Below are 57,671 nucleotides of genomic sequence, written 5' to 3'. Positions count from 1 at the left end.
GGGTAGCCGGTTTCTCAGAACGTAGCGGGCTACTGTTCAGTCTTCAGCGCACGCGCGTTTCGACCTGCAGCAGGGTATCCAGTCCGACCACCAGCTGATCGCCGCTGTGCAGCTGGCCAACGCCCTCAGGCGTGCCGGTCAGCACCACATCACCGGGTTGCAGGGTAAAGTACTGGCTGATGTACGCCAGCAGAGGCAGTACCGGGTTGATCATATCGGCCGTAGTACCGTTCTGACGGACTTCATTATTGATGGTCAGCTTCAGCCCCAGATTCTGGATATCGCTGACGGCATCGGCGCGGACAAAGCGTGACAACGGGCAGGAACCATCAAACGCCTTGGCCTTTTCCCAGGGCTGGCCCTTGTCTTTCAGTTTGCTCTGCACATCACGCAGGGTCAGATCCAGTGCCAGACCGAAGCCTGCAATCGCGGCCTTGGCCTCGGCTTCATCGGCCTGCTTCAGGGTTGCGCCGATCAGTACCGCCAGCTCGGTCTCGTAATGGATGTCACTGCTCAGGTGCGAGGGCAGGGAGAACGGCTCTTCCATCGGCACCACCGCCGTCGCAGGCTTGATAAACAGCAGGGGCTCGGTCGGCATGGCATTGTTCAGTTCACGGACGTGCTCGGCATAGTTACGGCCAATACAGACCACCTTGCCCAGGGGATGAATCAGAGTTTCGCCATCAACATAACGGTGTGCATACGCCATAACCTGTCCTCGTTCGGTTGAGCTTTCAGCTGTGCTTATTGGTATTGCTATTCTGGTCTGATATGCGTCTTACGGTGCCGGCAAGGCGGGTCCTGCATCGTCACTACTGCCTTCCTGTATGGCTGCGGTTCGCTTAATGCAAGTGCGACACCCCTGACCATGAATAAAAGTAAACGCCTTAGTTAAAAAATTCACCCTAAGCTTCATGGTATTTGCCTTTTTGCCAACATCCCTTGGCTACGGCTGTGCTATTATAGCCGCCCCACTCGGCACGCATAGCGCGGCACCCTGGGAAGCTCCCCCGGTTCGGCAATAATCCTCATTGTTGCCTCGAATGTCAGAAAGGGAGACACAGCGCCTGCGGTTATGTCGCCACCAGCCCGGCTAACGTATAGCGAGGATTACGTGAGCACCATGAGCAAGACCGTTTCTCTTGATAAAAGCAAAATCAAGATCCTTCTGTTGGAAGGCGTACACCAGTCAGCGCTGGACATGTTCCAGGGCCAGGGTTACTCCAACATCGAATACCATAAAGGCTCCCTGCCAGAAGAGCAGCTGATCGAATCGATCCGCGACGCCCACTTCATCGGCATCCGCTCCCGTACTCAACTGACTGAAACCGTGCTGGCTGAAGCGCAGAAACTGGTTGCCATCGGCTGCTTCTGCATCGGTACCAACCAGGTTGATCTGAATGCTGCCCTGACCCGCGGTATCGCTGTATTCAACGCACCTTACTCCAACACCCGTTCGGTGGCAGAGCTGGTGATTGCTGAAATCATCATGCTGATGCGCGGTATCCCCGAGAAGAACATCGTCTGCCACCGCGGTGGCTGGATGAAGTCAGCCGATAACAGCTACGAAATCCGTGGCAAGAAACTCGGCATCATCGGTTACGGCTCTATCGGCACCCAGCTGTCGGTCATGGCCGAGTCCATGGGGATGAAAGTCTATTACTACGACGTGGTTACCAAGCTGCCTCTGGGTAACGCCCAGCAGATCGCCAGCCTGGAAGAACTGCTCGGCAAGGTTGACGTTGTCAGCCTGCACGTACCGGAAACCGCGTCCACCAAGAACATGTTCGGCGCACGCGAACTGGGCTGGATGAAAGAAGGTTCGATCCTGATCAACGCTTCCCGTGGCACCGTGGTGGATATCGAGGCGCTGGCCGAGAACATCACCAGCAAGAAACTGCTGGGTGCGGCCATCGACGTGTTCCCGGTTGAGCCACGCTCCAACAAGGATGAGTTCCTGTCACCGCTGCGCGGTCTGGACAATGTCATCCTGACCCCGCACATCGGTGGTTCCACCATGGAAGCGCAGGAAATGATCGGTGTGGAAGTGTCCGAGAAGCTGGTGCGTTACAGCGACAACGGTACCTCCACCATGTCCGTCAACTTCCCTGAAGTGGCGCTGCCTTCACACCCCGGCAAGCATCGCCTGCTGCACATTCACAAGAACGTGCCCGGCATCATGTCGCAGATCAACAGCGTTTTCTCCGAAAACAACATCAACATCTCCTCGCAGTTCCTGCAGACCAACGAGAACGTGGGCTACGTGGTGATCGATGTGGACGCCGAGTACTCAGAACTGGCGCTGCAAAAGCTGCAGCAGATCCAGGGCACCATCAAGACTCGCGTGCTGTTCTGATCCGCTGATCTGCCGCAGTAAACAAAACCGGCTCCCTGTGAGCCGGTTTTGTTTTATCTGCTATGGCTGAGCTTTAGACGGGTGCGTGGATAACGCGGCTCTGGTCAAGTCAGCCAATGACTGACTGTGATAGAAGTCCATGCAGGTAGCGACCAGCAGGGGTTGGCGCTCTTGTTCGGGGAGACGAAAGGGCTGCTGTAGATAGCTGTTCAGTAGCTGACTCAGCTGACCATTGTGCTGCCAAAAAGGCTCCGCTGATGAGTTCAGTGCATTAAGAGTACTGGCCGTATTCGCAGCGTCATTGGCCACTAATGGGGCTTTATCAGCAAAGGCACGCGACAGACAAAGTGCCAGTGCTGCGTCTCTATACTTAGTGGCATCGTCCTGAACGCGCACTGCCGCCAGAGTGGAGTGGCTATCTGCCATCACTGGTGACAAGCCGAGGGCTGCCAAGACCACAACCAAAGCGACTTTACTCATGGCAGCTCCCAGAAATGAGCCTTCTTGGTTCGGTAAACTGCCAGGGGATAATTAAAATAGCAGTGGTCATAACAAGTACCCGTGCCATCCCACAACGTCGCATGGCCACTGGCGTCACTCCAGCCTTCAACCTCAAACAGCATCACGCCCTTTTTTACCCTCCATCAGACTGTCACCTATTTGTGGATCATCGACGGACAGATCGGGTTGCCCCCACTGCTTTTGCAGAAAATCAATGACATTCCCAACGCGATAAAAATACCACCTACCATTCTTTCCCGAGACGGTGTGAGTACCTGATCTGGGTACCAAGGTACCTGTTTCATTGAGGATGTAGCTCATGCGCACTGCACAGGTATTCTTCCATCGCTGTGGCTCTGCGACCTGCGAAATATTGAACGCCACCTTGCCTCCGATGACACTGGCAACCTTTCCCAAAGGATCAACCGGGTCATAGATTCGACGTGAAGCTGCCCATGCTTGAGTAAACGGCGGACGCTTTGACATATTCAGTAACTCCCTTACTTAAGTCGAAGCCAGTAAAAATAAAAAGGGTCTCGGCAAAGATCATCCCTATTTGTGTTTCATTGTCAGTCTGTTGTTATTCACTGCACCTCAAAGCGCAGGGTACCAATAACCTGCCCATCCTCAGTCAGCACCTTGACCTGCCACTCACCGACCACCTCCTTGGGGAAGTTCTGCTTGCGGCTCCAGGCCCGGTAACCCTGTTCGCGCCCGCCATGAATATCCAGCGGGATGCGATCCAGCTCCTTGCCGTTGTAGATCCACTGATGATAGATGCGTTCATCCAGCCCACGCGGGGCATTGATGGCGGTATAAGCATACAGCCCCTGATCACGCAGCTGCTGCTCGGTCAGGCTCCTGAGGCTGTCGCCCGGCGCGCGGGAACGGCTGTCGAACTGGCTGGTGATGGCCATCTCCTGCAGCCACAGTGTCGCTGGCGGCACCCAGGCCCGGCCCAGCCAGCCGGCAAACGCGATGGCGCCGGTCAGCACCACCGCCACCGCCCAGCGCCAGGGGGTCTGCTGCGACAGCGAGACCAGACGGCTGGGTAGGGACAGCGCCACCGTGGTCGCCAGCGCCAGCTGGTAACTCTGGGTGGTGCTCAGATGCAGGATCAGCGGCAGTACCGTCAGCAGCACCGCAAACAGGCTGAGATTGTGATAGGCGAGGAACAGCCAGCGGCGGTTCGACAGCCATTTGTAATACAGCGGGTCGGTAATCGAGATCAGTGCCGCCACCCCCAGCAGGCCGGTAAAGACCGCCTGCCCCGAATTCCATGCCGTGGTCACGGCGAAGAACGGCAGGGTGAAAAACAGGCTTTCCTGATGAATCAGCTGGGTGACATAGCGCAGCAGCGCGGGTGGCAGGTACAGACCGAAGCGTTTGGCGATCTTGTCGGTCAGCAGGTTTTCCAGCACCAGCCACAGCCAGCTGACCAGCATGATGATGGCGATGACCTGACCGGCGCGATGCTGGCGATCGACCAGAAAGAAACTGGCCAGACCGGAGCAGAAGCCAAACAGGGCAAGTACCCGCGGATAACGCTGGATCAGACCCAGCACACGGGTTAACAGGGATTGCAGATGGTGTTTACTGGTCGCGAGCATGTTCAGGACCGACAGCTGGAGTTCAACAGGGGGAGCGCCAAGACCGCCCAGTATACCCCAGCTCCCCTGCGCAGATGGTCCGTCTCTGTATCGAAATTCGTCACCCTGCTGACACCGATTTACCGGCCTGCGGGCCTGGCTCCGCTAAAACCGGGCTGTCATACGGCATTCATATTGCAAGCCTAGGATCTGGTCTATACCAAAATTCAACAGGTAGACACCATGACCAAGGCTGCGCTGACTCATTCGTCCTCTGCCCACTCCGATGTGCTGATCATCGGTGGCGGAGTGCTGGGCTGTGCTCTGGGCTATTACCTGAGCCGTGACCCGGCGCTGCAGATCACCCTGCTGGAGCGTCAGACCCTTGGCAGCGGCACCACCAGTTTTGCTGCAGGATTGCTCACCAAGGCCCGTCCTACGCCCCAGGTCAGGGCACTGGTCAGCGAAACCTTTGCCGCCATTGCCCGGCTCAATGAAGAGGGGATCGATATCCCTTTCAATCAGGTCGGCAGCCTGCACATCGGTTGCAGTGACAGCGCCCGTGCCCAGGTCAGCCGCACCGCCGAGCTGGCGCAGCTGCAGCAGGATCCGGTGCAGTGGTTGCAGGCAGAGCAGGTCAGCCAGCGGTGCCCGTGGCTGCAGGTGCCGGGCGACTGTGCGGCCGCACTGCTGCCCCACGATGGCTTTATCGACCCCTATCAGCTGTGCATGGCCTACGCTCAGGGCGCACGCCGTCAGGGCGTCAACCTCCGCCAGTACAGTGCCGTACAACGCCTGCTGCGCGATGGTCAGCGTATCACCGGGGTGGAACTGGAGCAGGGTGAGCAGCTGTTGGCGCGCTGGGTCATTGATGCCGCCGGCCCCTGGAGCACCGCACTGGCCTATGAACAGGATTTGTTTCTGGCCATGGCGCCGGTCCGCAGCCACTACTGGATCACCGCCAGCAGCCCGCTGTTTCCCAGCCAGTCACCGATGGTGATTCTGCCCGATGCACTGGCCTATGCGCGGCCGGAGGTCGGTGGCCTGCTGTTTGGTCTGCGTGATCAGCACCCGGTCTACGCCAGCCCTGCGCAGCTGCCGGTGGACATCCGCGGGTTCAGTTTCGGTGAAGATGACGAGGGCTGGGAGGCACTGGCCGCCGGCTTCTCGGCACTGCAGGCGTTTTTCCCGGCACTGCAGCAGCTGCCGATGGCCCACCATGTCAGCAATATTTCCAGCTATACCCCGGATGGCCTGCCGTTGCTTGGTCAGGTGGGCGACGTCGAAGGCTTTATCGCCGCCACCGGCTGTTCCGGTGCCGGTGTCAGCCTGTCAGGCGGTATTGCCCGGCTTATCAGTGCGGACATTAGCGGTCACTCGCGCTGGCTGGACCGTCAGGCCTTCAGCCCCAACCGCTTTGGCCGGGTCGACCCGATGTGTGATGAGTTTCAGCGCCGCTGTGCCCTGGCACGCGCTAATAAACGAACCGGCTGAACTGCAGCGCCACCTAACCCACAGCAGGAGTGCAGCGAGCCCTCCGCCGCGTCAGGGAGGACAGCAGCATGCTCCGTGCTGCCAATGAATTCACCAGACTGCAAACTCGACTTAATAGGACTGTCATCTTTCATAGGTAAGTTTACTGGTATATACCAAACCAACAACGAGGAGACCTTTCCATGCGCAAGACCCTGTTGATGTTGTCCACCAGCCTGTTACTCGCCAATGCTGCCTACGCCAGTAGCGAGCTGACGGTATATACCGCCATTGAAGCGGAAGACCTGAAAAAGTACGCCGCCCGTTTCAACGAAGAGCATCCCGACATCAAGATCAACTGGGTGCGCGATTCCACCGGAGTGATCACCGCCAAGCTGCTGGCCGAGAAAGACAACCCTCAGGCCGATGTAGTCTGGGGTCTGGCCGCTACCAGCCTGATGCTGCTGGCCAACGATGGCCTGTTGCAGCCCTACAAGCCTGCGGGCTACGACAAGCTGTCAGAAAAATTCCGCGACAACAGCGCCGAACCCAGCTGGACCGGGATGGATGCCTGGATGGCCGCCATCTGCGTCAACACCGAAGAAGCCAAGAAGTTCAACCTGCCGATGCCCACCTCCTGGGAAGATCTGACCAATCCGGTCTACAAAGGCCACGTGGTCATGCCTAACCCGGCCTCTTCCGGCACCGGCTTCCTTGACGTTTCCAGCTGGCTGCAGCTGTTCGGCGAAGACAAGGGCTGGGCCTTCATGGATGGCCTGCACCAGAACATCTCGGCCTACACCCACTCCGGCTCCAAGCCCTGCAAGATGGCCGCCTCCGGCGAAACCCCCATCGGTATCTCCTTCGCCTTCCGCGGTGCCAAGGAAAAGGCCAAGGGTGCACCGCTTGAACTGGTCTTCCCCAAAGAAGGTCTGGGCTGGGATATGGAAGCGACCGCTATCGTAAAAGGCAGCAAGCATATAGATGCCGCCAAGACCCTGGTGGACTGGACCGTCAGCAAGAAGGCCAACGAGCTCTATAACGAAGGCTATGCGGTGGTGGCCATGCCCGATGTGGCGCAGCCTGTGCAGTATTTCCCCACCAACGCAGAACAGCTGATGATCAACAACGACTTCGGCTGGGCAGCGAAAAACCGCGACACCATCCTCACCGAGTGGACCAAGCGTTACGACGGCAAGTCCGAAGCGAAGTAAGGCTTCACCTGCTGTACCTCAGCACGCCGGCAGGGCAACTGCCAGCGTGCTGTCCGTTTTCGATCTGAACCGGCTGCACCATCGGCCCCTATGACCACGAGGCTTTCCATGACCCCCACGCTGCCCACGGACGCACACCCCGGCTCCGCTCCCTACCTGACACTCAGGCATATCGATCAGTTTTTCGGCCAGTTTCAGGCGCTGAAGGATATTTCCCTCAGCATCAACGAGGGCGAGTTTATCTGCTTCCTGGGCCCGTCCGGCTGTGGCAAGACCACACTGCTGCGCATCATTGCCGGCCTCGACTGCCAGAGCAGCGGTGAGCTGCATCAGGCCGGTCGCGATATTTCCCTGTTGCCGGTCAGCGAACGCGACTTCGGCATCGTTTTTCAGTCCTATGCACTGTTCCCCAATCTCAGCGTCGCCGACAACATCGCCTATGGCCTGCACAACCGCGGCGCCACCGCCCAGCAGCGCCAGCAACGGGTGGCAGAGCTGCTGGCCACCATCGGCCTGTCCGGCAGCGAACACAAATACCCGGCGCAGTTATCCGGCGGCCAGCAGCAGCGTATTGCCCTGGCCCGCGCGCTGGCCACCTCACCGGGCCTGCTGTTGCTGGATGAGCCACTGTCGGCGCTGGATGCCCGGGTGCGTGCCCACCTGCGCAACGAGATCAAGTCACTGCAGGCCAAACTCGGCGTGACCACCATCATGGTGACCCATGATCAGGAAGAAGCCCTGACCATGGCAGATCGCATCGTAGTGATGAATGCCGGGGTAATAGAGCAGGTGGGGACACCGCAGGACATCTACAGCGCTCCGGCCAGCGCTTTTGTTGCCGACTTCGTCGGCCAGATGAACTTCGTCAGCGGTGAGGTACTGGACCAGCACACCCTGCAGATCGGTGGCCGCACCCTGCATTGCCACAAATGCCGCGACTTCAGCCCCCATGCGCAGGTGCGCTTCGGCATCCGGCCGGAAGATGTGCGCCTGCGCCCGCAGCCTGATGACAGCAACCGCGTACGGGGAACTGTTACCCAGATGGAGTTCCTCGGCTCCTTCATGCGCTCACGCCTGCAGGTCGATGGCCTCGATGCGCCACTGCTGGCCGATATTTCCATGAACGAGCTGCGTGATCTGAATATCCGCCCCGGCCAGCAGCTGGATGTCACTCTGCCTGCCGAACGTCTGCATCTGTTCAGCCATTGAGCCGAGCTGTACCGCGCCATGGAGGAACCGACCATGAACGATAGCCTGACCCTGCGTCAGCCCAAACCAACGACGGCCAGACCTGCGACGGCGGCCCGACAGCGGCCACTGCGCCAGCACCTCAGCCGTGATGAAATCATCCTGCGCGGTGCCATGCTGATTGGCGCACTGGCGCTGCTGATCGCTCTGGTGATGCCGCTGTACACCCTGCTGTCGAAGAGCGTGCAGAACAAGGACGGCGCCTTTGTCGGGCTGGCCAACTTCGCCCGCTATGCCGACAGTCCCAGCCTGTACAACTCCCTCAGCCACTCTCTGACCATGGCGCTGGTGTGCACCCTGATCGTCACCAGTCTGGCGTTTATGGCGGCCTATGCCCTGAGCCGCAGCTGCATGCCGCTGAAAAGAAGCTTCCGCGTCATTCTGGCACTGCCGATTCTGGCACCGTCACTGCTGCCTGCCATCAGTCTGGTGTACCTGTTCGGTAATCAGGGGGTGCTGAAAAGCTGGTTGCTGGGAGACAGCATCTACGGCCCCATCGGGATCGTCATCGCCTCCTGCTTCTGGGTGCTGCCGCACGCCATGATGATCATGCTGACTGCCCTCAGCCATACCGACGCCCGTCTGTATGAATCAGCGCGAGTGCTGGGCAGCTCGCCCTGGCGCATCTTCTTTACCGTCACCCTGCCCAGCGCCAAATACGGCATTATCAGCACCGCCTTTGTGGTCTTCACGCTGGTGATTACCGATTTTGGTGTACCCAAGGTGATTGGCGGCCAGTACGACATGCTGGCCACTGACATCTACAAACAGGTGATTGGCCAGCAGAACTTTGAAATGGGTGCGGCAGTCAGCGTCATCCTGCTGTTCCCAGCGGTGCTGGCCTTTGCCGTCGACCGCTGGCTGCAACGCAAGCAGGCGGCGCTGATCACCGCCCGCTCCGTACCCCTGCAGCCACAGCCCCGGCGCTGGACAGACCGCACGCTGTTGCTCGGCATGCTGCTGCTCGGCATCGCCATTGTCGGCGTGATCGCCATGGCCATCTACGCCTCACTGGTCAAATACTGGCCCTACAACCTCAGTCTGGGTTTCAGCAATTACCAGTTTGATCTGATGGACGGCGGCGGCTGGGGCGCTTACTGGAATTCCCTGCGCATGGCGCTGTACACCGCGTTGCTCGGCACCGGCTTTATCTTCTTTCAGGCTTATCTGCAGGAAAAGCTGCGCGGTTTCGGCTGGCTCAAGCATCTGTTCCAGATGATGGCACTGTTGCCGCTGGCGGTACCGGGCATGGTGCTGGGTCTGGCCTATATTTTCTTCTTCAATCACCCGGCCAATCCGCTCAACGGCCTGTACGGCACCCTGGCGATTCTGGTGATCTGCACCATCGCGCACTTCTATACCGTCTGCCATCTGACGGCGGTCACCGCACTGAAGCAGATCGACCCGGAGTTCGAGCCCGTGTCGGCCTCGCTCAAGGTGCCGCAGTACCTGACCTTCTGGCGGGTGACCCTGCCGGTGTGTCTGCCTGCGGTGCTGGACATTGCCGCCTATCTGTTCGTCAACGCCATGACCACGGTGTCGGCGGTGGTCTTCCTGTACTCCTACAAGACCATGCTGGCCTCCGTATCGGTACTGAACATGGATGACGCCGGCGATATTGCCCCGGCGGCTGCGATGGCGGTGCTGATCATGCTGACCTGCATGGTCGCCCGCTTACTGCACTGGCTGCTGAGCAAGGGTCTGCTGCAGCGCAGCCAGCGCTGGCGCAGCCCAGCCTGAATGTTCTGAGGCCCGCCGCAGCGGGCCCTCTGACCACGACCCCGACACCCTATAACTAGAAACAGGCATCATTAGCGAAAGGTACCGCCATGAGCGATCACAGCACATCCGCGCCAAACCCGCGCCAGCCCGGCTATCTGCTGACTCCCGGCCCGATTACCACCACCCTCAGCGTCAAACAGGCGATGCTGGTGGACTGGGGCTCGTGGGATAACGATTTCAATCTGCTGACCGCCTCCCTCCGCCAGCAGCTGCTGGCCCTGGCCCACGCCGAGGCCGACTTCAGCTGTGTGCTGCTGCAGGGCAGTGGTACCTATGCGGTAGAAGCCACGCTGGCGACGCTGGTGCCCCGTTCCGGCAAGCTGCTGATTCTGATGAACGGCGCCTACGGCCAGCGCATGGCGAAAATCTGTGACTATCTGGGGCGTGATTACGTCAGCCTCGATATGGGTGACTATCTGCCACCTGAACCGGCGGAAGTCGCCCGCCTGCTGGCAGAAGACCCCGCCATCAGCCATGTGGCGGTGGTGCACTGTGAAACCAGCTCCGGCATCCTCAACCCGGTGGAAGCCATCGCTGAGGTGGTAAAAGCCGCCGGGCGCAGCCTGATCATTGACTCCATGAGCGGCTTTGGCGCACTGCCGATTGATGCACGCAGCCTGCCGTTCGATGCGGTGATTTCTTCCGCCAACAAGTGTCTGGAAGGGGTGCCCGGCTTTGCTTTCAGTCTGATCCGCACCGGGGTGCTGCAGCAGTGTGCCGGTAATGCGCATTCCCTCAGCCTCGACCTGTTCGATCAGTGGCAGTATATGGAGCGCACGGGTCAATGGCGCTATACCCCACCGACCCACACGGTCGCCGCACTGGCGCAGGCGCTGCAGGAGCACACCGCAGAAGGCGGCGTAGCGGGGCGTCTGGCGCGCTACCGCCATAATCGTGACGTGATGCTGGCCGGTATGCGTCAGCTGGGTTTTCGCACCCTGCTGGAAGACGACTGGCTGTCACCGATTATCGTCACCTTTTTCTGCCCTCCGGCACCGTTTGATTTCAAAGCGTTCTACGCTGCCCTCAAACAGCGGGGCTTCATCATCTATCCCGGCAAGCTGACGGCGGTGGACAGTTTCCGCATCGGCTGCATCGGTCAGGTGGCGGCAGCACAGATGCAGCAGCTGGTCAGTGCCGTGGCAGAAGCCTGTCAGGAACTGGGGCTGAGCCTGCCCGTACCACTGCCCGCTCATCTGAGCTCATCAACCGTCGCCCAGGCGTAAAATTTCAGGAGTCACACCATGTACCAGTATTCCCGTCGTTACGTCGGCCCCGTAGAAGCCGTTATCCTTGATCTCGCGGGCACCTGCGTCGATTTTGGTTCACTGGCGCCGATTCGTGCCTTCCAGCAACTGTTTCAGGAGCACGGCGTGCCAATCAGCGAAAGCGAGGCGCGGGCGCCCATGGGTACGGAAAAACGCGAACATATCCGCCAGCTGCTGGCCATGCCGCGCATTGCCGCCGAGTGGACAGCACAGCATGGTGCCGCCGATGAGGCAGTGATCGACCGCCTCTACCACGCCTTTGAGCCAATCCAGATTGCCGCCATTGGTCAGCGCAGCCAGCTGATCCCCGGTCTGCTGGAAGCGCAGGAATATTGCCAGCAGCAGGACATCAAGATCGGCGTCAACTCCGGCTACAGCCGCAGCATGCTCAACGCCATGCTACCGGCCCTTGCCGAGCAGGGCTTTGTGCCCGCCTCGGTGGTTTGCGCCACCGAAGTACCGAACGGCAGACCCTATCCGCACATGAGTCTGAAAGGCATGCTGGAGCTGGCCATCGGTAACGTGCAGGCCTGCGTGAAAGTCGATGACACCCTGACCGGTCTGGAAGAAGGGCTGGCAGCAGGGATGTGGACCGTCGGCGTGGCAGTGTCCGGCAATGAAATCGGCCTTGATCAGGAGCAGTGGGACAGTCTGCCGGAGGACCAGCAACTGCGCCGCAGCGCCGCTGCCCGTCAGCGTATGCTGCGCTGTGGGGCACACTACGCCATCGACTCCGTCGCCGAACTGCCGGGGGTACTGGCTGATATCGAGCATCGTCTGCTGTGCGGCGAACAGCCCTGAGACAGGGTCATGGGCTTTGGCTGCTGTGCGGCCAAAGCGCGGACACGCTCACCTGCCGCCGCGTCACAGCGCCGCTGCTTACCGGTCTGAAGCATTGGTGCACCGGCGCTGAACCCTTCACACTGTTGCCCATTTGATCACCTGCCTGTCTCACTTCCTGCCCACGAGGTTTACCGTGAGTCCCATAGCCATCGGCCTGATTATCTTCTCTGCCATGATGCACGCAGGCTGGAACCTGATGGGCAAGCGTCACGCGCCCTCATTGTCTTTCTTTACCCTGTCGATGAGTGCCGGCGCCCTGGCGTTCACGCCCTTTGTGTTTTCCCTGCTGTGGCAGCTGCCCGCCATGCCCGCCACCTTCTGGTGGCTGCTGCTGGGCACCGGGCTGGCGCAGGCGGTCTATATGGCAGGGCTGGCCTGGGCCTACGCCCGTGCCGATGTCAGCCTGATCTATCCGATGGCACGCGCACTACCGGTGGTGATGGTGCCCTGTATCAGCTGGCTGCTGCTGGATAACCGGGTGCTGACCGCCGCCGACTGGCTGGGGATGATGGTCATCGTTGTTGGCAGCCTGATCCTGCCGCTGCCCCGCCTCAGCGCCCTGCACTGGCGCAGCTACGCCACGCCGGCACTGGGCTTCATGCTGCTGGCCGCCCTCGGCACCTGTGGCTATTCGCTGATCGACAGTGCGGCCCTCAGGGTCCTGCGTCAGCACGGTCTCAGCGCCTTTGAAGCGGGCAGCCTGTATCTGACCCTGCAGGCTTACAGCTCGGTGCTGTGGATGCTGCCGGTCTGTCTGCTCGGCCAGCAGGAGCGGCCAACACTGCGTGGCCTGCTGCAGCGCCAGCAGATGAAGGTCTGGGCCAGCACCGGCATTGCCATTCTGCTGACCTACTGGCTGATTCTGATTGCCATGTCCTACGTCACCGACGTCAGCTATGTGGTGGCCCTGCGCCAGCTGTCGATCCCGCTCGGGGTGCTGGCCGGTATCGTCTGGCTGAAGGAAACTCCCACTGCGCCGCGGCTACTGGGCGTAACGGTGATTGTCATCGGCCTGTTGCTGGTGGCACTGGGGTAACGCAGAAAGGAGAGGGGGGAAGGGAGGGGCGGAAAGCAGATGGCTTGCACCCCAGCCCCGGCCAGCTGACGGACAACTCGCCGGGGTCGCGGATCAGCCGCCTGTCACAGCCGACAGGCGGCTAACGATCACCAGTACCAATAACGCCTTCACGCGTTACACAGGCTGCAGGGCAAAGTACTGCTGCAGCAGCGCTGGGTATTCCTCGGCGTCGAACTGTCGTTGTTCCATTTCACCACGACGAATCTGCTTGAGGCTGTTGCCAAACAGAATGGTGCGGCCGTCGCTGTGGTGTTGTACCAGTAACGGCTTCTGCACGAAGACTGCATCGGGATGGGTGGAGTTGAGGTAGTTGGCCGGGGCAAAGTCGATCCACTCCTGCGCGTACAGATCAAACCCGTACTGATTAACCCACTGGCCGTCGGTCCAGGCCTGCAGCAGATATTCGCGGTCGCTGCTCATACTCAGCCGGAAACGGTCGTAATCCTGCACGATATCCTCATCCAGCTGATCCAGATCCAGCGGTGCCCGGATGCCATAGCTGCCAAAGCCCAGATCACACAGCCAGCGCTTGCCATCGATATGCACCACCAGCGCCATGTGGGTCTTGGGGCGACGCACCGGGTAGAACATCGGCCGGCAGGCCACCATGCGGAACTCGAAACCAAGGGTCTGCAACGCCATGGCGAAAATACCGTTGACCTCGTAGCAGTAGCCGCCACGACGCTGATTGACGATTTTTTCAACGATATCTGCAGGCTGCAGGGAGACGATCTTGCCCGCCTGCACATCAAGATTTTCAAACGGAACGCTGAACAGCTGACAGCGCATCAGGCTCTGCAGGGTGGCCAGATCGGCTCCGGCAGGGCCACTGAAACCGATGCGCTGCAAGTAGGCAGACAGGTCGAAATTGGCGGGCAGTTCAAGCGAGGCGGCGTGCATGACAAGCTCCCTGTGCACTGTGGGCGATGGCCCAACGAAAAAAGAAGCCGCATTCTAACAGCCCGCGTGATTTCACGCTGGCCTGCTGCGAAAAAGTCGTCCATCGCTGCTGCACTGGTGCACCGCCAGACCACTGCTACACTGATCAGCGTGAGCCCCGTGGCTTTCTGCAGATGAGCGTTGATCATGGCCAAACCTTTCGCTATTTCCCCCAGCTTCCGCCTGCCGTCTCTCCCCCTATTGGTGGTCGCTGCCTGTCTGTCCGGCAATCTGGCGCACGCCGCAGAAACGGTGGGGCAAGTGCTGCTCAGTGTCGGTCAGACCCAGGCCACCGATGCCAGTGGTGCGACTCGGCCACTGGCGCGGCGGGCTCCCGTGCAGGATGACGACGTACTGCAAACCGGCGCTGATGGCCGGCTGGATATTCGCATGCAGGATGACGGCAGGCTGGCACTGCAGGCCAACTCCAGCCTGCGGCTGGTCGATTACCAGTGGCAACCGCAGCAACGTGACGGGCAGGTGACACTGGAGCTGATCAAGGGCGGCATGCGCTCCCTCAGTGGACAGATCGGCAGCACCCATCCCGAGCACTATCAGCTCAACAGCCGGGTCGCCAGTATCGGTATTCGTGGTACGGATTTTCAGGTGTTTCTCTGTGATGTTCAGTGCGGGCAACAGTACGCGACGCAGCCGGGGCTGGCCGGTGGGGTCAGCAGTGGCAGCATTGTCATTACCAGCCCGACCGAGCAGCGGGTAGTACGGGCAGGGCAGTTTTTCTATGTTGACGGCCAGAACGGCGTCATCACCATTCTTGACCGGGCACCAGCGATGCTGCCGCAGGACAGCGGCTGGTATGCGGCAGCTGCCGCAGCCAAAGGCCCTTCTGACGGCGCCAGCCTGACCCCGCTGGGGGTCAGTGGGGCTGCCATCGTGCTGGGCATTGGTATCATGGCCATCGACGGCGGCGGCAGCTCAGGCACCACCGGCACCAGCAGTGGGCGTTAACCCCTGTCTCTGCAACCGGCCATGCCTCAAGGTAAGGCATGGCCGGTTGTGCCGTTCATCCCTTCTCATGACTGACACGTCTCCGTATCGTTGATCTGATGCAACAGGCGGTTGCCAGAGAGTGTCTTTTCACCGCGATCAGCGCTCAATTGCTCCGATTCGGCGGTCATTTCACGTTTAACCCCCTGACATTCGTGCAAAAATCATGGCTCTGCAGGTAGCTGCCTTGAATAGCCCGGTGGCGTGACCCAAGACTGCGGGTAATGGATTTTGCTTATTGGCGTCATAGTGATATTTGGCGTCGTTCTTGCTGGGATATTTTTTACTATCACCTGATCGAATTCGGGCAGCAGCATCGTCACCGAATCGAAGCCGGGCAGAGCGCAGATAAGGTTCTGACATCCATCACCCGACTCACAGACAGCCTTGTCGGATAGGTCGCAGCATCAGGCGGAAAGCATCCGTCGCCATATCCCCCATGTGGGTTGTCTATTCGTTCGCGTACCAGATGCACTGGTCGTTAAGTCACGCAGACACTGGCCTGTCCGTGCCGAGGGCAGACCAGTGCGCTAAGGACGGGAGAGCGCAATGGCAGTTACAGCTGACAGCTTAGACAAAGACCTCGAAAGCAGCCGTACCCACGGCACCCGCAAGACCGCCTCACGGCAGGCGGAATACTGGCTGGCCAGCCAGCTGGCCAAAGCCGGGATTAGCCTCAACGGCCCCAACCCCTGGGACCCACAGATTCACAACCCGCAGTTCTACAACCGTGCTTTTGCCGAGGGCAGTCTCGGCGTCGGCGAAGCCTTTATCGATGGCTGGTGGGATTGCGAACAACTGGACGAGATGATCAGCCGGGTACTGGCCGCCGAACTGCAGCGGCACATCACCGGGCGCTGGGTGTTCATCAAACACTGGCTGATGGCCCGGCTGTTCAATCTGCAGTCGGTAAAGCGCGCTTATCAGGTGGGTGAGCAGCACTATGACGCGGGTAATGATCTGTACCGCGCCATGCTGGATGACACCATGGCCTATTCCTGTGGCTACTGGAAAGACGCAGCTGACCTGCATCAGGCCCAGCTGGCCAAGCTGGATCTGATCTGTCGTAAAGCCCAGTTACAGCAGGGTGAATCCGTGGTGGAAATTGGCTGCGGCTGGGGCAGTTTTGCTGAGCTGGCCGCACGCAATTACGGGGTGAATGTCACCGGCATTACCATTTCCAGAGAACAGAAGGCGCTGGCCGAAGAACGCTGTGCCGGTCTGCCGGTAGAGATTGCCCTGATGGACTATCGCAGCCTGCAGGGGCAGTTCGACAAGGCGGTGTCGATTGGCATGTTCGAGCATGTCGGACAGAAAAATTACGACATCTACATGAGCACGGCTCATCGTCTGCTCAAGGATGAGGGCATCTTCGTCCTGCACACCATCGGCAGCGATGTATCGCAGCTGGGCACCGATCCGTGGATTCACAAATACATTTTCCCCAACGGCGCCATTCCCTCGCTGACCCAGATCAGCGAAGCCTGTGAGCCTTATTTCGTCATTGAAGATGTGCATAACTTCGGCCCGGATTACGACCGCACCCTGATGGCCTGGTTTGATAACTTCGATGCGGCCTGGCCGCAGCTGCAGGGCAACTACGACAGCCGCTTCTATCGCATGTGGACCTACTACCTGAAAATCTGCGCCGGGGCATTCCGCAGCCGCTCACTGCAGCTCTATCAGCTGGTACTGCGTAAACGCCTGTCTCCCCTCAGCCGCTATCACGCTCCGCGCTGAGCGGGCGGTGATGGCCTGACAGCGGCTCCTGCTCATTCTGCGCAGGAGCTGCTTCGGGTGCCTGTTCCTCAGCCTTTGCACCCGGCGCCACTGCTGCACCACCGCTAAACAGCGAAGGCATACCATGCAGTAACTCCGCGACGGGCAGGCCCTGCCAGTCCACCGGCTGTTGCAGCAACGGCGCCAGCTGCTGGCGCTGTGCCTGTGTCAGCGCAGAGGAAGCGGGCTGCTGGCGGGGTAATGGCAGGTGGCGCAAGGCATCCAGCGCCGGTGAGCTGACGCCCCATTGCCAGCCCTTGCTTGTCGGCTGGCTGCCATCCTGTGGTAGCACGGTGGTGGTCGGGGTGATCTTGATGGTCATGGCAAACTCCCTGAAGTCTTCCTTCAACGGAACTGACGTTGCTGCAGCCGGGTATTGAAAGGCGGAATAGGGCGCTGGGTCGGGTCCGTCACCGGCGCCTGCTGGGCGCGCTGGAAACGCTCGCGCAACTGCCCGGCGCTGCTGAGGAAGGCTTCCATCTGCCGTTCCAGCCCGTCCGCATCAATCGCCATATCCAGCGTATGACGCAACAGCAGATGGCCATTGGCCGGGTTCAGGGCCAGTGTGCCGCCCTGAGTCAGTGCCGGGTTGAGATTGAGGGCCAGCGCTTCCGCCAGCAGGGTGGCATCGCCCACATAGGTCAACTCCAGCACCGGGGCATAGAAATACAAACAGGTCTGACCTTCCGGAATCCACAACAGGCACTCCACCCCTGAACTGCTGCGAAAAGTGGCCTGCCCGGCACCATCAAACAGGCTATCGCCTGGGTTGGCGTAACCGCGCTGGACCAGAAACAGCTCCATGCTGATACGTGCCTGTAGCGTATTCAATCCATCACTCCTGCAAAGCCTTCCTGAGAACAGTCGATGAGTGGCCTGTGCAGTGCATCTGGTTCACCCCTGTCAAGACAGGACCGCCGGGCCACACTGTTCACGATCCCGTGAGCTGAAACCAGACAAATCGAAACGCTGAAGAAGTGGTGGTCACGGATCAGTCAGCGACAGTGGATCTTTTCAATCGCGTGCACCGACAGATCGTACGATGGCGGGCACCAGCGGTCTGGCTTATAGTGGCCGGTGCCTTGCACCGCTGCACCGTGGCCAAGGCTTTCTTCCTCGCATACCGGTATGGTCCGGCAAGAGAGCACTATCATGCGTACCCAGGATCTGGGCGAACTTCTTATGCTGGCAGCGCTATGGGGCGCTTCCTTTCTGTTTATGCGCATTGCCGTACCAGCCTTCGGGCCGATCGCTCTGGTGGCGGTGCGCCTCGGTATCGCCTCGGTGTTTCTGGTCGGTATCCTCATTTTTACCGGCAAACTGCGCAAACTGGGTGACCATCCCGGCAAGCTGGCCATCGTCGGCGTGCTGAATACAGCGTTGCCTTTTGTACTCCTGAGCTATGCCACCCTGTCGATGACGGCAGGTTTTACCTCCATTCTCAACGCCACCACACCGCTCTGGGGGGCCCTGATTGCCTTTGTCTGGGTCAAGGAGCGGCTGACGCTGGCACAAGTGCTGGGTCTGCTAATCGGTTTTGCCGGTGTCATCACCCTGGTCTGGGGCAAGGTCAGCTTCACCGGCAATGGCACCGGTCCGGCCATCGTGGCGGCCCTGCTGGCGACCTGCAGCTATGGCGTCGCGGCCAGCTACACACGCAAATACCTGTCAGGTATCGACCCACTGGTGATCGCCACCGGTAGCCAGCTGGCGGGGTTTATCCTGCTGACCCCACTGGCGGCCCTGTATCTGCCGCAGCACAGCATCGGTCTGTCGTCGTGGCTGTCGGTGCTGGTGCTGGGTATTGCCTGTACCGGCGTGGCGTACATCCTGTTTTTCCGGCTGGTATCGCGCATTGGTCCGAGTAAAACCATCACTGTCACCTTCCTGATTCCGGTGTTTGGCATGCTGTGGGGCTATCTGTTCCTGCAGGAAGCGGTCAGCAGTCAGATGCTGGCAGGCGCGGCAGTGATTCTCGCCGGTACCCTGCTGTCGACCGGGCTGATCAAGCCCAGCTGGTGCAACAAACCAGGCTAAGCCCACCGTGAACAGCAGAGACAACAAGGCCGGGATGATCCCGGCCTTGTTGTTTATTCCGCAGGTGAGTACATCATCTTACTCAACGTTCACCGTAATCTTGTCGGAGATGACCGGCGGATTGAACGGAATATGCAGCTTGTCACCCATGATCAGCTGCAGGGTGTGTTTGCCGGGGCTGAGGGTCAGCTCGGTTTCGGTCTGGCCACCGCCAAAATGTTTGATGTGATCGGTGGCGGGCAGCGGCATATCCATCGCAGGCAGGGTGTCGACATCAATCAGCAGATGGTGATGACCGGTGTTGGCCTTATCCATGCCAGCTGGGGCGACCCCCATGCCGCTCAGGCCAAACTGCACCTTGAAAGTCTGACTCACGGTATCGCCATCTTTAGGTGCAATGATATAGACCCTGGCGCCTTCGGGAGCCGGTGTCCGGGGCATATCTGCGGCCAGCAGTGGCGCGCTGAGGGCGGCGGCCAGCAGACTGCTGGCGAGCAGGGAAGAGTGCTTCAGTGACAGGGTATGACGTTGCATAACAGGCTCCTTGTAGTGTGTGGACCCGCTATCGGTACAAGACCTACCCTGCCGTAATGGCTGACTGTACTGGGCAACATCCTGTGCCGATAAGAGACAGCAGTACCTGGGGAACAGGGTCCTTGCCGTCAGCCGGGCGTCCTTTCAATGGTGGGGTACAGCAAACTTTGCGTAAAAAATCTGCGCAGACATCGCCCGCGCAGGCATAGCATCAACTACAGCCAGCCTTTGCGTTTGAAGAAGAAATAAGTACCAAAGGCACTGGCCAGCATCATGGCGATGGCCATCGGATAGCCATACTCGGTATGCAGCTCCGGCATGGTATCGAAGTTCATCCCGTAAATACTGGCGATCAGCGTGGGCGGCAGGAAGATCACCGCCGCCACCGAGAAGATCTTGATGATCTTGTTCTGCTGCAGGCTGGTGAAGCTCATGGCCGCATCCATCAGGAAGTTGATCTTGTCGAACAGGAACTGGGTGTGCGGCAGCAGGGATTCGATATCCGCCAGCATCTCCTTGATTTCCTTCTTCGCCGGTTTGTCCAGATCGTCGTTGTTGTAACGCTGTAAAAAGCGCAGGGAACGCTGGGTATCCAGCAGGCTCAGACGGATCTTGCCATTGGCGTCTTCCTGAATGGTGATCAGGCGCAGCATTTCATCCAGCTCATCATCTTCGAACACCTGCTGCGAGGCCTTCTCCAGCACGGTATAGACGTCTTCCAGCAGATCCGACAGGTAATCGACCTTGAGGTTGAACAGGTGCACCAGCACCTCCAGCGGATCACGCACGCTGATGCGGTGCTGGCGGACATAGTTGCGGAACAGGCGGATCAGGCCGATGTCTTCCTCACGTACGGTGAACAGCATACGCTCACGCAGGTTGAATGAGACGTTGACGCCCCGCAGCTCCTTGCCCACCTTGTGGGGGAACAGCGAGTGAATGTGCAGGCCGTCCTTGTCGATGTAGAAACGTGAGGAGGCTTCGATCTCGTTGATGTCTTCCTGGTCCGGCATCTCTTCCTGATAGAAGCCGGAAAGCCAGCTGCGCTCTGCCTCATCAGGCTCAAAACAGTCTACCCATAACACCTGCTCGGGCAGCTGATCTTCAGTCGTTAATTCTTGCATGTGCAGGGAAGCGCCCTGCAGATAATAGGCAGTGATCATAAAACGTGATCTCCTGTCGGACAGCGAAATACAAGAAGCACCAGAGCAGCTGGTGAGACATCAGGACCTGTCTGGTCACCGCAGTGCAATGAGCCCAGACCGGCAGCGACACTCCGCCCGAGTCCAGCGGCGAGAAGTCTAGCGACAGATTAAGACAGTTACTGGCGCGCCATTCTAAGCGGCCTGCGGGGGATGGCAAAGCCTTTCTTGGCAGCGTGCTCCTGTGGTTTCTCCTGATTGGGGTACGATCACCTTGTGAACAACCAAAGCAGGCTGCATTTGGCATCAGGTGGCTACTAGTTAGCAGTATCTGTTGCGGTTTTTTTCACCGTAAAGCCACTATAGTTCCTACAATACACAGACCGTCACTGTGCCAGCACAGTCAACCGCATCGCGCTAAAGGAACCTGCATGACCGATGTGTCCCTGATCGCCAAGCCGCCTTCCAGCCTCAAACGCATACTGCTGGTGACGCTGGCCATCTTTGTGCCGCTGTTCGCGGCGCTCTATGTGTCGCTGGACATCTATGACCAGCAGCAGCGGCTGGCCTATATCAACAGGGAAGATCTGGCCCTGCAAAACCGTGTAACCGCCCTCAATACCGAGCTGGACCGCAGTTTGTCACTGCTGCGCAACCTGCCGCAGGTACTGGCGCAAAGCCGTGACGTGACCGAGACGCTGGCGCAGAGCGACAGCCAGGCCATGCGCAACCGCCTGAACCGCTTTCTGGCACGCGCCACCGAAGACCTCAAGGTGGATATCATGTGGGCCATGGACCGTACCGGTGATACCGTGGCCGCCAGTAACTACGATCAGGCCGCCTCACTGATCGGTGGCAACTACGCCTATCGCGACTACTTCAAGACCGCCCTTGCCGGTGGCAAGGGACATCAGTTTGCCATTGGTGCGACGACGCTGGTGCCGGGCTTCTATTTCTCCGCACCGGTGACCTATCAGGATGAGGTGATCGGCGTAGTGGCAATGAAGATCAATGTCAGCAATCTGCTGAACTGGGTCATGCAGCCCAACGTCATGGTCAGTGACAGCGTCGGGCTGGTGATCATGGCCTCCAACCCCGACTATGTGCTGCGTGCCATGCCCGATTCGCCGTTGCAGGCCATGAGCGATGATCAGCAGCTGCAGCGCTATCAGCAGCACCAGTTCGAGAAACTGCGCCTCGACATCAGTGACATCTACGGCGGCTACACCCTGTGGCGCCTCGGTAATAACACCTCGCCCGCCCTGATCAAACGACAGGCCAGTCATGAAAACGACTTTGAAGGTATTGCCTACAGCTATCTGGATCAGCTGGATGAGCTGGATCATCGCCACACCGCCCACCTGCTGATTGCGCTGGTGGCCAGCGGGCTGCTGTCACTGGCGATTGCCAGTACGCTGGTCTATCTGCTGCGCAGCCACGATGGCGAACGTCAGCTGCGCGCCAGCAACGCCAAACTGGAGATGCTCAATAATCAGCTGGAAGCTCTGGCAGGTGAGGACCCACTGACCGGCATCTTTAACCGGCGAAAGCTTGATCTGCTGCTGGAAGAGGAATGGACCCGCTCACGCCGTTATCGCCGGCCACTGAGTGTGGCAGTGCTCGACCTCGACTACTTCAAGAAGATCAACGATACCCTCGGCCATGGCGCGGGAGATGCGGTACTGATTCATGTTGCCCGGCTGCTGAGCAGCAACAAACGCAGCACCGACATTCTGGCCCGTCTGGGTGGTGAAGAGTTCGTGATGGTATTGCCGGAGACCCATGCGCAGGATGCACAGATACTGATGGAAAGACTGCGACAGATGATTTCTGCCGAGCCAACACCCTGGAAGCAGGAAAGCATCACCGTCACCATCAGTATCGGCATTACCAGTCTGGGCCGAGAAGACAAGATCAGTGACCTGCTGCGTCGTGCCGATGAGGCACTGTATGAAGCCAAGGGAGCAGGGCGCAATCAGGTATATGTGCACTGTCCAGCGCACGTCAATCAGTTTGGCTGAGTGACGTGTCAGGCGTCAGGCGTCAGGCGTCAGGCGTTAGGCGTTAGGCGTTAGGCAGTATCGCCATCCTTGCTATGACAGCAAGCGCTGTCCACAGCCATCAGCGGGGGGTGGCCTGATCCAGCGCCACGAAGGGGTCTGCCACGGGTCGTCCCAGCAGGTAACCCTGGCCCATATCACAGCCGTAGTTGAGCAGGATTTCAAACTGCTCCTCGGTTTCAATCCCCTCAGCCACCACATCCAGATCCAGCTTGTGGGCCATGGCAATGATCGCTGCGGTAATCTGCCGGTCATCGTGGTCCAGGGTCAGATCCTGCACAAAACTGCGGTCAACCTTGAGGGTGTCCACCGGCAGTTTCTTCAGCTGTGCCAGCGACGAGTAGCCGGTGCCAAAATCATCAATGGCCACCTTCAGACCAAGCTTGCGGCACTGCTCCAGCAGCAGTACGGCCTGATCCATATCTTCCATGATCAGCGACTCGGTGATCTCCAGCTCCAGCAGTGCGGCCGGAGCACCGGTTTCCTGCAGGATGCGCTCGAACTGTACCACCAGATCACGCTCCTTGAGCTGGTTGGCGCTGACGTTGACGGTCAGAGGCACCGCAGGCAGGTCCGCCTTGATGCGCTCCACCACCTTGTCGCAGGCAGCGTGGAATACCCAGTAGCCCAGCGGAATAATCAGTCCGGTCGACTCGGCAATGTCAATGAAGTGACCGGGGAACAACAGACCCCGCTCGGGATGCTGCCAGCGAATCAGCACTTCACACTTCTTCAGTGCGCGGCTCTGCAGACAGAAGATCGGCTGCAGATGCAGCACAAACTGCCCGTCACTGAGGGCCAGACGCAGCTCCTCTTCCACCTGCATCACATTGTTGATGTCGTGCTGCAGCACCGGATCAAAGAAACCGTAGCAGTTCTTACCCTGTTTCTTGGCTTCATACAGGGCCAGATCGGCATTGCGCAGAATATCGACCAGATTGTCACCATCGTCAGGCAGCAGGGTGATGCCGATACTGGCCGACACACTGATCTGCCGGTTACGCAGGCTGATGGGCTGACTGATTTGCTGCAGCAGGGCATCCGCCAGCTGGCTGATCGCCGGCGCATCACTGGCATCGTGCAGCAGGACTGCAAACTCGTCACCACCAAGACGTGCTACCACACCGCGACTGCCCACCAGGGAGGTGACCCGCTCAGATACCGTCTTCAGCAACTGATCGCCCATCTGGTGATCCAGAGAATCGTTGATGCGTTTGAAGTCATCCAGATCCATGTAGAGCAGGGCACCACGGCTCTTGCTCAGCCGGTGGGTGCCGATGGCCTGCTGCAGGGTGTCCTGCAGCAGGCGCCGGTTAGCCAGCCCCGTCAGGAAATCGAAATAGGCGTGCTGCTTGAGCTCTGCCGTACGCTCCTGCACCAGCCGGCGCAAGCGCTCCGGTTCGCGGCTGATACGGTGCGTGACCCAGGCAGTAATCAGTGCCAGCAGTAAAATCAGCATATAGGCCAGTACCGTCAGCGCGCCCACGGGCAACGGATGGCTGAGTTTAAGCTTCCAGCTCACTCCGGGAATGTCCATGTCAAACTCCATGTAACTTTCCTGGTTGAGCGGCACCGCAGACTGGGCGATAGGATGAGTTTTGCCGTGAATATCCACATAGCAGAGGCGATAGCGATAACCCTGAGCCGCCATGGACTCAAGAGCGGTCGCATTGACGATCTCACTCAGGGTGACCACGGCCGAGGCCAGCCCCCAGAAGTGCGGGATACCGTTGTCATCTCTGATGAATACCGGATTGCGGGCAATCATTGCTACTCCGCCCTGTACCAGCGGCATCGGGCCGATCATTTTGGCTGACGCGGACTGAATCACATTCTGGCTGGGGCTGTAGCCGAAAATTTTGTTTTCCAGCTGGTCAATGCTGCGGCCAATAGCGGGTTCATTACCCTTGAGAGGATAGATAAAGCCAATGACACCTTCGGGTGCCAGCTGCAGGCTGCTTATTTCATCCATGTAGCTGAAGATGCCCGCCGCCAGTTCATCGAACTTCTCGACTGCGCCATGGTGACGTATAACGTCCTGACCGAGGATATAGGAGGCAGCAAGAGCACGGCGCATGCGCTTTTCCAGAATACTGACCTGCGCTGAACCCAGCTGCTGCATGGCCAGATTCTGCTCCTGAACGCGGACCTGCTGGTTCAGACTGATCCAATAGCTTCCCGCCAGGGCGACGATGATAAACGCCCAGAGGGGAACCAACTTGTGAAAACGTGAGATCAAACCAGCCAATGCACTCTCTCTTCAGCTGCATGCCCGGCTTTCGTGCAACCGGCTGCGCTCTTTCAAGGGAATGATTTATCTGTCGGTGTCACGGAATGGCCGACAAACAACTCGCACGCAGTCTGCCTCAGGTAGCGCCTCCTGATCAAGAAACAAACCCTGATCTGTTGCGGCACAGCAGCACGACTGGCACGTATGACTAGGATAAAGCACAACGCTGCGGGGAGAAGGGTGAGTCTGCCTCCAAAGGTGACAGACATTCACACGGAGATACACTGCTCCCGTCAGCGGTAACGTCAGCAGCATCAAGAAAAGCCGTACTGTGCCCGGTCTCCCTCAGAAAGGCGCCTCATAAAACGGAGCGCCCCGTGACCAGCTGACGGTCACGGCGAACGCCCAGCCCACTCGCTCACTCAGCGCTGGAACGGATAGACCGCACCCAGATCAAGAATGCCAGTCAGCTCATCCAGCGCCGTGCGGGACTCCAGCAATAGCTGCGGGTCAGCCAGATCGGCTTCCACCAGACGGTCACGGTAGTGACGGTCTACCCAGCCATTGAGGCGGCTGAACAGGTCATCGTTCATCCACACAGCCGGATTGACTGCCGCCTGCTCCGCCTCGTTCAGCACCACCCGCAGGCGCAGGCAGGCAGGGCCGCCACCATTGCTCATGGACTGGGTCAGATTGAAGACCTTCACGTCCCTGATCGGCGTTCCCAGCGTCACCAGCTTGTTCAGATAGGCCCAGACACTGGCAGTTTTACGGCATTCCTCTGGCACCACGATGGCCATGCCACCGTCGGGCAGGGCAATCAGCTGCGAGTTGAACAGGTAGGACCTCACCGCGTCCAGCACCGGCACCTCGGCAGTGGGTACTTCAACGAAGTGGAACTCGCCTTCGCCCATGGCAGCGCGCAACTGGGCATTAACCTCAGCGGTATTGAGGAAGGCTTCCTGATGGTAGAAGGAGACGTTGAGGTTACCCACGGCGATGACATCGTTATGGAACACGCCGGCATCAATCACTGCCGGGTTTTGCTGGGCATACACCACCTTCGCAGGGTTCAGACCGTGCAGACGGGCCACCGCTTCCGACGCTTCAAAGGTATGACGGGCAGGGAAACGCTGCGGCGCTGGCTGACGGCTGTCAAAGGCGTACTTGCCAAACACGAAGAACTCCACGCCTGCATCACCGTACTGCTGGGCAAAGCGGGTGTGGTTAGCCGCCCCTTCATCGCCGAAGTGGTCGACGCTCGGCAACGCCGGATGATGGGCGAAATGGCGCTCATCAGCGAACATGGCCTGCAGGATTCGCCCCGTGACCGGATGCTCGGTAGAGCGATGGAACTTGTTGACCAGATTGGCAGGGGTGAAATGCACCCGGCCATCGGCGGTATCGGCACTGGGCGACACCGTGGCCGCATTGGCCGTCCACATGCTGGAAGCCGAACTCACCGCTGCCAGCACCTTGGGCGCTTGTCTGGCCGCCTGAGCCAGCACCTCTGCATCCGAACCGGAGAAACCCAGCTTGCGCAGGGTATGCACATCAGGACGCTCCTGCGGTGCCAGCACCCCCTGATACAGGCCCAGATCCGCCAGCGCCTTCATCTTCTGCAGACCCTGTTTGGCCGCTTCCTTCGGGTTGGAAGGCGCCGCTTCGTTGCCCATGGAGGCTACGTTACCGAACGACAAACCGGCGTAGTTATGGGTCGGGCCGACCAGGCCGTCAAAGTTGGCTTCAAAGGCGCGCATAGCAAAGACTCCGCATCAAACTCTTGTCACGCCGGGCTGCTGCGCCCGGCGAATTCATTCCGTTTTAACTGTTGTTCCGCCTCAGAATCGGCTCACCCTCTCGCCAGCCACAGCCAACAACGTCTTTGCCAGGCCGGGACGTAGCAGAGGGTAAGCAGGTTCTTACAGCTTCAGACCGGGGCTGTACTGAGCAGGCAGACTCAGGCTGTCGACCTCGATAGAGGCGACCGGGTAGGCACAGTAGTCCGCCGCGTAGTAAGCGCTGGCGCGATGATTACCGGAGGCACCAATACCGCCGAAGGGCTGGTTGGAAGCGGCGCCGGTGGTCTGGCGGTTCCAGTTGACGATGCCAGCGCGCGAACGCAGCAGGAAGTATTCATATTCTGCATAGCTGTCGCAGAGAATACCGGCCGACAGGCCGTAACGGGTGTTGTTGGCTTCGCGGATGGCGTGATCCAGATCCTGCACCCGGATCACTTTCAGCAGCGGACCGAAATGTTCTTCGTCCGGCAGCTCAATGCCGCTGCAGTCGATCAGGCCCGGTGTCAGATACCCGGTGCCGGGCTCCAGCTTACGCACTTCGGCCAGTACGCGGGCACCACGGCTGACCAGTTCTGCCTGCGCGCGGACAATGCTGTCGGCGGCCGCTTCGCTGATCAGGCTGCCCATGAACGGTTGCTCCTCAGCATCCCAGGCGCCGATCTCGATCTTGCCGATGGCGGCCAGCAGCTTGCTGATAAAACGGTCACCGCGCTCACCTTGCGGCACCAGCAGGCGACGGGCGCAGGTGCAGCGCTGACCACTGGTGATGTAGGCCGACAGAATGGTCTCGTGCACAGCTTCGTCGAGCTTGTCGGTTTCACCCAGAATCAGTGGATTGTTGCCGCCCATTTCCAGCGCCAGAATCTTGCCGGGCTCACCGGCGAACTGACGGTGCAGCAGGTGACCAGTGGGGGAGGAGCCGGTAAAGAACAGACCATCCAGCTCAGGATGGTTGGACAGGGCGATGCCGGTGTCCTTTTCGCCCTGCACCAGGTTCAGTACCCCGGCAGGCAAACCCGCCTGCTGCCAGAGTTTCAGCATTTCTTCCGCCACCCAGGGCGTTTGCTCACTGGGCTTGAACACCACGGTATTACCCGCCAGCAGGGCCGGGACGATATGGCCGTTGGGCAGGTGACCGGGGAAGTTATAGGGGCCAAACACCGCAACCACGCCATGAGGGCGATGACGCAGCACCGCCCGGCCACCGGGGGCCGCCGATTCTTTGGTGCCGGTCCGTTCCAGACAGGCGTTGATGGAGATGGCGATCTTGCCGATCATCGCCTGCACTTCGGTGCGGGTTTCCCACAGCGGCTTGCCGGTTTCCTGCGCAATCACCTGCGCCATGTGTTCCTTATGCTGCGACAGCAGTTCACCGTAGGCATTGGCAATGGCAACACGGGCGTCAAAACTTTGCAGCGCCCAGCTGGGGAAGGCGGCACGGGCAGCCACTACGGCCGCGTTGACCTGATCAGGTGTGGCGGTGGCAATCTGCCACAGACTGTCGCCGTTACCGGGGTTGCGCGATACCAGCGCATGTCCCTGACCTTCAACCCACTGACCGTTGATAAAGTGCTTACCCTTCATACCATGCTCCCAATCAAGTGCACTGCGCACGGCAGTTGCTAACAGGCTGTATCGGATGGACAGGCAGAGGAGCAAGGGGCTCGTCTACCCTGTTCCCGCAGCGCGCCACGGCGCGCAGATGCAGGAAAAATTCGGGTCTACGAGTCAGAGCGTGAACACGCTCTGGCGTGGCGGGAGAGGCAGGCCTGACACTGCACGGCCTGCGGAGCCGTGCAGTGTCCTGCTGTCTCAGCGAATGCGCGGGAAGGCTGGCTGGGCGACGGCGCGGACACGCTCCCCGGCGCTGACCTGCAGCGCTGCCGCTTCGGCGGCGCTCAGCATCAGGGAGGCGGGTTGTCCGGCCGTGGACGCTGGCAGCACATAGCTTTCCACCCGCATACCACGAAACTCGTTGACCTGAGTATTGCACACCAAATACTCACCCGCTTCTTCACTGGATGCGTCCTGATTCTTTGCATCCTTCACGTCGCCGATCACTACCTGATACAGCGCTGATTCCGCTACGGTACGGATCATCCGGGCCTGACACTCAATGGTGGGGCCGCCATCAAAGATGTCGATATACCCCTGGCTGGCGAAGCCTTCGTTTTCCAGCAGACCGTAGGCAAACAGCGAATCATCGTGCGGCACACCCAGCACATCCTGTGCTTCGGCACTGAGCAGCGGCACATAGACCGGATACTGCGGCATCAGCTCGGCGATAAAAGCCTTGTTGGAAATGCTGGTGAGCTGATCGGCGCGGCTGAAATCCATGCTGAAGAAGTGCCGGCCAAGGCTTTCCCAGAACGGCGAGCGCCCCTGTTCATCGGTGACGCCGCGAATCTCTGAAAACACCGTCTTGGCAAAACGCTGGCGATGTTCGGCCAGAAACAGAAAACGCATCAGCGACATCAGCTGCCGCTGCGCCGGTACCTTGTGCTGACGGTCAAGAAACAGGGTCGAGACCAGCGTCGCGCCCGTGTAGTCCTGGCACAGGTACAGCGCCGGGATGCGGTTATGGATATGCAGATCACTGGAGGCATGCACCACGACCTGTTCGCGGTAGGAATAGAACGGTGCCCGCATACCCACGGCAGCTTCCAGCCCGGAGATACCGATGACCGTGCCGGTGCCGCGCTCTTCCAGCACGAAGTAGTAGCGCTCGGGGCCGGGCTGCTCCACTTCACTCTGAAAAGCCTGACGGCTGGCGGCAATCATGCTGCTCAGGGTGTCGCGATCCTTGGGCAGGGTGGTGGTGCCTACCGGTGCCTGGGAAGCCAGCTGCTCCAGCGCAGGCAGGTCGGCGTACTGGATGGGACGCACAACATACATAACAAAAAGCTCCTTATCGGCCTGTTCAGCACTGCCCGGCGCAGGGCTGCAGCCAGCTGCGATCTGTATCAGTGGCCAGACGCAGCAGTATCAGGGCGGTCAGTTTGGACCGTTCGGCCAGAGTGTCGACCCGGGCATATTCTTCATGGGAGTGAATCTTGCCCCCGACGATGCCAAGGGTGTCGATATTAGGCAAGCCACAGGCGGCCAGATTGTTGCCATCACAGCAGCCGCCTGTGGGTTTGAATTCCAGTTGCAGGCCCAGCGACTGACCGCATTCGCGCACCAGTTCCGCCAGTTTCAGGTTGGCCGGTGACAGCACCTTGGGTTTGCGGCCAAAACCGCCGTGCACTTCCAGCGTCAGACCGTCACGGCTGTTGATATCTGCCTGCAGACGGCGGATATGCTGCCAGCACCAGTCTTCATCTTCCGGCTTCTCCAGACGGATGTTGAACTTCATCACCGCCAGATCCGGGACGATATTGACCGGGCCACCGCCAGTGACATAGCCGGGATTGATCGTCACCCCCGCACGCTGACCGTTGAGGTCATCGAGCGCGCTGGTGAAGTCGGCCAGTGCACGGATGGCGTTGCGGCCCAGATGATGTTCGCGTCCGGCATGGGCAGCACGGCCTCGCACCACCACACTGAAGTTGCCGCTGCCCTTGCGCTCGCCAGCCAGATGGCCATCGGCGTAGGCAGGCTCGTACAGCAGGCCGACCTGGGTACGTTCGGCAAAATGAGGGAACAGGGCACTGGAGCCGGGCGAGCCGATCTCTTCATCAGGATTGAACAGAATGTCCCAGCCCAGTTGCTCAGCCCAGGGGCTGTTCTCGAAGGCCTGCAAGGCACGCAGCATCAGTACCAGTCCACCCTTGAGATCAGCCACACCGGGGCCGTTGAGGGTGTTGTCATCAAGCCAGCGTACCTGCTGAAAAGGGGAGTCTTTGGGGAAGACGGTATCCAGATGACCACAGAGAAACACCCGCAGCGGCGCCTCAGGGCGTTTGCTGATCTGCAGTGCACGCCCCAGCGGACGTTCGGTCAGCTCACCCTTGTCATTAACTACCTGCTGCGGTGGCAAGTCATGCCAGGTGACGTCGCCACCCAGCCCGGCGGCCAGCTCGGCAAAGGTCTCGGCCACCTGATTGACACCCCCGGTGTGGTAACTGCCGGAGTTGATCTCTGCTACCCGGATCAGATCGGTGACCATCGCCTCCTGCTGCGCATCAATCCAGTTCAGATAAGGCAAAAAGTCGGCGGAGACGGGCTGGGTCATGGGAACTCCTGCAAGGACGGCAGACGGAATGAATCCAGCATTTATACTCTCCCCATCCCACGACAGCTATAACACAGGCGACCGGATTTTCTGTATAACAGGGGGCCGGCCGTGCGACCACGGTCAGCCCCGGAACGTATTCATGCCGATGCATGAACCGCATTTTTACAGAGGCCGCCAAGGACCATGGTAATACTGCACCAATTTCCCGCCATGCTGGGCTTACCCAACGCCAGCCCCTATTGCCTGAAGGTGGAGACCTTCCTGCGCATGGCCGGTATTCCCTATGAAGTCCGCCATACCCCTTCCTTTCGCGGGCCACGCGGCAAGCTGCCCTTTATCCAGCTCGGCGAGCAGTCGATCCCCGAGTCGGAAACCATTCTGGACACTCTGCAGCCGATGGCGGCTGCCGATCATCTGCAGGTGCTGAGTGACGAGCAGCGTCTGCAGGGGCATCTGCTGGCGCGGATGGCGGATTATTCGCTGGCGTGGATGCTGATGTATGAGCGCTGGCTGGTGCCAGTCACCTGGCCACGCACCCGCGAAGCCTTCTTCACCAGCGTGCCCTGGCTGATCCGCCCGCTGGTGGCAGCGCTGTTCCAGCACAAGGTCAAACGCGACTGCTGGGGGCATGGGGTCGGACGGCTGATCATGCCGGAGCGGCGCAGCCGGTTGCAGCAGGATCTGCAGTGCGTCAGTGACGTTCTGGGCGACAAGCCCTTCCTGTTCGGTGACCGGCCCAGTCGCTACGATGCCAGCTGTTTCGGGGTGATTGCCAATATCGCCCGCGACCCGCTGGGGATTCCCAGCAAGCAGGTGCTGCAGGGCTATCCCAATCTGGTGGCCTGGGCAGAGCGGATACTGCGGGACTATTTCAAGTACCCGCTGTAAGTCACGCTCAGAACGGGCGAGGAGTTCAAGTATCCGCTGTAAGTCGCGATCAGAGCGGGCGGGGAGGACGCCGGCGGCCACGCAGCCGGGCATGGATCACACCAATGCCGCTGAGGGTCATGGCCGCGCCGACCCACAGCTTCCAGCCCGGCTCTTCACCGTAGATCAGGATGCCGATAAAGATCGCCATGATCGGTGAGATCATCAGCAGCGGCGTGGTCAGGCTGACCGGATAACGCTGCACCAGATAGTAGACAATGGCATGGCCGGTGAGGGTGGCGCCCAGGGCCGAGTACACCGGCGCAGCCCACTGCCACCAGTGCGCCGAAGTCAGCAGTTGCAGCTGGTGGTGCTCGAACAGCAGCGACAGCGTCCACAGGCAGGGCGTCGCGACCGCGGCAATCCAGGCCTGCAGCTGCCAGATCCCCACGCCCTGCAGGCGCTTCATCCAGATGGTTGCCACTGCCATAAACAGCCCGGCAATACTGACCAGCAACAGCGCCTGCCAGTATTTCAGCACTTCCGGATCAAACCCCACCAGCACCACTCCGGCAAAAGCCAGAAAGGTGCCCAGCCAGCGTTGTACGGTCATGAATTCACCCAGCCACAGCCAGGCCATCAACGTGGCAAAGGGCACGTACAGCTGGGTAGCGATGGCCACACCGCCCACCCCGCCGGCCATGTTGATCCCGAGAAAGATCAGGCTGAAATGCCCGACGCCCAGTAAAGCACCGATCTTGATAATGGTGTTCATCTGGCCGGGAATGATCTTAAGGAAAGGGAACAACAGCAACAGCACCACACTGAAGCGCAGGGCAGTGAACATCAGCGGCTCAAACTGCGCAGAACCTTCTTTGCCCGCAACAAAGTTGAAGGCCCAGGCGGTATTGGCAAGCAGGGCCAATGCCCAATCGCGCAACGGCATGACGAATATCCTGACAGTGTGAAGTGAATAGGGCGGAGGGCAGGGCCAGCACCTGAACGGACGGCAGGCTGGCGTGTCTGCAGCATAACAGCCAGAACCCGTGCAGGTGCAGAAGTCTGGCTAATCCGATACCGCAAAATTTCTTATCTTCCGGGTAAATGTCACTTCTATCCTTGATTGGCCGTGACTTTCTGCCACTGGCAACCATTTTTAAACAGACTGTTGTGACAATCATGGACCATAATAACCGAGTAAATTAATCAACTGTTCTGGCAAACAATGATAAAACCTGATTCGGCCCGTCAGTGGAACGATGGCTGTTCCTTTTCACACTATGCAGCAGGAGCGAGCACACCATGACAGGTGAATATGATGTACGCCTGGTGATTCTCTCCATCCTGGTGGCCGTCTTCGCCTCTTATACCGCGCTGGATCTGGCCGGACGTCTGGTTTCCGCCTACGAACGCAAGGCCTATGGCTGGCTGGTGGGAGGCGCACTGGCCATGGGGACCGGCATCTGGTCGATGCATTTTGTCGCCATGCTGGCCTTCAGCCTGCCCATTCCGCTCGGCTATGACATCTCCATCACCTTTTTCTCCTGGCTGATGGCGGTGATGGCCTCCGGGCTGGCGTTGTTCGTCATTGGCCAGAACACCCTGTCCTGGGGCCGCCTGCTGGCCGCCGGGCTGATGATGGGCATGGCCATCTGTGGCATGCATTACACCGGCATGGCTGCAATGCGCATGCAGCCGGGTATTGATTATGACCCCTGGCTGTTTGGCGCATCGGCACTGATTGCCTTCATCGCATCGATGGCAGCAATGTGGATCTGCTTTACCCTGCGGAATGTCCAGTCGTTCAGTGGTTCCCTGCAGAAACTCGGTGCCGCGCTGGTGATGGGGCTGGCCATCGCCGGTATGCATTACACCGGCATGGCTGCGGCCCATTTCTCTGCCGACGCCCTCTGTCTGGCTGCTAGCGATCTGGACAGCACCTGGCTGGCGGTACTGATCGCCGTCGCCACCTTTGCCCTGCTCGGTATCACGCTGGTGGTGTCAGTACTCGACCAGCGCCTGGAGAGCCGGACCTCGCAACTGGTGCATTCGCTCAGCGAAGCCAACGCCAAACTGCTGCATCGCAGCCTGCATGATCCGCTGACCAACCTGCCTAACCGTATGCTGCTGGAAGACCGCATCAAGCAAAGCATCTATGTCGCTACCCGCGAGCACAGCAAATTTGCGCTGGTATACATGGATCTGGATGGCTTCAAAGCCGTCAATGACAACCTCGGCCATCAGGTGGGCGATGCGCTGCTGAAGGAAGTGTCGCGGCTGGTCGCTGACAGTATCCGCTCTTCCGATACCATTGCCCGTGTCGGCGGTGACGAGTTTGTCCTGCTGATCAATGACCTGAAGAACGAGCAGGCCGTCATCAGCGTGTGCTCCAAGGTCCTCAGCGTCATTCAGCACATCAAGGGAATCGGCCCGCATCGCTTTGGTATCTCTGCCAGCATGGGGATTGCCATCTGCCCCGATGACGGAGTGGAGCCCTCGCGTTTGCTGGCTCATGCCGATACGGCCATGTACCACGTCAAAAGCAGCGGCAAGAATGGCTATCAGTTCTTCCAGGAGCAGATGAACACCGACTTCAGCGAAGAGTTCCAGATCCAGACTGAGCTGCGTGAAGCCATTTCCACCGATGTACTGGAGCTGTATTACCAGCCCAAACTCAGTACTGACGAACAGCAGCTGGTGGGTGCTGAAGCCCTGTTGCGCTGGCATCACAGCAGCAAGGGGCAGATTTCCCCGGCGCGCTTTATTCCTATTGCCGAAAAGTTCGGGCTGATTTTCGACCTCGATCAGTGGGTGCTGGAACACGCCTGCAAATCGATCCGCCACTGGCTGGATAACGGCCTGCAGGTGCCGCCCATTTCGATCAACCTGTCGGCCCTGCGCCTGCGCCAGAAGGATCTGGTCGAACAGGTGGAGCACTGCCTGCAGCAGTACCGGCTGGACCCGGCCTATCTGGTGTTTGAAATCACCGAGACGGCTGAAATGCAGGACATTCTGCAGGCCATCGACGTGCTGGCGCGCCTCAACCTGATGGGTATTCATGTGGCACTGGATGATTTCGGCACCGGTTATTCCAGCCTGACCCATCTGAAACTGCTGCCGATGCAGCAGCTGAAGATCGACCGCTCCTTTATTTCCGACATGACCAGCAAGCCGGGGCAGGCAGAGATCGTCGAGTCCATCATCAATCTGGCCCATGCCCTGCAACTGAAAGTGGTGGCAGAAGGGGTAGAAACCGAGGAACAGCTGGCCCATCTGCAAAAGGTACGCTGTGACGAAGTACAGGGCTTCCTGCTCAGTAAGCCGCTGCCGGAAGAGCGCTTCGTGCAGTTGCTGCGTCAGTACAGCGCCGGATAACCGGGCTCCCGTATTGATGCCCGCCAGGTTACCTTACTCTTCGTAACTTGGCGGCTTTATGGGCCCTTTCGTCCGCTTTCTGAGGCGCCAGCACCCCACCAACTGATCAACAATGCTGAATACTGGCCTGAGTTGACTGTCTCGGCCTGAGTGTACATGTGTGACACTGACAAACACCGTTTCAACCACCGGCAGCCAGACCCTGTCGGGGCAGAATAAGCCAACACGGCAAGCACCGTTGGCGTATTCTGGCGAGGCGAACAATGACCACGGTGGCAGCACGGGTGACTCCTCTGTGAATATCTTTCAGAGCTTCTTTCAGCAGCAGGCACTGGCGAGCCTGCTTATCACTGCGGACCGGCGCTGTATGGACTGCAGCCAGTCCTTCTGCGACCACAGCGGTTATCAGCGGGCACAGCTGCTTGACCAACCTGTCGATGCACTACTGAGTGCGGAGTCACATACCCGGCTTACGCGCGCGCTCGAACAGTGCCAGCCCGGCATGACGGCCCTGCCACCGCTGGCTCTGACGCTGCGCCTGCAGGATGGCCGAGAGCTGGCTACCGCCTGCCAGCTGAACGCACTGTACGATGAGCAGTACCAGCTCAGCGCCTGCGTACTGCAATGGCCTGCCCTGACGGATACCTCTGCCAGCCATGCGGCCCTGTGCGAAGATGAGCAGCAGCGTCATCGGGAAATCGTCGAGCATGCCTCCGATCTGCTGTTTCTGCTGGAGGTCACGGCTGACCAGCGTTTTCGTTATCTGGAAGTCAATCAGGCCTTCGAACAGTCCACCGGCATCCGGCGTGAACAGCTACTGGGCGGCTGTGTGGGTGACTTTATTGCCCTCTCGGAAGCACTGGTCTGTCTGCAACATCTGCATGCCTGTCTGACAGAAGGAACAACCCGGGAAGGTCAGTTCAGCCTGCAGCTGCTGACCGGGCGACGCAGCTACCGCTGGACATTGGTGCCGGTACGCAATCCGGCCGGTGACATCTATCGCATCCTCGGCATCGCTCACGACATTACCGAACAACAACAGCATGCCCTGAGCGATCAGCTGCAGCTGACCATCTTCGAATCACTGGCCCGGAGCGCCCCGCTGGATCAGTGCCTGCAGCGGGTTGTGCACTATATTGAGCAGGTCTGCCCGGAACTGCGGGCCAGTGTGATGCTGGCCGACGAGCACAACCAGCGTCTGCATCTTGGGCCCGCGCCCAGTCTGCCGGCCGAGTACCGGGCCGCCATCAGCGATATCGCCATTGCTGAAGGCATGGGCAGCTGTGGCACGGCGGCCTGGCGTGGTGAAGTGGTCAGAGTGGAGGATATTGCGACCCACCCGTTTTTCTCTCCCTGCCGGGATCTGGCACTGGCGGCCGGGCTGCGCTCCTGCTGGTCGGAACCCATTATCAGTCTGGAGGGCAGGGTGCTGGGTGTACTGGCCATTTATCAGGCGCAACCAGGCGCTCCCAGTGCGGAGCATCTGGCACTGGTACACCGTGCCAGCCAGTTCATTGCCATCGCCATCGCCCGCTCCCATGCCGAACATATACTGCGTGAGAGTGAACAGCGCCACCGGGATATCTTCACCCACTCACAGGATGCGCTGTATCTGCTGGAGGTCACCCACGATCAGCGTTTCCGCTACATCGAAGTCAATCCGGCCTTTGAGCGCATGACCTCGTCTCTGCCACGCGAGTACTTTATTGGCCGTACCCCTGAAGAGTTCATGCCCGCGGCCATGGCTGAACAGATCAGTGCCATGTACCGCCGCTGCCTCGCCGCCGGAACGGTGGTGGAAGAAGAGCTGTCTCTGGTCACACCTAACGGTCAGCAGATTTTCCATTCGACACTGGTGCCCGTCCGCAGTGAGTGCGGCTCAATCTACCGTATTGTCGCCATTTCTCGTGATGTGACTGAACGCAGGCAGGCCGAACAGCTGCTGCATCTGCGCGAGCAGGAGTTCAGAGCGCTGGCTGACAACTCACCGGATGCCATTGCCCGTTATGATCGGCAGGGGCGACGGGTCTACGTCAACCCGGTATTGGCCAGAGTACTGAACCGGCAGAGTGCAGACATTCTTGGCAAAACCTATGAGGAATGGCATATCGACGGGGCAGACCCGGCCTATGAACAGCATCTGCGGCAAGCGCTCAGTAGTGGTGAGGAGTGTCGGACAACCATCTTTCATCCTACCGCGACCACTCTGGATCCCTGGCGCTATGTCGACTTCCGCTTTGTTCCGGAACGGGATACCCATGGTCAGGTGGCCTCAGTACTGGCAGTGGGACGCGATATCACCGCCCTCAAAGAGGCGGAGTTACAGTTACGCGCCCTGGCCGACAACTCACCGGACTATATTGCCCGCTACGACTGCGATTGCCGCATTCTCTACCTTAACCCGGCGCTGATGGCCTTTCTGCAGCTGGACAACCTAACCACCGCACTGGGCCACCTGCCCAGTGAGCTTGATCCACAGCACGCAGGCGCCGAGCTGGAGCAGCATGTGCAGAACTGTATCCACAGTGGCCGCTCTGACCAGCTGGAACTGTATCTGCAGCCCGAAGGGGTATGGCATGCCATCCGCGTTGTGCCGGAATGTGATGCCGAAGGTCGGGTCAACAGCGTGCTGGTGGTCGGTCGCGATATCAGCGAGCACAAGGCGCGTGCCGCAGCACTGCATGAATCCCAGACCCTGCTCAGGGAACTGGCCGCCCGGCGTGAAGAGGACCTGGAGGCTGAGCGTAAACGCATCTCCCGCGAAGTGCATGATGAGCTGGGGCAACAGCTGACCTCTCTACGCATGAGCCTTACGCTGCTGCGGCACGAGTTTGGCCTGCAGCAACCAGCGCTCAACAGTCGCCTCAGCCAGACCTTTGCCCTGGTCGATCAGACCATTCACTCAGTGCGCAATATTGCCGCCAGCCTGCGTCCGGCGGTACTCGATATGGGCATCGCTCTGGCACTGGAGTGGCTGGCCCAGCGCTTTAGCGAGGACAGCGGCATCCACTGCGCACTGGCGCTGGATGACAATGTCATGCTGGATGAAGCCAGAGCCATCGTGGTGTTTCGGGTGGTGCAGGAATCACTGACTAATATTGCCCGCCATGCCGACGCCTGCACCGTCACTATCCATCTGCGTCAACAGGGCGATAACTATCATTTGCACATTGAAGACGATGGCAAGGGCTTCGATACCCACTCACCGCGGACACGGCGCACCTTCGGGCTGATTGGTATGCAGGAGAGGGCGCTGATGCTGGGAGGATCGATGCACCTGCACAGCCAGCCGCAGCAGGGTACACGCATTGAACTGCATATTCCGGTGGAGGCACACAGCGAGCCTGTCGAGGTGCTGGGTTCCTGAAAACGGCTGTCCCAGAAACCATCAAGCCCGCGTCAGCGGGCTTGATGTGAGGCGTGCGCACCGCTCAGGATCAGGTGCGCAATGGCTCAGTTACTCCAGCCACTCGGTATGGAATACTCCTTCCTTATCAATGCGCTTGTAGGTGTGAGCACCGAAGTAGTCACGCTGCGCCTGAATCAGGTTGGCGGGCAGCACCGCAGAGCGGTAGCTGTCGTAGTAGGCAATGGCAGCAGACAGGGTCGGTACCGGGATACCGTTCTGCACCGCATAGGCCACCACATCACGCAGTGCCTGCTGATACTCATCAGCGGCCTGTTTGAAGTAAGGCGCCAGCAGCAGGTTGGCCAGTTCAGCATTGTCGCGGTAGGCATCGGTGATCTTCTGCAGGAACTGGGCGCGGATGATGCAGCCAGCGCGGAAGATACGGGCGATTTCACCGTAGTTCAGTGACCAGTCATGCTCATCGGATACCGCGCGCAGCTGGGCAAAGCCCTGTGCGTAAGACACGATCTTGCCCAGATACAGGGCACGACGCACCTTCTCGATAAATTCGGCCTTGTCGCCAGCAGGTTGTGCCTGTGGACCACTGAGCACCTTTGATGCGGCCACGCGCTGATCTTTCAGCGCGGACAGATAACGTGCAAACACCGACTCGGTGATCAGACTCAGCGGCTCGCCCAGATCCAGCGCGCTCTGGCTGGTCCACTTGCCGGTGCCCTTGTTGCCCGCGGCATCCAGGATCACATCGACCAGATACTGACCATCTTCATCCTGCTTGGTGAAGATGTTGGCGGTGATTTCGATCAGGTAGCTGCTCAGTTCACCCTGGTTCCAGTCAGCAAAGGTGCTGGCCAGCTCGGCATTGCTGAGGTTCAGGGACTGTTTCAGCACCGCGTAGGCTTCAGCGATCAGCTGCATGTCACCGTATTCGATGCCGTTATGCACCATCTTCACGTAGTGACCGGCGCCATTAGGGCCGATGTAAGCCACACAGGGCTCGCCGTCTTCGGCACGGGCCGCGATTTCACGCAGAATCGGCGCCACCAGCTCGTAGGCTTCCTGCTGTCCGCCGGGCATGATGGACGGGCCCTTGAGAGCACCTTCCTCACCGCCGGAGACGCCGGTGCCGATAAAATTGAAGCCTTCGGCAGACAGTTCCCTGTTACGACGGATGGTATCGGTGAACAGGGTGTTGCCGCCGTCGATCAGGATGTCACCCTTGTCCAGATAGGGCTTGAGGGCCTCGATGGTTTTGTCGGTGGCTTCACCGGCCTGCACCATCAGCAGAATACGCCGTGGTGATTCCAGCGAGGCAACGAAGTCTTCAACGCTGTAGTAGGGCACCAGCTGCTTGCCGGGATTGTCAGCGATCACTTCGTCGGTTTTATCCGCCGAACGGTTATAGATGGAAACGCTATAACCCCGGCTTTCGATGTTGAGGGCCAGATTGCGCCCCATCACCGCCATACCGATCACACCGATTTGTTGCTTGGACATGTAAATTTTCCTATCTATCACCCGGCCGACCGAGCTCTGAGTACTCAGCCTGCCAGCTAAAGGGGGAATGCTGTATCAACCGTCGAGTCCGATACCGTGCATTGCCACCGGTGTCACAATCCGCTGCCAGTGGGCGGCAGGCGGCTCACAACACCTGCGGCTGAAATGAGCCACTCCCTCAGCTCTTGCCTGTTTTCTTTGCTTTCAGCTTGCCGGGGCGGCGTTTGGCACGCTTGACCGGCGTGGCGGTCTTGGCCGCCTTGGCGTTCTTCTTCACTTTGGGCTTGCGTGGCTTGGGCTTGAGCTTACGCTTGGGCTCCAGTCCCGGCAGGCTGATCCAGGGGATCACTACACCCTGATAGCGCTCCATCCGGCCGAGCAGGTGCAGGTCGTTACTGTCTACCAGACTCCAGGCCACCCCCTCACTACCGGCAACCCGTCCGGCACGGCCGATGCGATGCACATAGTCATCGGCGCCCACCGGCAGGTTGTAGTTGATGACGTGGGTAATGGTGTCGATATCGAGGCCGCGCGAGGCAATATCGGTGGCGACCAGTACGCGGGTACGACCGCGACGGAAACGGCTGAGCACATCGCTGCGGCCGCCCTGATTGAGATCGCCATGCAGTCCGTCGCTGTACAACCCGCCCTGACGCAATACCAGCTGGGCAATGCTGTCCACCTGTTTGCGGGTGGCGACGAAGACCACGGCCTGATTGATGGACTTATCCTTCAGCAATGCCAGCAACAATGCCTGCTTGTGCTCTTCGTTATCCGCCTGCAGGGCAAACTGACGCAGGTGCATGGGTGCATCGCTGCTGCTGAGAATAACTTCCACCGGCTCGTTCAGCACCGCTTCGGCAAAGTCTTCCAGCTCGCGGTTGTCGAGGGTGGCAGAGCACAGCCAGGTCTGTGGCTTGTGGCCAATGCGTTCGATCAGCTCGGCCAGCAGTTTGACGAAACCCATTTCCACCATGCGGTCGGCTTCGTCCAGCACCACCGCCTGCAGGGCATGCAGTTCCACTTCGCCCTGCAATACCAGCTCCAGCAAACGGCCGGGCGTGGCAATCAGAATTTCCGGACATTCCTGCAGCTGGCGTACCTGCTCTCCGATGGGCACACCGCCGACCAGCAGGGTGGCACGCATTTCGACGAACGGCAGCAGCGAGGCAATCACCTTGAGCACCTGATTCCCCAGCTCGCGGGTCGGCACCAGCACCAGTGCCCGTGGCGCCTGCGGGTCGAGCGGCTGCTGGTCCATCAGCCGCTGCAGCAACGGCAGGCTGTAGGCCAGCGTCTTACCGGTACCGGTATGGGCACAGATCAGCAGGTCTTCGCCTTCCAGACCGTGTGGAATGGCAATGCCCTGCACTTCGGTCGGCGTGGTCAGACCCAGCTGTTCAACCGCAGCGACCAGTGCCGGCTCCAGATCCAGCTCATCGAAACTCTCGAAAGCCAGGGGCTGCTCGTCAGCCTCGTCTGCTGACTCTTCATCGTCGTGCAAAGGGGCACCCAGCTCAGCCAGGTGCAGATCATCTTCGCCACTGTCATCAGCCAGCTGCGCAATACTGTCCAGTTCCGCAGCAGACAGGCTTTCATCACCGTCCTGCGTTACCACCGGCAGAGGAGGCAGACCATGCTGGTCGCTGGAGGTGGGTTTCTTCTTGCTCATGAAATACCTGTCGACGTCATCATTAAAATTCATTTTTCAGCGGCGCGGCACAACAGGGGTCATGCACGCCTTGTGCGTACATTGTCAGGCTTTGCTCGCCAGCAACGTCTGACGCAACGCCTCTATCACCGGCGCCGTCTGCGGGCGTACGCCACGCCACAGGGCAAAGGCTTCTGCTGCCTGCTCCACCAGCATGCCCAGGCCATCCTGACCACGCTCTGCACCCAGCTGTTCAGCCCAGTGCAGAAAGGGGGTGGGCTCAGCACCGTACATCATGTCATAGACAGCGGTGGTGGAAGCGACCACGCTGGCGGGTAGCGGTGGCAGTTCCCCCTGCAGGCTGGCAGAGGTGCCGTTGATGATCAGATCAAAGGGCTGGTCACCGACGTCGGTAAAGCCACAGCCACGTATCTGGCAGTCCTGCTCAGCGGCCGTCCGGGCAAACACATCGGCCAGCGCCTCCGCCCTGGCAGCGGTGCGGTTGGCCACCACCACCTCACGGGGTCGGGCCTGCAACAGCGGTTGCAATACGCCACGCACAGCGCCGCCAGCACCCAGTACCAGCACCCGCCTGGCGGCAACCTGCCAGCCCAGGTTGACCAGAATATCCTGCATCATGCCGATGCCATCGGTATTGTCGCAGCACACCTTGCCATCACGCAGATACAGGGTGTTGGCAGCGCCCGCCAGTGCTACGCGGGGGCTCAGTACCTGACACAGCGCCGGGGCCTGTTCCTTGAAAGGCACGGTGACATTCATGCCCAGACAACCTTCCTGCCACAGCTGTTGTACCTGTCCGGCGAAATCATCCAGCGGACACAGGCGCGTGGCGTACTGCAATGACTGCGCGGTAGCCTCGGCAAAGGTGGTATGGATAAAGGGTGACTTGCTGTGGGAGACCGGGTTGCCCAGCAGGAAATAACGATCAGTCGACATCAGCGGCCCTCCAGCCAGTCACGATGGGGCAGAAAATCGGTATACAGGCGTGCTTCCTCACTGTCCGGCTCGGGCTGCCAGTTGTAGCCCCAGTTCACTTCCGGCGGCAGCGACATAAGGATGGACTCAGTGCGGCCACCTGACTGCAGGCCAAACAGCGTGCCGCGGTCATAGACCAGATTGAATTCAACATAGCGGCCACGGCGGAATTTCTGGAACGTCTTCTGCTGTTCAGCAAAGGCCAGCTCACGGCGGCGCTCGACGATAGGCAGGTAAGCCTGCAGGTAGGCATCACCCACCGCCTGCATGAAAGCAAAGCTCTGCTCAAAACCCAGTTCATTGAAGTCATCGAAGAACAAACCGCCGACGCCCCGGGCCTCGTTACGGTGCTTGAGGAAAAAGTACTCATCACACCAGTGCTTGAAGCGCGGATAGATATCCTCGCCAAACGGCTGGCAGGCGGCGCGGGCAACCTGATGCCAGTGCACGCAGTCTTCACTAAAGCCGTAGTAGGGGGTCAGGTCAAAACCGCCACCAAACCACCATACCGGCTCGGCATCAGGCTTGCGGGCGATAAAGAAGCGCACGTTGGCATGCGAAGTGGGAATGTAGGGGTTGTCGGGGTGCATCACCAGCGAGACGCCCATGGCCTCGAAGCTGCGTCCGGCCATTTCCGGACGGTGAGCAGAAGCCGACGGCGGCAGGTTGTCCCCCATCACATGGGAGAAGTTCACCCCGCCTTTCTCAAAGACCTGTCCTCCCGACATGACCCGGGTACGGCCGCCGCCACCTGCGGGCCGTTCCCAGCTTTCCTCGATAAACTGCGCCTGACCGTCTGCCTGCTCCAGGGCATCACAGATACGCTGCTGCAGATTCAGCAGATAGGTTTTAACCTTCTGGCTGTCAGGCAGGGATGCAGAACCGGGCAGGGACATGTTTTTCCTCCGTCAGGGGTCGTCACAGGGACTGTCGGGATGAGGGTCGGCTATTGTACCTGCTCAGGCGCACTGTCGCTCGATTTTCATCCATTGCGGCTGGTCAGCCGTACTAGCGGAGTACCGTGCCGGTGACCAGATCGCGAATACGTGATGGCTGAGCCTGTCCACCCAGAGCACCGGGCACGATGGCATCCAGACCGTAGCCAAAATACTGCTGCAGCCGCAGCCGGCTGCGTGCCGGAGCCACGCCGGAAGGATTGGCAGAGGTGGACACCAGCGGGCCGTCCCAGGCCTGACACAATTCACGCACCAGCGGATGGTTGCTCACCCGCACGGCGACCTTGTTGTGCTTGCCTTTGATCCAGTCAGGTATCCAGCCTTCCGGGTCAGACATGATCCAGGTATTGGGACCGGGCCAGGTGGCCTGCAGCATCTGCATCTGGTCTTCATTGAGCCCAACCAGCAGCGGAGCGATCTGCTCCAGATTGGCAGCCGCCAGAATGACACCTTTCTCCGGCGGGCGCTGCTTGACCTCCAGCAGGCGGGCAAAGGCACTGGCATTCCAGGGATCACAGCCCAACCCCCAAACCGCTTCCGTCGGATAGGCAATTACGCCGCCGGCACGCAGTGCCTGAACGGCCTGTCGGATATACAGATTCATCAGCGTCGGTCACATCAATGCGGGAAAGCGCACAGTTTAGCGCAATTTGCCGGGCCATGGGGCAGGCGGCCATCAGTGGAGCGGTCAGCAGGGCTCCCCGGTAAACCGGTAATGGGTGCTTGGCGTCCTGCGCTTTGCTCGTTAGTCTGGGCGCTTCTGCCAACCGCAAAACCGTACACAGCCCCAGATAATACCTATGACTTTATCCCACACAGATCACCTGACAGACGGCACGGCCTTGCATGACTGGCTCCAGCGGGCAGCCAGTCATGGTCATCGCTTACCTGTCATCCTGCAGGGCGAGTCGCTGTGGATCACTCTGCAGCTGCAGCACTGGCAAACGGCGCTGCCCCCCCAGCCGCTTTATCTCGGCCCGGACCACCTTGACCATTGCGAGTGCAAGACCTTACGCGCCGCCAGCCTGCTGCTTGGGCAGGAGCGCCAGTGTGTCATTTTCGATAGTCGTCAGGCTCTGGATATCGATGCGCTGGCGGCTGCCAGTGGGCTGGTGACCGCAGGGGGGGTGTTTATCTGGCTGCTACCACCGTCGGAGCAATGGCAGCAGCAGGGCGCTTTTCATCAGCGCTTGCTGCGTCTGCTGGCAGTTGACTCTCATGTCTGGCTGATCCAGGCGCAACGTCAGCGCACGCCGCAGCTCAAGGAGCCGCCGCGGCAAGCTGACCATCACCTCAGCAGCGACCCTGATTGTCTGAGTGAAGATCAGGCCATTGCGGTACAACGGATTATCAGGACCGCACAAGGACGGGCACGGCGACCACTGGTCATTCAGGCAGATCGGGGGCGGGGTAAATCCAGCGCGCTGGGATTGGCCGCCGCACGGCTGATCCATCTGGGTATGGCGGCGCTGCAGCCAATTCTTGTGACCGCCCCCCGGCAGGCGGCCTGTGCCGAAGTGCTGGCCCAGGCTCAGCGTCATCTGAGTGCGACTCAGGCTGAGCTATTGCGCTATATCAGCCCGGATCAACTGCTCGACCAGCTGCCGGATGCGGCTTTACTGCTGGTGGATGAGGCCGCCAGCCTGCCTGCAGCGGTGTTACAGACCTTATTGCAGCGCTATCCACGGGTGATTTTTGCATCCACCGTACATGGTTACGAAGGTACGGGGCGCGGCTTTGCGGTGCGCTTTGTCGACTATCTCAATCAGCATGCGCCGGCATGGAAGGGTATCAGCCTGAGTACGCCGATACGCTGGCGTGACCATGATCCGCTGGAAACCCTGATCCGCCAGTGGCTGCTGCTGGATGCCGAGCCTCATGCTCTCGCCACTGATCACGCTCTAACAACCCCAACCGCACTCATCCAGGAGACCCGTGCCGAAGTGCTGGCCAGCGATGAGGCGCTGCTGCACGGCCTGTTCGGGCTGCTGGTACAGGCTCATTACCGCACCACACCCAGTGATCTGCAGCAACTGCTGGAAGACCCGCAGTGCCAGACCACACTGGCGGTGTCAGCCACCCGGCAGGTGATGGGAGCCGCGGTGCTGGTGCAGGAGGGGCCGCTTGAGCCCTCACTGGCAGAAGCCGTGTGGCTGGGACAACGCCGCCCCAAAGGTCAGTTGCTGCCGCAGTCACTGCTGTTCCACTGCGGACTGCGTCACAGCGGGCAGCTACGATACGGCCGGATCATGCGGGTGGCCGTCGCTGCCAATCTGCGTCAACAGGGGATCGGTCTGCAGCTGCTGCAGGATATAGAGCAACGCGCCCGCCGCCAGGGCCTGGACTGCCTTGGCAGCAGCTTTGGCGCTACCGACTATCTGCTGCGCTTCTGGCAAAAGGCAGGGTATTGCGTGGTGCGGCTGGGCCTGACGCGCGATGCGGCCAGTGGTGAATATGCTGTGATGGTGCTGAAGCCTCTCAACTCCGTCGGCCATGCGTTAGTGCAGGATGCCCGCCGGCGCTTCCTCTACGAGTTACCTGAACTGCTGAATGGCGCGCTGCAGCGCGCTGAACCCGCACTGCTGCATCAGTTGCTGGCGGTGGCCGATCTGCCCGCGGTATCGCTCAGTGCGCAGGACCGTGATGATTTGCAGGCTTTCACCCGGGGTAATCGCGATCTGCTGCTCAGCCGCGGCGCACTGAAGCGCCTGCTGTTGCTGGCACTGAAGCGTGGAGCAGACGCACAGGCCTGTCTTGGTCTGATCGGCGCGGTGCTGCAGCAGTGCGACGAAACGCTACTCTGCCAGCGTCTGGCATGCTCGCCCGGCAAACCACTCAGTCAGCTGCTGCGGCGACAGGCACAGGTGTTACTGACCTGGCTGGAGTAGGAGCTTCAGGGTTAGCAGTCCATCGCCTGCAGCAACAGCGACTCAACCCACAAACCTCAGCCAACAAAACGGCTGTAGCCGCCGGGCTCCAGCACCACACGGCCTTCCAGTTCCCATTGCAGCAGCTGCCCCAGCACCTCTTCTATGGCCAGATTAGCCAGCTCCGCCAGTTGATCCGGTGGTCGCGGCAGATCATCCAGCACTCGCCACAACGGGTGAGCAGGTACTAACTTCTCTGCTAATCCGCAGTTTTCCTCACCTGATTTTGGCGATAAGTGCCCCGCAACGAGTACAGGTTCAGGCGCAACCGCCTTGAATACATCCTCTCTGCCCGCCGTTGAAACGGGTTCAGTTTCCATCACGTGCTCAGCTCTCTGTGGCTGCCGTGGTACGGCGTACTGGCTGTACTGATAGTGAAAAGCCAGCAATGACGTCACTTCCTGTGCAATCTGTTCAGTGCTTTCCAGCAGGGTGGCGCCTTCCCGGATCAGCGCATGACAACCACGACTGAGGGGATTATGGATGGAACCGGGAATCGCAAAGACGGCACGGTTCTGGCTCATGCCATGACGGGCTGTGGACAATGAACCACTCTGCAGTGCGGCTTCCACCACAATGGTGCCCACACTGAGGCCACTGATCAGCCGGTTACGCTTGGGGAACAGCGAGCGCTGCGGAGTCGTCCCAAGGGGAAACTCAGATACCAGGGCTCCGCCCTGTTCGGTGATCTGCGCCGCCAGACTACGATTACGTGCCGGGTAGAGCACATCCACACCCGTCCCCAGTACGGCTAGCGTGATGCCATTCCCGGCTAGGGCGCCTTCGTGGGCAGCGGTATCGATGCCGAGTGCCAGACCACTGGTGACGGCCAGTCCCTGACTGGCAATGTCCTTGGCAAACTGGCGGGCATTGCCAATACCCTGATGGCTGGCATGGCGGCTGCCGACGATAGCCAGTTGCGGATGATTGAGGACAGCAACGTCTCCCAGCACATACAACAGGGGTGGTGCATCATCAATTTGTTTGAGTAGCGGTGGGTACTGGTCATCTTCAAAGCACAGCAACTGATGGCGATCACTGGCCGATAGCCAGCTCTGTACCCTGTCATGCTCGGCCTGCCAGGGTGCGGCCACACCTGTGAGGCCGCGGCTGCTCAGCATGGCAGCGGCATCTCTGGGTAACTGTTTAAGCAGGGCAGCGGGCGGATCCAGAAGAGGACGCGGCCAGTCTGGCCATTCCTCAGCCAGCTTCAGCCACAGGCGATTGCCACAACGAGGCAGGCTCTGCCAGATCAGATGAGGGAGAAACGTATTGGCAGACATCGACAACCTTCCTTGGTCAGGGGAGAGCCATCCTGGCTCTCAGCATAAGTTCTAGGGAAGAATCAGCCCTGTGATTCGGTCAACGATAAACTCAGTCAACGATAAAGAGTCTGGCGCCTGTCACGGTACTGGAGCGATGGGCTTCCGCCTGATCCGCAACCTGATAGCTCATGCCTGCGCGCAGAATAAAGGTGCGGCCATCATCCAGCTCGGTATGCAGTTCACCTTCAAGACACAGCAGGACATGCCCTTTGCTGCACCAGTGATCGGCCAAATAACCGGGTGTGTATTCCACCATCCGTACTCGAATATCGCCAAAGCTCCGGGTTTGCCAGTAGGCCACCCCGGTAACGCCCAGGTGTTCAGTACGCTCCACGTCATCCCAGGTCGTGGTGACAAAGGGAATATTCTGCATCTGCATGACACTGGTCTCCCGCCAAGTGCTATTGGTGTCCGCTGAGCGTGTGCTCGCAATCAGGGCTGATCAGTAGTCAGGCGAGACGACCTTGTCGCCCACGCGCAGGGTACGCTCGGCTTTCAGGACCAGCGCGTAGCTGGTGTGATCAAAAACCTTGAACACCATCAGCACCCCGGCCCGTGAATCAGGCAGGGTGACCACTTCCTTGGTAAAAGGATCCTTGACCTGTTCCCCTGCGGCATTGATCTGCAAGATATTGCCCGGCTCCAGTGCCGAATCTTCACCGACGTTAAGGATAACTATATCGTTGCGGCCGGTGTAGGCCACGCCCGAAGGCACGGCAAGGATGCGTCCCTTGACGTCGGGATCAGCAGGGTAGGAAGGCGCGAAGGGAGCATAAGGATCGTCAGCGGGCATCTTCACCAGCCGGTCGCCGCTACGAATCTCTTCGGCTACATGCAGGACTTCAAACTTATGGATATCGCCACTTTCGGCTTCCGTTTCCAGCTTCAGTGTCGCAATGTATTTGGCTTCCTGACCGTAGGCGATCTTCTTCTCACCCAGATTCTCGGTCAGCATCGAGCCTGGACGATACAGACGCCATTCACCTTCATCATAGGGCAAGGTGCCACGGACATAGAGCAGCTGACCTGCCGCACTGAGCAAACGCTGATCATCTGTACCCACCACGTAGGGGGCCTTGTCCAGCTCACCGGGCTTGATGACCAGACTGCTGCGCAGGAAGGGAGCAATGGTTTCCACCGGCAATGTCGGCACGGGTGACAGATTGGCTACGCGCATCTGCGGCAGCAGTTTGACCTTGTCGCCGACACCGGAGCCCGTGGCTTTCAGATAGGCATCACCCCGCTTGAGCGCCAGCCTGGGCTGACCATTAACCTTGACCAGAAAGATTTCATCGCCAGGGTAAATCCAGTGCGGATTGGCGATCTGTGGGTTCTTGGCCCAGATTTTTGGCCACAGCCAGGGATTGGAGAAGAAGCGACCAGTGATATGCCAGAGTGTGTCTCCCTTGACCACCTGATACACCGTCGGTGCATCGTTCTTTAACGCAGGTTGCTCGGCGTACACCACTGCTGAAAAGCACAACAGCACGGAGATCAGCAATTTGCGCATAACAGGTCCTTTGTTGGCCAGTGAGGCTCGGAAGGCAAGGGCAGGGAACTGTAACCTTCGGATGAATTGTTAGGATGCTGCCGATATAATAGAAATTAATCAAATTTTAGCCAATAAATCGTCGCTATAAGTCCCGTTCGTCGTGCTTCAGCGCTGTTTGCGGACGTGGCAACGCCCTGTGATGGCAGGATTTATCGGCGCTGTACCGTCTTTGACAGGGTTACACCTATGGCACTACTCGAAATTCTGGAATTTCCCGATGCGCGCCTGCGCACCAAAGCCACATCGTTCACGGCAGAAGAGATCAGCGATCCTCAACTGCAGACCATGATCGATGACATGTTCGAGACCATGTACAAGGCTCCCGGCATTGGCCTGGCCGCCAGTCAGGTCAACTTCCACAAGCGTCTGGTAGTTATTGATGTCTCTGAGGAAAACGATCAGCCGCTGGTCTTTATCAACCCCGAAGTCACGCCTCTGACCGATGAGCTGGAAACCATGCAGGAAGGCTGCCTGTCAGTACCCGGTTTCTACGAGGAAGTGACCCGTCCCGAGCGGGTCAGAGTCAAAGCCATTGATCGTCATGGCAAGGCATTCGAGATGGAAGCTGATGGCCTGCTGGCTGTTTGCATCCAGCACGAACTGGATCATCTGGAAGGCAAGCTGTTCGTCGACTACATTTCTCCGCTCAAGCGCAACCGCATTCGCAAGAAGCTGGAAAAGCAGCATCGTCAGGCAGCGGAAGCCTGATCTATCTCCCCATTTCACTTGGCGACCCGAACAAACAGGTTTACCGTGAGTAAACCTGTTGTTCTATTCAGAGAACCATGAGCACATCCAAGCCCCTTCGCATCGTCTTCGCCGGCACGCCCGAGTTTGCCGCCACTAATCTGCAGGCCGTTCTGTCCAGCCGCCATGAGGTGATCGGAGTCTATACACAGCCCGACCGGCCTGCTGGACGTGGCCAGAAGCTCACTGCCAGCCCGGTCAAGCAGCTGGCACAGCAGCATGATATACCGGTTTACCAGCCATTGAGCCTGCGCAACGCTGAGGCCCAGGCGGAACTGGCAAGCCTGGAAGCCGACCTGATGGTGGTCGTGGCCTATGGTCTGATTCTGCCGCAAGGAGTGCTGGATACTCCGCGTCTTGGGTGCATCAACGTCCATGCCTCCATCCTGCCACGCTGGCGTGGCGCGGCACCGATTCATCGTGCGGTGCTGGCAGGCGACAGCGAAAGCGGAGTGACCATCATGCAGATGGAAGCAGGTCTGGATACCGGCCCCATGTTGCAGAAAGTCTTCACCCCCATCAGCACAACTGAAACCAGCGGCACCCTGCATGACCGACTGGCCTCGCTGGGCGCAGACGCCTTGCTGCAGGTACTGGAACAATTGGCGGAAGGGCCACTGCAAGGTGAAACGCAGGATGATGCTCTGGCAACCTATGCCCACAAGCTGGAAAAAGAAGAAGGCATGATGGACTGGCGTTTACCCTCCACCCAGCTAGACCGTCAGGTACGCGGCCTGCATCCCTGGCCGGTGGCCTATACCGATATCGGTGATAAACGCATTCGGGTACTGGCAGCTGCCGTCGAAGTGACCCAGCATGGCCAGCTTCCCGGTACGCTGTTGCAGGCAGATCGTCAGGGTCTGCTGATCGCCTGTGGTGACGGTGCCCTGCGCCTGACCCATATCCAGCTTCCCGGCAGCCGTGCTATGGCCGTCGCCGATGTACTCAACTCTCGTGCCAGTGACTTCACTCCAGGCATACGTTTTGGCCAGCAGGAGACAGAGACATGAGCGCCCGTCAGGAAGCCTTACTGGCACTGCTGGATGTCCTTGAAGGCGGCCACTCTCTGACCGCCGCCCTCGGTCACGCCAAACCGCTCAGTGATCCCCGCGATCAGGCTTTGTTACAGGAGCTGAGTTATGGCGTGCTGCGCTGGCAACCACAGTTGCAGGCCATCGCCAATTACCTGCTGATGAAGAAATTCAAGCGCCGTGATCTGGATGTCTATCTGATCATCCAGCTGGGCCTGTATCAGCTGATGCACACCCGGGTTCCTTCCCATGCAGCCATCAGTCAGACCGTGGAAATCTGCCGCGGGATCGACAAGCAATGGGCTACCGGTCTGGTCAACGGCATTCTGCGCCGCTTTGAGCGCGATCAGGGTGACATCATCGCCACCCTGCAAGGCAAGCCCGAGTTTGATCATGTCCATCCCGGCTGGTTCATTGCCAAGCTGGCCCACGCCTGGCCACAGCACTGGAAAGCCATTCTGGATGCCAACAACGAACGCCCGCCCATGACCCTGAGAGTCAATCTGGCCCATGGCAGTCGTGAGGATTACCTGCAACTGCTACAGCAGGCAGAGATTGCAGCACAGCCTACACCCTTCAGTCCGGTCGGGCTGACGCTGGAACAGCCGGTTGATGTCAACAAACTGCCCGGCTTCAACGACGGCCTGGTCAGCGTGCAGGACGAAGCGGCACAGCTGGCAGCAGGTTTGCTTGCCCCCCAGGCCGGCGAGCGTCTGCTGGATGCCTGCTGCGCCCCCGGTGGCAAAACGGCTCATCTGCTGGAACTGGCCAGCGCCGCAGGTCATGAAGTGGAAGTGGTCGCCATGGATGTTGATCCACAACGCCTGCAGCGTACTCAGGAAACGCTGGAACGGCTGCAACTGGGCGCCGAGCTGATGTGTGGCGATGCGGCAGAACAGGACTGGTGGGATCAGCAATACTTCGATGCCATTCTGGCCGATGTTCCCTGCTCGGCCACCGGTGTCATTCGCCGTCATCCCGATATCAAGGCATTGCGCACCAATGAAGATATTGGCCAGCTGGCCGAGCTGCAACTGCGCATTCTGGCCAATCTGTGGTCGATGCTGAAGCCGGGAGGCCGTCTGGTGTACGCCACCTGCTCGGTATTACCGCAGGAAAACAATCGCATCATTGAACGCTTCAGCCGTGACCACGACGATGTCCAGGTACAGCCTCTGCAGGTCGACTGGGGTATTGAACAGTCCTGCGGTCGCCAGCTGTTTCCGACCTCACAGGGTCATGACGGATTCTTTTACGCCTTGCTGCACAAACGGGCAGCCTGCTGATAACCCCTGCAACAGGCACCATTCGCTGACAGGAACTCTATGAAGATCATCATTCTCGGCGCAGGACAGGTTGGCGGCACACTGGCGGAAAACCTTGCCAGTGAAGCCAACGACATCACGGTGGTGGATACCGATGTCAAACGCCTGCGTGAGCTGCAGGACCATCTGGATATCCGCACGGTGGAAGGCAAGGCCTCCTTCCCCAGCGTTCTGGCTGAAGCCGGCTGTGAAGATGCCGACATGCTGATTGCGGTGACCAACAGTGATGAGGTCAACATGGTGGCCTGCCAAATCGCCAAGACCCTGTTCAAGACCCCGAAGAAAATCTGCCGGGTACGTGAGAGTGATTACCTGACCGAGCGCGAGACGCTCTATGGTGAGAAAGCCATCGCGGTCGACGTGCTGATCAGCCCGGAGCAGGAAGTCACCCGCAGTATTTATCGCCTGATTCAGCACCCCGGCTCACTGCAGGTACTGGATTTCGCCGAAGGCAAACTGATGCTGGTGGCCGTCAAGGCGTTCTATGGCGGCCCGCTGGTAGGGCAGGAAATCGCTCAGTTACGTCAGCACATGCCCAAGGTCGACTGCCGCGTAGCGGCGATTTTCCGCCGGGGAGCGCCGATCACGCCGCAGGGTAATACCGTCATTGAAGTCGATGACGAAGTCTTCCTGATTGCTGCGCGCGAAGATATCCGCGCGGTAATGAGCGAGCTACGCCGCCTTGATCGTCCTTACCGCAAGATTGTCATCGCCGGTGGCGGCAATATCGGTGCCCGGCTGGCCGAACGACTGGAACACAACTATCAGGTCAAGATCATCGAGCGCACCCTCGACCGCTGCCGTCATCTGGCCAACCGCCTCAACAACAGCATCGTCCTGCACGGCAGCGTGTCTGACCGTCAGCTGCTGCTGGATGAAAACATCGAAGACTGTGACGTGTTCTGCGCACTGACCAACGATGACGAGGCTAATATCATGGCATCGATGCTGGCCAAGCGGCTGGGGGCCCGTACCGTCATGACCCTGATCAACAACCCGGCCTATGTCGATCTGGTGCAGGGCGGGGTGATCGATATCGCCATATCACCTCAGCAGACCACCATCGGCACCCTGCTGACCCATGTACGGCGCCACGACGTGGCTGCCGTCTACTCCCTGCGCCGTGGCGCTGCCGAAGCCATGGAAGCCATTGCTCACGGCGATCGTTATTCCTCCAAGGTCGTCGGCCGCACTATCGGCGAGCTGCGCCTGCCACCGGGCACCACCATCGGCGCCCTGGTACGGGGTGACGAAGTATTGATCGCCCATGATGACGTGGTCATTGAAAACGACGATCACGTCATTCTGTTCCTGGTCGACAAGAAATACATTGCCGAGGTCGAGCGCCTGTTCCAGGTCGACTTCACCTTCTTTTGAGTCAATCACAGAGGACGTGCCATGACCCCCGCCATCAAACAGGCAGAAAAGGCCAGGATTGCGTTTGCCGTGCACAGCTACAACCATGATCCGCGCGCCGAATCCTTTGGCGAGGAAGCCGCTGACAAGCTGGGGCTGGCACAGGAGCAGGTGTTCAAGACATTGCTGGCCAAGCTGGATGGCAAACAGCTGGCCGTCGCCGTGGTACCGGTCAACAAGAAGCTGGATCTGAAAGCCCTGGCCACGGTCCTCAAAGCCAAAAAAGCCGATATGGCGCCTCCCGCCGAAGCCGAGCGGGCGACCGGCTACATCGTCGGCGGCATCAGCCCGCTGGGGCAAAAGAAACGCCTGCCTCTGGTCCTTGATAACAGTGCACAGGGTTTTGCCACCATCTATGTCAGCGCCGGCCGCCGGGGTCTGGAAATTGAGCTGGCAGGCGCTGATCTGCTTACCCTGAGTCAGGGGCAGTGGGGCGATATCGCCCGCTAACAACGCGCCTGAGTGCAGCTCACCCGCTTCAGTCCGGGCGATGACGAATCACCTGGCAGGTCAGATTGTCAGTCTCTGGTGGCTCAAAATAAGCACTGATTCGATCAAACATCGCCTCACTGGTCTGGAAGGCATGACTTGCTTCAGCGTTGCGCTGACGTAAGCGAGCCTTGCAGACCTCGTCCCCGGTCTCCAGCACGTGCAGGATAAATTCCGCCTCCGCCTGCTCCGCCAGTGCGGACAGCCATGCCCGCTGTTGACTTGTATTCCCCGGTATATCCAGCACCACATTGATACCTGCTCCCAGCAACGCCAGCACCAGCGGCCGTAGCGCCTCTTTAAGCAGCGCAGCACAACGCACGTAATCGGGCAGGGTATTGATTTGCCCGGGATACAACGTTGCCAGCCAGCGATCCTCTTCCAGTAATATCGCCTGCTGCTGGTGTGCCAGCTGCATCGCCAGGGTCGATTTGCCTGACGCGATCTTGCCACACAGCCCATGCAATTGCGGCCTGATGATGGCCAGTGGGGAAGGCGGGTGTAACAAGGCCGTGCCGTACGAGTTATCCACCACACACAACCACCCGTCGGTGGTATCGAAGCGGAAGACGTAGGTTGCTTCGCGGGTTTTACTCTGAACCTGGCCCTGTGAATCCAAATAGCGCAGTTGAGTCTAAGCCAGTACCAGCGCCGTACCGGCACCTTCAATCACCTTCATCGGCCCCTGTGTGACCTGCAGACTGTGATTAAAATGCCGGGCGACGGCCACGAAGGCTTCAGCAATAGCATGCCTGCCTCTGACCGTCAGGGAGCCCGTTAGTACCAGAGTGGCATCTTCGGCATAGAACGTCAGTAACGATGAAAAGTCTTCGTTACTGATAGCACGGTCGGCCCGAGCAATAAGGTCTAACACGGCGTGCGAATGCATGGCGGTGTGGTGAGTGTCTGACATAACTCCTCCTTGGTAGTAAAAGCCTCAGAGGGAGCAGGGGGAGAGTTTCACATTTTGCCGCCTTCCGAGGCGGGTTGTGAAAGCAATGCGTTTTCAGCCCACCGGACAATGCCAGGAGCGAATAATTCGGGCAGCGGATTGTGGAAGACAGCATTGAGCCATGGTCTTACCTTACGGTAGATAAGGTGCCTGAGGCACACATGTCTCGGAACCCAAACGGCTGACATCAGGAAGATCAAGCTGCAAACGTGATCTCTACACACAACCTTCGCGCGTCCTGAAATATAAAAAAGGTATTATTCCGCAGTTAATTCCCAAGATATCCAAAGCTTATCCACAGACAGAAATTTACAAAATCCACTTAAACTATTGTTTATAAATAATTTTCTATAAAAATACTGTATCTCCATCCAACCCTGTGGATGATTGTCCAGTATTTTTTATGCTGTGGATAACACGAGTGTTGCAGCGCTGGCAAAAACGGTTGTCAAGCCTTGACCCCCGTGCACTTCGCTGCTAGGGCGCAAGCTGCCCATAGTGTATACTGTGGCCACTTTTTTTGGCCAAAACCCACTCTTTCATGGTGATTCTGTGACCAACCCAGCAACTCCTGATATCAGTACGTTTCAGGGCCTGATCCTGGCTCTGCAACAATACTGGGCCGACCAAGGCTGCGTCATTGTGCAGCCGCTGGATATGGAAGTCGGCGCCGGTACCTTCCATCCTGCCACCTTCCTGCGTGCCCTTGGCCCGGAATCATGGCGCTCGGCCTACGTTCAGCCCAGCCGTCGTCCTACCGATGGCCGCTATGGCGAAAACCCCAACCGTCTACAGCACTATTACCAGTTTCAGGTGGTGCTGAAGCCATCACCCGAGAACTTCCAGGAGCTGTATCTTGGCTCTCTGCGTGCACTGGGTCTGGATACCTCCATCCATGATGTACGCTTCGTCGAAGACAACTGGGAGTCCCCCACGCTGGGTGCCTGGGGTCTGGGCTGGGAAGTGTGGCTGAACGGTATGGAAGTGACCCAGTTCACCTACTTCCAACAGGCTGGCGGTCTGGAATGCTATCCGGTTACCGGTGAAATCACCTACGGCCTGGAACGTCTGGCCATGTATCTGCAGGGCGTCGACTCCGTCTATGACCTGATCTGGTGTAAAGCGCCCGATGGCAACATCGTGACCTACGGGGATGTCTATCACCAGAACGAAGTGGAGCAGTCTACCTACAACTTTGAGTACGCTGATGTTCCCACGCTGTTCGCCAACTTCGACCATTACGAGAAGGAGTGCAACAAGCTGCTGGAAGTGGAGCTGCCGCTGCCCGCCTATGAAATGGTGCTGAAAGCCTCCCATACCTTCAATCTGCTGGATGCCCGTCACGCTATCTCGGTGACCGAGCGTCAACGTTATATCCTGCGCGTACGAACTCTGGCCCGTGGTGTTGCCCACGCCTATTTCCACGCCCGTCGCAAACTGGGCTTCCCGCTGGCAACACCGGCATTGCGTGAAGAAGTACTGGCCCAATTCGCGGAGGAAAACAAATGAGTCAACTGGACCTGCTGGTCGAGCTCGGTACCGAAGAGCTGCCACCCAAGGCGCTGACCACCCTGCGTGATGCCTTTGCAGGCAGCGTTATCAATGGTCTGGCCGCGGCTGGCGTACCCCATGGTGAAGTGAAAACCTACGCCGCTCCCCGTCGTCTGGCGTTCATTATCAAAGATCTCGCCACCGCCCAACCTGATCGTCAGGTCGAGCGCCGCGGGCCTGCCACTACTGCGCCAGAAAAAGCGGTGGATGGCTTTGCCCGCTCGTGCGGGGTGACCATCAACGATCTGGAGCAGGTCGATACCGGCAAAGGGATCTACTACGTCTACAAAAGTCTGGAGCAGGGCAAAGCAACGGCCAGTATCCTGCCTGAATTGCTGCAACAATCCATCGACAAGCTGCCCATTCCCAAGCGCATGCGCTGGGGTGCCAGCCGCGTGGAATTTGTCCGCCCGGTACACTGGCTGGTGATGCTGCTGGGCAATGAAGTGGTCGACTGCGACGTGCTGGGGCTGAAGTCCGGTCGTGAGACACGCGGCCACCGTTTCCATTACAACCACCACATCAGCCTCAACAGCCCTCTGGAGTACGCCAGCGTCCTGCAGGAGACCGGCTATGTTATGGCTGACTTC

The 57,671-nt window shown here is 59.3% G+C and carries 48 protein-coding genes (1 of these 48 only partly in view); 23 read left to right on the top strand and 25 right to left on the bottom strand.

Annotated features, from left to right (window positions below):
- Positions 1–43 precede the first annotated feature (43 nt).
- Complete coding sequence (locus tag QCD60_RS11525) at positions 44–709, bottom strand: fumarylacetoacetate hydrolase family protein (protein WP_279785370.1); 666 nt, start codon at positions 707–709, stop codon at positions 44–46.
- Between the two features lie 414 nt (positions 710–1,123).
- Here QCD60_RS11525 and serA point away from each other — a divergent pair, with 414 nt between their 5' ends.
- The gene (gene serA, locus QCD60_RS11520; RefSeq protein WP_279785367.1) at positions 1,124–2,356 is read left to right on the top strand and encodes a phosphoglycerate dehydrogenase; all 1,233 of its coding nucleotides are present in this window, start codon (positions 1,124–1,126) and stop codon (positions 2,354–2,356) included.
- Between the two features lie 60 nt (positions 2,357–2,416).
- On the opposite strand, the gene QCD60_RS11515 is transcribed toward serA, so the two are convergent.
- The 3 genes from QCD60_RS11515 to QCD60_RS11505 all read right to left on the bottom strand — a co-directional run bounded on the left by QCD60_RS11515 (position 2,417) and on the right by QCD60_RS11505 (position 4,467).
- Positions 2,417–2,836: a T6SS amidase immunity protein Tai4 family protein gene (locus QCD60_RS11515; protein ID WP_279785365.1), complete on the bottom strand. Its 420-nt coding sequence runs from the start codon at positions 2,834–2,836 to the stop codon at positions 2,417–2,419.
- Between the two features lie 132 nt (positions 2,837–2,968).
- On the bottom strand, positions 2,969–3,343 hold the full coding sequence (locus tag QCD60_RS11510) for a T6SS effector amidase Tae4 family protein (RefSeq protein ID WP_279785363.1): 375 nt from the start codon (positions 3,341–3,343) through the stop codon (positions 2,969–2,971).
- Between the two features lie 98 nt (positions 3,344–3,441).
- Positions 3,442–4,467, bottom strand: coding sequence for a DUF5924 family protein (locus tag QCD60_RS11505; protein ID WP_279785360.1), 1,026 nt, complete (start codon positions 4,465–4,467; stop codon positions 3,442–3,444).
- A gap of 222 nt (positions 4,468–4,689) precedes the next feature.
- Between QCD60_RS11505 and QCD60_RS11500 the strand changes: the two genes are divergently transcribed.
- The 7 genes from QCD60_RS11500 to QCD60_RS11470 all read left to right on the top strand — a co-directional run bounded on the left by QCD60_RS11500 (position 4,690) and on the right by QCD60_RS11470 (position 13,310).
- Entirely contained in the window at positions 4,690–5,940 is a 1,251-nt protein-coding gene (locus QCD60_RS11500; RefSeq protein ID WP_279785358.1) for an FAD-dependent oxidoreductase, read from the top strand.
- Between the two features lie 182 nt (positions 5,941–6,122).
- Positions 6,123–7,133 carry a putative 2-aminoethylphosphonate ABC transporter substrate-binding protein gene (locus QCD60_RS11495; RefSeq protein ID WP_279785355.1) on the top strand — a complete coding sequence of 337 codons (1,011 nt, stop codon included), beginning with the start codon at positions 6,123–6,125 and terminating at the stop codon, positions 7,131–7,133.
- Positions 7,134–7,241: 108 nt separating this feature from the next.
- Positions 7,242–8,342, top strand: coding sequence for a putative 2-aminoethylphosphonate ABC transporter ATP-binding protein (locus QCD60_RS11490; RefSeq protein WP_279785353.1), 1,101 nt, complete (start codon positions 7,242–7,244; stop codon positions 8,340–8,342).
- Between the two features lie 33 nt (positions 8,343–8,375).
- Positions 8,376–10,121 carry a putative 2-aminoethylphosphonate ABC transporter permease subunit gene (locus QCD60_RS11485; RefSeq protein WP_279785351.1) on the top strand — a complete coding sequence of 582 codons (1,746 nt, stop codon included), beginning with the start codon at positions 8,376–8,378 and terminating at the stop codon, positions 10,119–10,121.
- Between the two features lie 89 nt (positions 10,122–10,210).
- Positions 10,211–11,389, top strand: coding sequence for a 2-aminoethylphosphonate--pyruvate transaminase (locus QCD60_RS11480; RefSeq protein ID WP_279785349.1), 1,179 nt, complete (start codon positions 10,211–10,213; stop codon positions 11,387–11,389).
- Between the two features lie 18 nt (positions 11,390–11,407).
- Entirely contained in the window at positions 11,408–12,232 is an 825-nt protein-coding gene (phnX, locus tag QCD60_RS11475; RefSeq protein WP_279785347.1) for a phosphonoacetaldehyde hydrolase, read from the top strand.
- Positions 12,233–12,407: 175 nt separating this feature from the next.
- The gene (locus QCD60_RS11470) at positions 12,408–13,310 is read left to right on the top strand and encodes a drug/metabolite transporter (RefSeq protein WP_279785345.1); all 903 of its coding nucleotides are present in this window, start codon (positions 12,408–12,410) and stop codon (positions 13,308–13,310) included.
- Between the two features lie 156 nt (positions 13,311–13,466).
- Here QCD60_RS11470 and QCD60_RS11465 read toward each other — a convergent pair whose 3' ends face one another.
- The gene (locus tag QCD60_RS11465) at positions 13,467–14,252 is read right to left on the bottom strand and encodes an arylamine N-acetyltransferase (protein WP_279785343.1); all 786 of its coding nucleotides are present in this window, start codon (positions 14,250–14,252) and stop codon (positions 13,467–13,469) included.
- Positions 14,253–14,438: 186 nt separating this feature from the next.
- Between QCD60_RS11465 and QCD60_RS11460 the strand changes: the two genes are divergently transcribed.
- Together QCD60_RS11460 and cfa are read left to right on the top strand one after the other, a co-directional pair.
- Entirely contained in the window at positions 14,439–15,257 is an 819-nt protein-coding gene (locus QCD60_RS11460; protein ID WP_279785341.1) for a FecR family protein, read from the top strand.
- A 588-nt stretch (positions 15,258–15,845) separates the two neighbouring features.
- Positions 15,846–17,036 carry a cyclopropane fatty acyl phospholipid synthase gene (gene cfa, locus QCD60_RS11455; RefSeq protein WP_279785339.1) on the top strand — a complete coding sequence of 397 codons (1,191 nt, stop codon included), beginning with the start codon at positions 15,846–15,848 and terminating at the stop codon, positions 17,034–17,036.
- On the opposite strand, the gene QCD60_RS11450 is transcribed toward cfa, so the two are convergent.
- Together QCD60_RS11450 and QCD60_RS11445 are read right to left on the bottom strand one after the other, a co-directional pair.
- Positions 17,011–17,397: a hypothetical protein gene (locus tag QCD60_RS11450; RefSeq protein ID WP_279785337.1), complete on the bottom strand. Its 387-nt coding sequence runs from the start codon at positions 17,395–17,397 to the stop codon at positions 17,011–17,013. The two genes, cfa and QCD60_RS11450, sit on opposite strands and share 26 nt — an antisense overlap.
- A 23-nt stretch (positions 17,398–17,420) precedes the next feature.
- Positions 17,421–17,906 carry a CesT family type III secretion system chaperone gene (locus QCD60_RS11445; protein WP_279785335.1) on the bottom strand — a complete coding sequence of 162 codons (486 nt, stop codon included), beginning with the start codon at positions 17,904–17,906 and terminating at the stop codon, positions 17,421–17,423.
- Between the two features lie 321 nt (positions 17,907–18,227).
- Here QCD60_RS11445 and QCD60_RS11440 point away from each other — a divergent pair, with 321 nt between their 5' ends.
- On the top strand, positions 18,228–19,112 hold the full coding sequence (locus QCD60_RS11440; RefSeq protein WP_279785332.1) for a DMT family transporter: 885 nt from the start codon (positions 18,228–18,230) through the stop codon (positions 19,110–19,112).
- A 78-nt stretch (positions 19,113–19,190) separates the two neighbouring features.
- Here QCD60_RS11440 and QCD60_RS11435 read toward each other — a convergent pair whose 3' ends face one another.
- On the bottom strand, positions 19,191–19,646 hold the full coding sequence (locus tag QCD60_RS11435; RefSeq protein ID WP_279785330.1) for a DUF4399 domain-containing protein: 456 nt from the start codon (positions 19,644–19,646) through the stop codon (positions 19,191–19,193).
- A gap of 215 nt (positions 19,647–19,861) precedes the next feature.
- Positions 19,862–20,809 carry a magnesium/cobalt transporter CorA gene (corA, locus tag QCD60_RS11430; RefSeq protein WP_104152904.1) on the bottom strand — a complete coding sequence of 316 codons (948 nt, stop codon included), beginning with the start codon at positions 20,807–20,809 and terminating at the stop codon, positions 19,862–19,864.
- Positions 20,810–21,219: 410 nt separating this feature from the next.
- On the opposite strand from corA, the gene QCD60_RS11425 reads away from it, so the two are divergent.
- Positions 21,220–22,809, top strand: a complete 1,590-nt coding sequence (locus QCD60_RS11425; RefSeq protein ID WP_279785326.1) for a diguanylate cyclase — start codon at positions 21,220–21,222, stop codon at positions 22,807–22,809.
- A 100-nt stretch (positions 22,810–22,909) separates the two neighbouring features.
- Here the strand turns inward: QCD60_RS11425 and QCD60_RS11420 are convergent, their stop codons facing one another.
- The 5 genes from QCD60_RS11420 to QCD60_RS11400 form a co-directional block, all read right to left on the bottom strand.
- The gene (locus QCD60_RS11420) at positions 22,910–25,096 is read right to left on the bottom strand and encodes an EAL domain-containing protein (protein WP_279785324.1); all 2,187 of its coding nucleotides are present in this window, start codon (positions 25,094–25,096) and stop codon (positions 22,910–22,912) included.
- A 404-nt stretch (positions 25,097–25,500) separates the two neighbouring features.
- Positions 25,501–26,838 (bottom strand): N-succinylarginine dihydrolase, encoded by a 1,338-nt coding sequence (gene astB, locus QCD60_RS11415; protein WP_279785322.1) that lies wholly within the window; start codon positions 26,836–26,838, stop codon positions 25,501–25,503.
- 162 nt (positions 26,839–27,000) lie between these two features.
- Positions 27,001–28,464 carry a succinylglutamate-semialdehyde dehydrogenase gene (gene astD, locus QCD60_RS11410; RefSeq protein WP_279785320.1) on the bottom strand — a complete coding sequence of 488 codons (1,464 nt, stop codon included), beginning with the start codon at positions 28,462–28,464 and terminating at the stop codon, positions 27,001–27,003.
- A 228-nt stretch (positions 28,465–28,692) separates the two neighbouring features.
- A complete protein-coding gene (astA, locus tag QCD60_RS11405; protein ID WP_279785318.1) occupies positions 28,693–29,775 on the bottom strand; it encodes an arginine N-succinyltransferase in 1,083 nt (360 codons plus the stop codon).
- Positions 29,776–29,800: 25 nt separating this feature from the next.
- Positions 29,801–31,054, bottom strand: coding sequence for a hydrolase (locus QCD60_RS11400; RefSeq protein WP_279785316.1), 1,254 nt, complete (start codon positions 31,052–31,054; stop codon positions 29,801–29,803).
- Between the two features lie 186 nt (positions 31,055–31,240).
- Between QCD60_RS11400 and QCD60_RS11395 the strand changes: the two genes are divergently transcribed.
- Positions 31,241–31,945: a glutathione S-transferase family protein gene (locus QCD60_RS11395; protein WP_279785314.1), complete on the top strand. Its 705-nt coding sequence runs from the start codon at positions 31,241–31,243 to the stop codon at positions 31,943–31,945.
- 49 nt (positions 31,946–31,994) lie between these two features.
- Here the strand turns inward: QCD60_RS11395 and QCD60_RS11390 are convergent, their stop codons facing one another.
- Positions 31,995–32,870 (bottom strand): DMT family transporter, encoded by an 876-nt coding sequence (locus QCD60_RS11390; RefSeq protein WP_279785312.1) that lies wholly within the window; start codon positions 32,868–32,870, stop codon positions 31,995–31,997.
- Positions 32,871–33,226: 356 nt separating this feature from the next.
- On the opposite strand from QCD60_RS11390, the gene QCD60_RS11385 reads away from it, so the two are divergent.
- On the top strand, positions 33,227–35,299 hold the full coding sequence (locus tag QCD60_RS11385; protein ID WP_279785311.1) for an EAL domain-containing protein: 2,073 nt from the start codon (positions 33,227–33,229) through the stop codon (positions 35,297–35,299).
- 160 nt (positions 35,300–35,459) lie between these two features.
- Positions 35,460–38,666 (top strand): PAS domain-containing protein, encoded by a 3,207-nt coding sequence (locus tag QCD60_RS11380; protein WP_279785309.1) that lies wholly within the window; start codon positions 35,460–35,462, stop codon positions 38,664–38,666.
- A gap of 90 nt (positions 38,667–38,756) precedes the next feature.
- On the opposite strand, the gene gndA is transcribed toward QCD60_RS11380, so the two are convergent.
- The 5 genes from gndA to QCD60_RS11355 form a co-directional block, all read right to left on the bottom strand.
- The gene (gene gndA / locus QCD60_RS11375; RefSeq protein ID WP_279785307.1) at positions 38,757–40,163 is read right to left on the bottom strand and encodes an NADP-dependent phosphogluconate dehydrogenase; all 1,407 of its coding nucleotides are present in this window, start codon (positions 40,161–40,163) and stop codon (positions 38,757–38,759) included.
- 178 nt (positions 40,164–40,341) lie between these two features.
- Positions 40,342–41,835, bottom strand: a complete 1,494-nt coding sequence (locus QCD60_RS11370; RefSeq protein ID WP_279785305.1) for a DEAD/DEAH box helicase — start codon at positions 41,833–41,835, stop codon at positions 40,342–40,344.
- A gap of 84 nt (positions 41,836–41,919) precedes the next feature.
- Positions 41,920–42,771: a shikimate dehydrogenase gene (aroE, locus tag QCD60_RS11365; RefSeq protein ID WP_279785303.1), complete on the bottom strand. Its 852-nt coding sequence runs from the start codon at positions 42,769–42,771 to the stop codon at positions 41,920–41,922.
- Entirely contained in the window at positions 42,771–43,706 is a 936-nt protein-coding gene (gene hemF, locus QCD60_RS11360) for an oxygen-dependent coproporphyrinogen oxidase (protein WP_279785301.1), read from the bottom strand. The genes aroE and hemF overlap by 1 nt, the downstream gene beginning before the upstream one ends.
- A gap of 112 nt (positions 43,707–43,818) precedes the next feature.
- Complete coding sequence (locus QCD60_RS11355) at positions 43,819–44,370, bottom strand: Sua5/YciO/YrdC/YwlC family protein (protein ID WP_104152919.1); 552 nt, start codon at positions 44,368–44,370, stop codon at positions 43,819–43,821.
- Between the two features lie 196 nt (positions 44,371–44,566).
- On the opposite strand from QCD60_RS11355, the gene QCD60_RS11350 reads away from it, so the two are divergent.
- On the top strand, positions 44,567–46,654 hold the full coding sequence (locus QCD60_RS11350; RefSeq protein WP_279785298.1) for a GNAT family N-acetyltransferase: 2,088 nt from the start codon (positions 44,567–44,569) through the stop codon (positions 46,652–46,654).
- Positions 46,655–46,710: 56 nt separating this feature from the next.
- On the opposite strand, the gene dprA is transcribed toward QCD60_RS11350, so the two are convergent.
- From dprA to QCD60_RS11335, 3 genes are all read right to left on the bottom strand, one after another.
- A complete protein-coding gene (gene dprA / locus QCD60_RS11345) occupies positions 46,711–47,976 on the bottom strand; it encodes a DNA-processing protein DprA (RefSeq protein ID WP_279785296.1) in 1,266 nt (421 codons plus the stop codon).
- 91 nt (positions 47,977–48,067) lie between these two features.
- Positions 48,068–48,397 carry a DHCW motif cupin fold protein gene (locus QCD60_RS11340; protein WP_279785293.1) on the bottom strand — a complete coding sequence of 110 codons (330 nt, stop codon included), beginning with the start codon at positions 48,395–48,397 and terminating at the stop codon, positions 48,068–48,070.
- 63 nt (positions 48,398–48,460) lie between these two features.
- A complete protein-coding gene (locus tag QCD60_RS11335; RefSeq protein WP_279785291.1) occupies positions 48,461–49,528 on the bottom strand; it encodes a LysM peptidoglycan-binding domain-containing protein in 1,068 nt (355 codons plus the stop codon).
- Between the two features lie 228 nt (positions 49,529–49,756).
- On the opposite strand from QCD60_RS11335, the gene def reads away from it, so the two are divergent.
- From def to ybaK, 5 genes are all read left to right on the top strand, one after another.
- Positions 49,757–50,278 carry a peptide deformylase gene (gene def, locus QCD60_RS11330; RefSeq protein ID WP_104152924.1) on the top strand — a complete coding sequence of 174 codons (522 nt, stop codon included), beginning with the start codon at positions 49,757–49,759 and terminating at the stop codon, positions 50,276–50,278.
- A gap of 77 nt (positions 50,279–50,355) precedes the next feature.
- Positions 50,356–51,327 (top strand): methionyl-tRNA formyltransferase, encoded by a 972-nt coding sequence (gene fmt, locus QCD60_RS11325; RefSeq protein ID WP_279785289.1) that lies wholly within the window; start codon positions 50,356–50,358, stop codon positions 51,325–51,327.
- On the top strand, positions 51,324–52,634 hold the full coding sequence (gene rsmB / locus QCD60_RS11320) for a 16S rRNA (cytosine(967)-C(5))-methyltransferase RsmB (protein ID WP_279785287.1): 1,311 nt from the start codon (positions 51,324–51,326) through the stop codon (positions 52,632–52,634). The genes fmt and rsmB overlap by 4 nt, the downstream gene beginning before the upstream one ends.
- A 39-nt stretch (positions 52,635–52,673) precedes the next feature.
- Complete coding sequence (gene trkA / locus QCD60_RS11315; RefSeq protein WP_104152927.1) at positions 52,674–54,050, top strand: Trk system potassium transporter TrkA; 1,377 nt, start codon at positions 52,674–52,676, stop codon at positions 54,048–54,050.
- A gap of 21 nt (positions 54,051–54,071) precedes the next feature.
- Positions 54,072–54,539: a Cys-tRNA(Pro) deacylase gene (gene ybaK, locus QCD60_RS11310; RefSeq protein WP_279785284.1), complete on the top strand. Its 468-nt coding sequence runs from the start codon at positions 54,072–54,074 to the stop codon at positions 54,537–54,539.
- 28 nt (positions 54,540–54,567) lie between these two features.
- Here the strand turns inward: ybaK and QCD60_RS11305 are convergent, their stop codons facing one another.
- Both QCD60_RS11305 and QCD60_RS11300 read right to left on the bottom strand, forming a co-directional pair.
- Positions 54,568–55,197 carry an AAA family ATPase gene (locus tag QCD60_RS11305; RefSeq protein ID WP_279785282.1) on the bottom strand — a complete coding sequence of 210 codons (630 nt, stop codon included), beginning with the start codon at positions 55,195–55,197 and terminating at the stop codon, positions 54,568–54,570.
- Positions 55,198–55,212: 15 nt separating this feature from the next.
- Positions 55,213–55,491 (bottom strand): hypothetical protein, encoded by a 279-nt coding sequence (locus QCD60_RS11300; RefSeq protein WP_279785280.1) that lies wholly within the window; start codon positions 55,489–55,491, stop codon positions 55,213–55,215.
- Between the two features lie 591 nt (positions 55,492–56,082).
- Between QCD60_RS11300 and glyQ the strand changes: the two genes are divergently transcribed.
- Together glyQ and glyS are read left to right on the top strand one after the other, a co-directional pair.
- Entirely contained in the window at positions 56,083–57,039 is a 957-nt protein-coding gene (gene glyQ, locus QCD60_RS11295; RefSeq protein ID WP_279785278.1) for a glycine--tRNA ligase subunit alpha, read from the top strand.
- Positions 57,036–57,671 carry the beginning of a glycine--tRNA ligase subunit beta gene (gene glyS / locus QCD60_RS11290; protein WP_279785276.1) on the top strand. 1,422 nt of this gene lie beyond the right edge of the window, so only the first 636 of its 2,058 coding nucleotides appear in the window; its start codon is at positions 57,036–57,038; its stop codon lies off the right edge, out of view. Before glyQ ends, glyS begins: the two co-directional genes overlap by 4 nt.

The organism is Pokkaliibacter sp. MBI-7 (genome assembly GCF_029846635.1).
Taxonomy (GTDB): Bacteria; Pseudomonadota; Gammaproteobacteria; order Pseudomonadales; family Balneatricaceae; genus Pokkaliibacter.
This window is presented reverse-complemented; position numbering and strand designations above follow the sequence as displayed.

Excerpts from the sequence above, each read along its gene's own strand:
- QCD60_RS11425 (WP_279785326.1), top strand. The coding sequence starts at position 21,220 with ATGACCGATGTGTCCCTGATCGCCAAGCCGCCTTCCAGCCTCAAACGC.
- QCD60_RS11395 (WP_279785314.1), top strand. The coding sequence starts at position 31,241 with ATGGTAATACTGCACCAATTTCCCGCCATGCTGGGCTTACCCAACGCC.
- astD (WP_279785320.1), bottom strand. The coding sequence starts at position 28,464 with ATGAAGGGTAAGCACTTTATCAACGGTCAGTGGGTTGAAGGTCAGGGA.
- QCD60_RS11440 (WP_279785332.1), top strand. The coding sequence starts at position 18,228 with ATGCGTACCCAGGATCTGGGCGAACTTCTTATGCTGGCAGCGCTATGG.
- trkA (WP_104152927.1), top strand. The coding sequence starts at position 52,674 with ATGAAGATCATCATTCTCGGCGCAGGACAGGTTGGCGGCACACTGGCG.
- QCD60_RS11460 (WP_279785341.1), top strand. The coding sequence starts at position 14,439 with ATGGCCAAACCTTTCGCTATTTCCCCCAGCTTCCGCCTGCCGTCTCTC.
- astB (WP_279785322.1), bottom strand. The coding sequence starts at position 26,838 with ATGCGCGCCTTTGAAGCCAACTTTGACGGCCTGGTCGGCCCGACCCAT.
- fmt (WP_279785289.1), top strand. The coding sequence starts at position 50,356 with ATGAGCACATCCAAGCCCCTTCGCATCGTCTTCGCCGGCACGCCCGAG.
- dprA (WP_279785296.1), bottom strand. The coding sequence starts at position 47,976 with ATGTCTGCCAATACGTTTCTCCCTCATCTGATCTGGCAGAGCCTGCCT.
- rsmB (WP_279785287.1), top strand. The coding sequence starts at position 51,324 with ATGAGCGCCCGTCAGGAAGCCTTACTGGCACTGCTGGATGTCCTTGAA.
- QCD60_RS11505 (WP_279785360.1), bottom strand. The coding sequence starts at position 4,467 with ATGCTCGCGACCAGTAAACACCATCTGCAATCCCTGTTAACCCGTGTG.
- cfa (WP_279785339.1), top strand. The coding sequence starts at position 15,846 with ATGGCAGTTACAGCTGACAGCTTAGACAAAGACCTCGAAAGCAGCCGT.
- QCD60_RS11385 (WP_279785311.1), top strand. The coding sequence starts at position 33,227 with ATGACAGGTGAATATGATGTACGCCTGGTGATTCTCTCCATCCTGGTG.
- QCD60_RS11495 (WP_279785355.1), top strand. The coding sequence starts at position 6,123 with ATGCGCAAGACCCTGTTGATGTTGTCCACCAGCCTGTTACTCGCCAAT.
- ybaK (WP_279785284.1), top strand. The coding sequence starts at position 54,072 with ATGACCCCCGCCATCAAACAGGCAGAAAAGGCCAGGATTGCGTTTGCC.
- QCD60_RS11340 (WP_279785293.1), bottom strand. The coding sequence starts at position 48,397 with ATGCAGATGCAGAATATTCCCTTTGTCACCACGACCTGGGATGACGTG.
- QCD60_RS11355 (WP_104152919.1), bottom strand. The coding sequence starts at position 44,370 with ATGAATCTGTATATCCGACAGGCCGTTCAGGCACTGCGTGCCGGCGGC.
- QCD60_RS11300 (WP_279785280.1), bottom strand. The coding sequence starts at position 55,491 with ATGTCAGACACTCACCACACCGCCATGCATTCGCACGCCGTGTTAGAC.
- QCD60_RS11435 (WP_279785330.1), bottom strand. The coding sequence starts at position 19,646 with ATGCAACGTCATACCCTGTCACTGAAGCACTCTTCCCTGCTCGCCAGC.
- QCD60_RS11390 (WP_279785312.1), bottom strand. The coding sequence starts at position 32,870 with ATGCCGTTGCGCGATTGGGCATTGGCCCTGCTTGCCAATACCGCCTGG.
- QCD60_RS11400 (WP_279785316.1), bottom strand. The coding sequence starts at position 31,054 with ATGACCCAGCCCGTCTCCGCCGACTTTTTGCCTTATCTGAACTGGATT.
- QCD60_RS11515 (WP_279785365.1), bottom strand. The coding sequence starts at position 2,836 with ATGAGTAAAGTCGCTTTGGTTGTGGTCTTGGCAGCCCTCGGCTTGTCA.
- QCD60_RS11500 (WP_279785358.1), top strand. The coding sequence starts at position 4,690 with ATGACCAAGGCTGCGCTGACTCATTCGTCCTCTGCCCACTCCGATGTG.
- QCD60_RS11370 (WP_279785305.1), bottom strand. The coding sequence starts at position 41,835 with ATGAGCAAGAAGAAACCCACCTCCAGCGACCAGCATGGTCTGCCTCCT.
- QCD60_RS11480 (WP_279785349.1), top strand. The coding sequence starts at position 10,211 with ATGAGCGATCACAGCACATCCGCGCCAAACCCGCGCCAGCCCGGCTAT.
- astA (WP_279785318.1), bottom strand. The coding sequence starts at position 29,775 with ATGTATGTTGTGCGTCCCATCCAGTACGCCGACCTGCCTGCGCTGGAG.
- hemF (WP_279785301.1), bottom strand. The coding sequence starts at position 43,706 with ATGTCCCTGCCCGGTTCTGCATCCCTGCCTGACAGCCAGAAGGTTAAA.
- gndA (WP_279785307.1), bottom strand. The coding sequence starts at position 40,163 with ATGTCCAAGCAACAAATCGGTGTGATCGGTATGGCGGTGATGGGGCGC.
- phnX (WP_279785347.1), top strand. The coding sequence starts at position 11,408 with ATGTACCAGTATTCCCGTCGTTACGTCGGCCCCGTAGAAGCCGTTATC.
- QCD60_RS11485 (WP_279785351.1), top strand. The coding sequence starts at position 8,376 with ATGAACGATAGCCTGACCCTGCGTCAGCCCAAACCAACGACGGCCAGA.
- QCD60_RS11450 (WP_279785337.1), bottom strand. The coding sequence starts at position 17,397 with ATGACCATCAAGATCACCCCGACCACCACCGTGCTACCACAGGATGGC.
- QCD60_RS11510 (WP_279785363.1), bottom strand. The coding sequence starts at position 3,343 with ATGTCAAAGCGTCCGCCGTTTACTCAAGCATGGGCAGCTTCACGTCGA.
- QCD60_RS11490 (WP_279785353.1), top strand. The coding sequence starts at position 7,242 with ATGACCCCCACGCTGCCCACGGACGCACACCCCGGCTCCGCTCCCTAC.
- aroE (WP_279785303.1), bottom strand. The coding sequence starts at position 42,771 with ATGTCGACTGATCGTTATTTCCTGCTGGGCAACCCGGTCTCCCACAGC.
- QCD60_RS11350 (WP_279785298.1), top strand. The coding sequence starts at position 44,567 with ATGACTTTATCCCACACAGATCACCTGACAGACGGCACGGCCTTGCAT.
- def (WP_104152924.1), top strand. The coding sequence starts at position 49,757 with ATGGCACTACTCGAAATTCTGGAATTTCCCGATGCGCGCCTGCGCACC.
- QCD60_RS11335 (WP_279785291.1), bottom strand. The coding sequence starts at position 49,528 with ATGCGCAAATTGCTGATCTCCGTGCTGTTGTGCTTTTCAGCAGTGGTG.
- serA (WP_279785367.1), top strand. The coding sequence starts at position 1,124 with ATGAGCAAGACCGTTTCTCTTGATAAAAGCAAAATCAAGATCCTTCTG.
- QCD60_RS11525 (WP_279785370.1), bottom strand. The coding sequence starts at position 709 with ATGGCGTATGCACACCGTTATGTTGATGGCGAAACTCTGATTCATCCC.
- corA (WP_104152904.1), bottom strand. The coding sequence starts at position 20,809 with ATGATCACTGCCTATTATCTGCAGGGCGCTTCCCTGCACATGCAAGAA.
- QCD60_RS11465 (WP_279785343.1), bottom strand. The coding sequence starts at position 14,252 with ATGCACGCCGCCTCGCTTGAACTGCCCGCCAATTTCGACCTGTCTGCC.